This window comes from Marinomonas gallaica, assembly GCF_001639745.1.
GTDB lineage: Bacteria > Pseudomonadota > Gammaproteobacteria > Pseudomonadales > Marinomonadaceae > Marinomonas > Marinomonas gallaica.
The window spans coordinates 403,700-461,370 of sequence record NZ_LTAX01000001.1; the positions used below are offsets into that span (position 1 = coordinate 403,700).

General features: G+C 44.0%; 50 protein-coding genes and 1 riboswitch (2 of these 51 running past the window's edge). Of the genes, 17 read left to right on the forward strand and 33 right to left on the reverse strand.

What is annotated here, in order from left to right; translation table 11 throughout:
• The 3 genes from AYW76_RS01885 to AYW76_RS01895 form a co-directional block, all read right to left on the reverse strand.
• Positions 1-229: the start of an MFS transporter gene (locus tag AYW76_RS01885; RefSeq protein WP_067215017.1), read on the reverse strand. The gene continues 995 nt to the left of window position 1, outside the view; only the first 229 of its 1,224 coding nucleotides appear in the window; the start codon lies at positions 227-229; its stop codon lies off the left edge, out of view.
• Positions 230-313: 84 nt separating this feature from the next.
• On the reverse strand, positions 314-1,150 hold the full coding sequence (locus AYW76_RS01890) for an ABC transporter ATP-binding protein (RefSeq protein WP_082866055.1): 837 nt from the start codon (positions 1,148-1,150) through the stop codon (positions 314-316).
• Between the two features lie 2 nt (positions 1,151-1,152).
• Positions 1,153-2,208: a FecCD family ABC transporter permease gene (locus tag AYW76_RS01895; protein ID WP_067034769.1), complete on the reverse strand. Its 1,056-nt coding sequence runs from the start codon at positions 2,206-2,208 to the stop codon at positions 1,153-1,155.
• Between the two features lie 196 nt (positions 2,209-2,404).
• Between AYW76_RS01895 and AYW76_RS01900 the strand changes: the two genes are divergently transcribed.
• The gene (locus AYW76_RS01900; protein WP_067215020.1) at positions 2,405-3,490 is read left to right on the forward strand and encodes an ABC transporter substrate-binding protein; all 1,086 of its coding nucleotides are present in this window, start codon (positions 2,405-2,407) and stop codon (positions 3,488-3,490) included.
• A 42-nt stretch (positions 3,491-3,532) separates the two neighbouring features.
• Here the strand turns inward: AYW76_RS01900 and AYW76_RS01905 are convergent, their stop codons facing one another.
• Positions 3,533-3,973: a plastocyanin/azurin family copper-binding protein gene (locus tag AYW76_RS01905; protein ID WP_082866056.1), complete on the reverse strand. Its 441-nt coding sequence runs from the start codon at positions 3,971-3,973 to the stop codon at positions 3,533-3,535.
• A 192-nt stretch (positions 3,974-4,165) separates the two neighbouring features.
• On the opposite strand from AYW76_RS01905, the gene AYW76_RS01910 reads away from it, so the two are divergent.
• A complete protein-coding gene (locus tag AYW76_RS01910) occupies positions 4,166-6,340 on the forward strand; it encodes an esterase-like activity of phytase family protein (RefSeq protein ID WP_067215023.1) in 2,175 nt (724 codons plus the stop codon).
• 46 nt (positions 6,341-6,386) lie between these two features.
• On the opposite strand, the gene AYW76_RS01915 is transcribed toward AYW76_RS01910, so the two are convergent.
• Positions 6,387-6,620 carry a DUF2789 family protein gene (locus AYW76_RS01915; RefSeq protein ID WP_067215025.1) on the reverse strand — a complete coding sequence of 78 codons (234 nt, stop codon included), beginning with the start codon at positions 6,618-6,620 and terminating at the stop codon, positions 6,387-6,389.
• A 183-nt stretch (positions 6,621-6,803) separates the two neighbouring features.
• Positions 6,804-8,666 (reverse strand): methyl-accepting chemotaxis protein, encoded by a 1,863-nt coding sequence (locus AYW76_RS01920; protein ID WP_067215028.1) that lies wholly within the window; start codon positions 8,664-8,666, stop codon positions 6,804-6,806.
• 388 nt (positions 8,667-9,054) lie between these two features.
• Here AYW76_RS01920 and AYW76_RS01925 point away from each other — a divergent pair, with 388 nt between their 5' ends.
• On the forward strand, positions 9,055-10,050 hold the full coding sequence (locus tag AYW76_RS01925; RefSeq protein ID WP_067215031.1) for a lipid A deacylase LpxR family protein: 996 nt from the start codon (positions 9,055-9,057) through the stop codon (positions 10,048-10,050).
• A 12-nt stretch (positions 10,051-10,062) separates the two neighbouring features.
• Here AYW76_RS01925 and AYW76_RS01930 read toward each other — a convergent pair whose 3' ends face one another.
• From AYW76_RS01930 to AYW76_RS02010, 17 genes are all read right to left on the reverse strand, one after another.
• Positions 10,063-11,433: an HD-GYP domain-containing protein gene (locus AYW76_RS01930; RefSeq protein ID WP_067215034.1), complete on the reverse strand. Its 1,371-nt coding sequence runs from the start codon at positions 11,431-11,433 to the stop codon at positions 10,063-10,065.
• A 114-nt stretch (positions 11,434-11,547) separates the two neighbouring features.
• The gene (locus AYW76_RS01935) at positions 11,548-13,137 is read right to left on the reverse strand and encodes an ABC-F family ATPase (RefSeq protein ID WP_067037170.1); all 1,590 of its coding nucleotides are present in this window, start codon (positions 13,135-13,137) and stop codon (positions 11,548-11,550) included.
• Positions 13,138-13,361: 224 nt separating this feature from the next.
• Complete coding sequence (locus tag AYW76_RS01940) at positions 13,362-14,003, reverse strand: tetratricopeptide repeat protein (protein ID WP_067215036.1); 642 nt, start codon at positions 14,001-14,003, stop codon at positions 13,362-13,364.
• Positions 14,000-14,806, reverse strand: a complete 807-nt coding sequence (locus AYW76_RS01945; RefSeq protein ID WP_067215038.1) for an SDR family oxidoreductase — start codon at positions 14,804-14,806, stop codon at positions 14,000-14,002. The genes AYW76_RS01940 and AYW76_RS01945 overlap by 4 nt, the downstream gene beginning before the upstream one ends.
• 11 nt (positions 14,807-14,817) lie before the next feature.
• Complete coding sequence (locus AYW76_RS01950; protein WP_067037176.1) at positions 14,818-15,486, reverse strand: TenA family transcriptional regulator; 669 nt, start codon at positions 15,484-15,486, stop codon at positions 14,818-14,820.
• 10 nt (positions 15,487-15,496) lie between these two features.
• The gene (locus tag AYW76_RS01955; protein ID WP_231872525.1) at positions 15,497-16,957 is read right to left on the reverse strand and encodes an AMP-binding protein; all 1,461 of its coding nucleotides are present in this window, start codon (positions 16,955-16,957) and stop codon (positions 15,497-15,499) included.
• Positions 16,954-17,637, reverse strand: a complete 684-nt coding sequence (locus AYW76_RS01960; RefSeq protein WP_067037184.1) for a thermostable hemolysin — start codon at positions 17,635-17,637, stop codon at positions 16,954-16,956. The genes AYW76_RS01955 and AYW76_RS01960 overlap by 4 nt, the downstream gene beginning before the upstream one ends.
• A gap of 103 nt (positions 17,638-17,740) precedes the next feature.
• Complete coding sequence (locus AYW76_RS01965) at positions 17,741-19,786, reverse strand: putative bifunctional diguanylate cyclase/phosphodiesterase (protein WP_067215043.1); 2,046 nt, start codon at positions 19,784-19,786, stop codon at positions 17,741-17,743.
• A gap of 12 nt (positions 19,787-19,798) precedes the next feature.
• Positions 19,799-20,557, reverse strand: coding sequence for a substrate-binding periplasmic protein (locus AYW76_RS01970; RefSeq protein WP_067215046.1), 759 nt, complete (start codon positions 20,555-20,557; stop codon positions 19,799-19,801).
• A gap of 257 nt (positions 20,558-20,814) precedes the next feature.
• Positions 20,815-22,770: a methyl-accepting chemotaxis protein gene (locus AYW76_RS01975; protein ID WP_067215048.1), complete on the reverse strand. Its 1,956-nt coding sequence runs from the start codon at positions 22,768-22,770 to the stop codon at positions 20,815-20,817.
• 639 nt (positions 22,771-23,409) lie between these two features.
• Positions 23,410-23,991 (reverse strand): hypothetical protein, encoded by a 582-nt coding sequence (locus AYW76_RS01980; protein ID WP_067215051.1) that lies wholly within the window; start codon positions 23,989-23,991, stop codon positions 23,410-23,412.
• Between the two features lie 167 nt (positions 23,992-24,158).
• Positions 24,159-25,382: a sirohydrochlorin chelatase gene (locus AYW76_RS01985; protein WP_067215053.1), complete on the reverse strand. Its 1,224-nt coding sequence runs from the start codon at positions 25,380-25,382 to the stop codon at positions 24,159-24,161.
• Positions 25,383-25,460: 78 nt separating this feature from the next.
• A complete protein-coding gene (gene cobN, locus AYW76_RS01990) occupies positions 25,461-29,306 on the reverse strand; it encodes a cobaltochelatase subunit CobN (RefSeq protein WP_067215057.1) in 3,846 nt (1,281 codons plus the stop codon).
• 10 nt (positions 29,307-29,316) lie between these two features.
• On the reverse strand, positions 29,317-30,393 hold the full coding sequence (gene cobW / locus AYW76_RS01995; protein ID WP_067215060.1) for a cobalamin biosynthesis protein CobW: 1,077 nt from the start codon (positions 30,391-30,393) through the stop codon (positions 29,317-29,319).
• Between the two features lie 9 nt (positions 30,394-30,402).
• A complete protein-coding gene (gene cobM / locus AYW76_RS02000; RefSeq protein WP_067215063.1) occupies positions 30,403-31,182 on the reverse strand; it encodes a precorrin-4 C(11)-methyltransferase in 780 nt (259 codons plus the stop codon).
• A gap of 21 nt (positions 31,183-31,203) precedes the next feature.
• Complete coding sequence (cobJ, locus tag AYW76_RS02005) at positions 31,204-31,980, reverse strand: precorrin-3B C(17)-methyltransferase (RefSeq protein ID WP_067215065.1); 777 nt, start codon at positions 31,978-31,980, stop codon at positions 31,204-31,206.
• Positions 31,981-32,067: 87 nt separating this feature from the next.
• Positions 32,068-32,358, reverse strand: a complete 291-nt coding sequence (locus AYW76_RS02010; RefSeq protein WP_067215068.1) for a hypothetical protein — start codon at positions 32,356-32,358, stop codon at positions 32,068-32,070.
• A gap of 318 nt (positions 32,359-32,676) precedes the next feature.
• A riboswitch (FMN riboswitch) is annotated at positions 32,677-32,827 on the forward strand.
• Between the two features lie 98 nt (positions 32,828-32,925).
• Between AYW76_RS02010 and AYW76_RS02015 the strand changes: the two genes are divergently transcribed.
• Complete coding sequence (locus tag AYW76_RS02015) at positions 32,926-33,411, forward strand: 6,7-dimethyl-8-ribityllumazine synthase (protein ID WP_067037212.1); 486 nt, start codon at positions 32,926-32,928, stop codon at positions 33,409-33,411.
• A gap of 63 nt (positions 33,412-33,474) precedes the next feature.
• On the opposite strand, the gene AYW76_RS02020 is transcribed toward AYW76_RS02015, so the two are convergent.
• Together AYW76_RS02020 and AYW76_RS02025 are read right to left on the reverse strand one after the other, a co-directional pair.
• Positions 33,475-34,083: a hypothetical protein gene (locus tag AYW76_RS02020; RefSeq protein ID WP_067037214.1), complete on the reverse strand. Its 609-nt coding sequence runs from the start codon at positions 34,081-34,083 to the stop codon at positions 33,475-33,477.
• Positions 34,084-34,236: 153 nt separating this feature from the next.
• Positions 34,237-36,405, reverse strand: a complete 2,169-nt coding sequence (locus tag AYW76_RS02025; RefSeq protein ID WP_067215072.1) for a malate synthase G — start codon at positions 36,403-36,405, stop codon at positions 34,237-34,239.
• Positions 36,406-36,776: 371 nt separating this feature from the next.
• On the opposite strand from AYW76_RS02025, the gene AYW76_RS02030 reads away from it, so the two are divergent.
• Complete coding sequence (locus AYW76_RS02030) at positions 36,777-38,372, forward strand: isocitrate lyase (RefSeq protein ID WP_067215176.1); 1,596 nt, start codon at positions 36,777-36,779, stop codon at positions 38,370-38,372.
• A 229-nt stretch (positions 38,373-38,601) separates the two neighbouring features.
• Positions 38,602-39,147, forward strand: a complete 546-nt coding sequence (locus tag AYW76_RS02035; protein ID WP_067215076.1) for a glutathione peroxidase — start codon at positions 38,602-38,604, stop codon at positions 39,145-39,147.
• 60 nt (positions 39,148-39,207) lie between these two features.
• Here the strand turns inward: AYW76_RS02035 and AYW76_RS02040 are convergent, their stop codons facing one another.
• Positions 39,208-39,609: an MmcQ/YjbR family DNA-binding protein gene (locus AYW76_RS02040; RefSeq protein ID WP_067215079.1), complete on the reverse strand. Its 402-nt coding sequence runs from the start codon at positions 39,607-39,609 to the stop codon at positions 39,208-39,210.
• Between the two features lie 322 nt (positions 39,610-39,931).
• Here AYW76_RS02040 and AYW76_RS02045 point away from each other — a divergent pair, with 322 nt between their 5' ends.
• Positions 39,932-41,539: a methyl-accepting chemotaxis protein gene (locus AYW76_RS02045; RefSeq protein ID WP_067215082.1), complete on the forward strand. Its 1,608-nt coding sequence runs from the start codon at positions 39,932-39,934 to the stop codon at positions 41,537-41,539.
• On the opposite strand, the gene AYW76_RS02050 is transcribed toward AYW76_RS02045, so the two are convergent.
• Positions 41,536-42,180 carry a phosphatase PAP2 family protein gene (locus tag AYW76_RS02050; RefSeq protein ID WP_067215085.1) on the reverse strand — a complete coding sequence of 215 codons (645 nt, stop codon included), beginning with the start codon at positions 42,178-42,180 and terminating at the stop codon, positions 41,536-41,538. The genes AYW76_RS02045 and AYW76_RS02050 overlap by 4 nt on opposite strands.
• A gap of 147 nt (positions 42,181-42,327) precedes the next feature.
• On the opposite strand from AYW76_RS02050, the gene AYW76_RS02055 reads away from it, so the two are divergent.
• Positions 42,328-43,494, forward strand: a complete 1,167-nt coding sequence (locus AYW76_RS02055; RefSeq protein WP_067215089.1) for an MFS transporter — start codon at positions 42,328-42,330, stop codon at positions 43,492-43,494.
• Positions 43,495-43,809: 315 nt separating this feature from the next.
• Here AYW76_RS02055 and AYW76_RS02060 read toward each other — a convergent pair whose 3' ends face one another.
• The 4 genes from AYW76_RS02060 to AYW76_RS02075 form a co-directional block, all read right to left on the reverse strand.
• Positions 43,810-44,697: a LysR substrate-binding domain-containing protein gene (locus tag AYW76_RS02060; RefSeq protein WP_067215180.1), complete on the reverse strand. Its 888-nt coding sequence runs from the start codon at positions 44,695-44,697 to the stop codon at positions 43,810-43,812.
• Positions 44,698-44,734: 37 nt separating this feature from the next.
• Positions 44,735-45,490 carry an amino acid ABC transporter ATP-binding protein gene (locus tag AYW76_RS02065; protein ID WP_456264810.1) on the reverse strand — a complete coding sequence of 252 codons (756 nt, stop codon included), beginning with the start codon at positions 45,488-45,490 and terminating at the stop codon, positions 44,735-44,737.
• A complete protein-coding gene (locus tag AYW76_RS02070) occupies positions 45,486-46,433 on the reverse strand; it encodes an amino acid ABC transporter permease (protein WP_067037227.1) in 948 nt (315 codons plus the stop codon). Before AYW76_RS02070 ends, AYW76_RS02065 begins: the two co-directional genes overlap by 5 nt.
• A 71-nt stretch (positions 46,434-46,504) precedes the next feature.
• A complete protein-coding gene (locus AYW76_RS02075; RefSeq protein ID WP_082866057.1) occupies positions 46,505-47,311 on the reverse strand; it encodes a transporter substrate-binding domain-containing protein in 807 nt (268 codons plus the stop codon).
• Positions 47,312-47,583: 272 nt separating this feature from the next.
• Between AYW76_RS02075 and AYW76_RS02080 the strand changes: the two genes are divergently transcribed.
• The 7 genes from AYW76_RS02080 to AYW76_RS02110 all read left to right on the forward strand — a co-directional run bounded on the left by AYW76_RS02080 (position 47,584) and on the right by AYW76_RS02110 (position 54,535).
• Complete coding sequence (locus tag AYW76_RS02080) at positions 47,584-48,483, forward strand: homocysteine S-methyltransferase family protein (protein WP_197467746.1); 900 nt, start codon at positions 47,584-47,586, stop codon at positions 48,481-48,483.
• A 178-nt stretch (positions 48,484-48,661) separates the two neighbouring features.
• Entirely contained in the window at positions 48,662-49,108 is a 447-nt protein-coding gene (locus AYW76_RS02085) for a MarR family transcriptional regulator (RefSeq protein WP_082866058.1), read from the forward strand.
• A 2-nt stretch (positions 49,109-49,110) separates the two neighbouring features.
• Positions 49,111-50,175: an HlyD family secretion protein gene (locus AYW76_RS02090; protein WP_067215092.1), complete on the forward strand. Its 1,065-nt coding sequence runs from the start codon at positions 49,111-49,113 to the stop codon at positions 50,173-50,175.
• Positions 50,165-51,190 carry a DUF2955 domain-containing protein gene (locus tag AYW76_RS02095; protein ID WP_067215096.1) on the forward strand — a complete coding sequence of 342 codons (1,026 nt, stop codon included), beginning with the start codon at positions 50,165-50,167 and terminating at the stop codon, positions 51,188-51,190. Before AYW76_RS02090 ends, AYW76_RS02095 begins: the two co-directional genes overlap by 11 nt.
• A 221-nt stretch (positions 51,191-51,411) precedes the next feature.
• The gene (locus AYW76_RS02100) at positions 51,412-52,410 is read left to right on the forward strand and encodes an ABC transporter substrate-binding protein (protein ID WP_067215099.1); all 999 of its coding nucleotides are present in this window, start codon (positions 51,412-51,414) and stop codon (positions 52,408-52,410) included.
• Positions 52,411-52,476: 66 nt separating this feature from the next.
• Entirely contained in the window at positions 52,477-53,376 is a 900-nt protein-coding gene (locus AYW76_RS02105; protein ID WP_067215103.1) for an ABC transporter permease, read from the forward strand.
• On the forward strand, positions 53,369-54,535 hold the full coding sequence (locus AYW76_RS02110) for a quaternary amine ABC transporter ATP-binding protein (protein ID WP_067215194.1): 1,167 nt from the start codon (positions 53,369-53,371) through the stop codon (positions 54,533-54,535). Before AYW76_RS02105 ends, AYW76_RS02110 begins: the two co-directional genes overlap by 8 nt.
• A gap of 27 nt (positions 54,536-54,562) precedes the next feature.
• Here the strand turns inward: AYW76_RS02110 and AYW76_RS02115 are convergent, their stop codons facing one another.
• A complete protein-coding gene (locus AYW76_RS02115; RefSeq protein ID WP_067215107.1) occupies positions 54,563-55,225 on the reverse strand; it encodes a glutathione S-transferase in 663 nt (220 codons plus the stop codon).
• Between the two features lie 202 nt (positions 55,226-55,427).
• Here AYW76_RS02115 and AYW76_RS02120 point away from each other — a divergent pair, with 202 nt between their 5' ends.
• Together AYW76_RS02120 and AYW76_RS02125 are read left to right on the forward strand one after the other, a co-directional pair.
• The gene (locus tag AYW76_RS02120; protein WP_067096427.1) at positions 55,428-56,165 is read left to right on the forward strand and encodes a substrate-binding periplasmic protein; all 738 of its coding nucleotides are present in this window, start codon (positions 55,428-55,430) and stop codon (positions 56,163-56,165) included.
• Between the two features lie 93 nt (positions 56,166-56,258).
• Positions 56,259-57,089, forward strand: coding sequence for a polyphosphate kinase 2 family protein (locus AYW76_RS02125; RefSeq protein WP_067215111.1), 831 nt, complete (start codon positions 56,259-56,261; stop codon positions 57,087-57,089).
• A gap of 36 nt (positions 57,090-57,125) precedes the next feature.
• Here the strand turns inward: AYW76_RS02125 and AYW76_RS02130 are convergent, their stop codons facing one another.
• Positions 57,126-57,671, reverse strand: the 3' portion of a protein-coding gene (locus AYW76_RS02130; protein WP_067037240.1) for a DUF2058 domain-containing protein. Its footprint extends 3 nt past the window's final position; the window shows 546 of its 549 coding nt (coding positions 4-549); the start codon falls outside the window, past its right edge; its stop codon occupies positions 57,126-57,128.

Sequence of the window (57,671 nt, forward strand, 5' to 3'; positions counted from 1 at the left end):
AATCACCTAATGTACCACCGACTAGAAATAAGCCTTGTTGGCTCAATACTCGAAGACCTATTACTAATCCTACATGCCAAGGACTTAGCCCTAAATTTCGCTGCAGATGATCAGCTAGATACGGCAGCAACATGTAAAAACCAAGATTGAAGGTAAAGCCATTAATCACTAATACTCGACCCGCCGCAGAGAGCTGTCGCCAGTCGGCTAAGAAATGATTTGTATTCATATAATTAAAAGTCGTCTGTATAGAAAAGGGCCTAGCACAATAAAAGACTAGACCTTTGTTTGAATAAACGGCGTTTATAGAAAACTATAGAGCTCGTTCTTTAGTAGACTGCTCTGAGGTGACAAGCGTGTCTTTCATCGACATAAATGCTCTCGCACCACGTCGTTGGGTTCTTACAAAAGGAACACCTAGGCTATCGAGCTGAATATCCGCTTTGACCCCATAGACGTCTTCGATTAAATCAGCCGTTAAAATGTCTTTGGGAGCACCTTGCGCGACCACTTTCCCACCTTTAAGTACCAACAGGTTATCCGCGTATTGCGCCGCTAAGTTTAGATCGTGCAAAATCATCAGCGAAATCCAGCCTTTCTGCTTAGTCTGCTGGTCAAGATGATCTAAAAGCACCTGCTGAAAGTGGAGATCTAACGCACTCACTGGCTCATCTAGCATCAATATTTCAGGTTTTCGCATAAGTGCTTGCGCAAACAAGATCATCTGGCACTGTCCACCACTCAAAGTCCTGACATCTCGATTAGCCAAATGTAACAAACCTATTTGATCCAACGCCTGAAGTGCTTCTTCTAAAAGGCTGTCTCCGAGTTTTAACGATAATGCATTTAATTGGCCCAGCAGTACCACTTCCAACACACTGAGGCCTACATCAAGGTTAATGTCCTGAGGCATATAACCAAAGCGCTGACGCCATGGGTTAAGCGTCGCTTTGGTTAATGCTGCACTTTGGTATAGCACTTCGCCAGACTGCGGTTGAATATCACCGAACAAGGTCTTTAACAAAGAACTTTTACCCGTGCCATTTGGCCCAATAATTACATGTGTTTTACCCTGATCAAGCGTAAAATTCATGTTATCAGCCAACACAAGATCATCAAATGCTAGTGATAAATTGCGAACTTCCAACATGTTTAGCGCCTCTTACCAATAATTAGCCAAAAGAAAAACGGCACCCCAATAATGGCTGTGACGATTCCTATTGGGAATAACGCTCCCGGTACAATCACCTTCGATAAAACGGAGGCACTGGATAATAGGAATGCCCCGACCAAAAACGATAGTGGCAAGAAATAGCGTTGATCTTCGCCTACCAACATTCGAGCAATGTTCGGAGCAACAATGCCGATAAAACCAATGATACCAACAAAACTGGTTGCGGTGGCGGTCATAACCGCAACAATAATCAATGTTTTCAAGCGTAATTGAGTGACATTGACACCTAAGCTCTTCGCACGCTCTTCGCCTAGTCTTAATGCCGTCAGTTTCCATGAGTCTTTCATTAATACTGCGGTACAACTCAAAGTTACGACAGCGGTAATGGCTACGTTGCTCCATGTCGCTTTAGTTAAGCTGCCAAATAGCCAGAATAGGATTTGCTGGCTCAACTCAGGGGATGAAACAAACTGCACTAAAGACAAAAGCGACTGAAAAAGAAATAACAAGGCAATGCCAGACAAGATTAATTGACCCGATGTTATATGTCGCATCATCGCTAACCCAAAGAGTAAGCTTGCTGATAACATACAGCAGACAAACGCTCCGACAGGCACAGCGATTTCAGCACTCATGCCCAACGAGCCCGCATACAACATTAAGGCAGCACCAAACCCTGCGGCTGCGGCCATCCCCAAGGTGTAGGGACTCGCCATAGGGTTGTTTAATAAGGTCTGCATTTCCGCTCCCCCTACACCCAGCGATCCGCCAACAATTACCGCCATTAAGGCAATCGGTAAACGTAAATTGGTCACGATCACTTCGGTCGTTCGAGCCACATCTACAGGTAGTCCTAGCATGTTCAAGAGGGCGTTAGAGACATCCTGAATGCCTAACAAAGAGGGTCCGGTGGCAATATCAAAAACAAACGAGCACAGTAACAGCAACAATAAACTCGTTAGAACAAACCAACGACGCTTTTCAAAACGACGCTGTGTATTGACGGCTTCGGTGATTAGGGCAGAATTCAGCATACATCTATTTTCTAGGCCACCCTTAGCCGCTAATAGGCAGGGTAGGAGTTAATGAATTAAAATTAGCCAGCAAAGTATAAACGATAATGGTTTGCGAAATCATTTAAAATCAAAGTAAAATGTGATGCATAGGTATTTTAGATATCGAGTTTCATTCACGGAATATTTTACAGCGAATTTTACAAAGGAAATTCCCATGATGCCAAAATTAGTGGCGCTTACTTCAATCGCTCTAGCATCCAGCCTCAGCTTCGCACAAGACGTCACTATTTCTGATGTGTTGGATCGTCAAGTTACCTTCGATGCTCCTGCAAAACGTGTTGTAGTGGGTTTCTATCCTGAAGACTACATGGCGATTGGTACTGAGATTGCCTATGACAATGTTGTTGGTATGTCTAAATACATTTGGCAGGCACGTCCATCGAATTGGGATATGTACGTTGAACATCGACCGTCTTTAGCAGAGATTCCAGGGATTGGACGTGTTGACACTAAAACCTTTTCCGTTGAAAAAATTATTAGCTTAAACCCAGACCTTATTATGCTGGCTGATTGGCAATTCAAAGGTCTAGGCAGCGATGTCGAACGCCTAGAAAATGCTGGTATCCCTGTCGTAGTGGTGGATTATAATGCTCAAACTCTTGATCTTCATATGAAAAGCACTGAAATCATTGGTGTCATTACAGGTCAAGAAGAACGGGCTCAAGCGATTGCTAATGAATACAAACATAACTTAAGTATGATTCAGGAACGTCTTGAAGAAGCAAACCTACCTAAGCCGACGGTATATACTGAATACGGCGCTGCTGGCGTCGATGAAGTCGGCTATACCTTTGGTAAGAATATGTGGGGCGCTATTTCGACCATGGCTGGTGGTGAAAATATTTCAGCACCCTACGTCGAATGGTGGGGCAAGCTTAACCCTGAACAAATCCTTGCAGCTGACCCTGATGTCATTGTCATGACTGGCTATGAGACAGGTAATGGTGATACCTCAATGATCATGGGGCAAGGCGTCGACGAAGCGACAGCAAAACAACGCTTGGAAGGCTTTAAACAACGTACCGGGTGGTCTACGCTGACCGCTGTTAAAAACAACCGCATGTATGGGGCATACCACGGCGCGTGCCGTACCATCCTTGATGGGGCCATGATTCAGTTTTATGCAAAAGCCATGTATCCAGACTTATTCAGTGATCTAGACCCTGATGCAGCCTACCAAGACTTTTATAAAAAGTACTTACCTGTGACACCTAAAGGTACTTTCGTAACAGAGCTATAGCTATCAAGTAACAAGCAGGGCAACGACCCTGCTTGTTCTCATTTACTGAATTTGACTCTTTATAAGATCTAAGCGTTCCGGATTGACCACCACTTTATCCTTAATGGCATCATAAGCCTGGTCAAACTGTGCCTGATTACCGGCCTCTCCTACTTGAATAACCCCCACCATGCCCATCATCAAATGCGGCGGACAAAAATACAACGACAGTCCTTCATGAGTCAGTTCTACAGTGTAGGTTTGATTAAACTTAGAGGTCCAACCCGCTTGCCCTGCTGGCGTTAATTGAGACTTAGTGTGATGTCCTGGCTGAGTTGGCACAAAAGTAACCGTATCACCCACGTCCGCTTGAATGTAATCAGGCTCAAACACCATCGGCCCTTTTTCGCCATAACTTAACATCTTAACCTGCCAATCTTTCGCTACTACAGTGCTACTGAGCAGTACACCGACTCCTAGTACTAACGTTTTAAATACCATCATTCACAATACTCACTTTTACAATAAGAATACGACCAGAGACGCTTATTTTGGTTCGCAGACTTATTCCTAATTTACATATATCCCATTAAAAACGTTCGTTACTTAACAAAAGCGTCATATAAAGTGCGCGTAACTGAAAACTACTCATCGTACCTTAGAAGGAATTTATTCTAACAACTAACGGAGTTACCTATGTTACGTGCTTGTTTTCGACGTACTTTAATTGCAACGTGTTTAACGACTGCTGGCCTATCTGCTTCTGCCGATTCATTTAACCGAATAGCAAGCTTCCCCGTCGCTCAGAACCTAGGCAAAGAGTCGATCAACACCATTACTTCAGCAGAAATTATCACCGCTTCTGAAGATGGTAACACTTTGATTTATTCTGACAGTCCACGTGGTGGTATCGGTTTAGTAGACATTAAAGACATTCATAGCCCAAAAGCAAAAGGTTTTGTTGACCTAAAAGGCGAACCGACATCTGTTGCCGGAGTAGGTAAATGGGTCGTAGCGGGTGTCAACACATCAGCAAGCTACACAGAGCCAAGTGGTTACCTTGCGATCGTTGATCAAGCGACACAAAAAGTTGTTCAGCGTTGTAATCTAGACGGTCAACCAGACTCTGTTGCGGTGTCTAAAGACGGGCGTTACATTGCCGTTGCTATCGAAAATGAACGTGACGAAGATCTAAATGATGGTGCGATGCCTCAAATGCCAGCAGGCTTTGTCAGCATCATCGAGTTCGACAGCGAAACTGGACAATGTAAAGCCACACACAAAATCTCGGTAGAAGGTTTAGCTGAGATCGCTCCAACGGACCCGGAGCCAGAGTTTGTCGCATTCAATGATAAAAATGAAGTCGTTGTTACCCTACAAGAAAACAACCACCTTATTATCATCGACGCAGAAAACGCTAAGGTTATCAATCACTTCTCAGCAGGCAGCGTTGATTTAACTCAGATTGATGTTAAGCGCGATGGCGCACTGACCTTTACTGAATCGCTAAACAATGTAAACCGTGAACCGGATGCGGTTAAATGGTTAGATGATGAACGCTTTGTTATTGCCAACGAAGGCGACTACCAAGGTGGTGCACGCGGCTTTACCATCTTCAACAAAACAGGCGACGTATTATTTGAAAGCGGTGCTAGCTTTGAACACGAAGTTGTCCGTGTAGGCCATTACCCTGAAAAACGTTCAGGTAAAAAAGGTTCTGAACCAGAAGGTTTGGAAGTTGCGACATTTAACGGTGAAACATACATTTTTGTAATGTCTGAGCGCGGCTCAGTAATAGGGGTCTACCGCGATACTGGTAAAGCACCTGAACTGGTACAAATGTTGCCATCAGGCATCGCCCCAGAATCCGCTATTGCGATTCCAAGCCGTAATATCATTGCGACAGCAAACGAAGCAGATCTTGTTGAAGACAAGGGGCCACGCTCTCATGTCATGTTGTATGAATTACAGGATAAGGCGCCTAACTACCCTCAAATCCACTCAACACTGGATGATGACGGTGCACCTATTGGTTGGGGGGCATTGTCTGGTTTAGCAGCTGATCTAAATAAATCAGGCATTTTGTATGCTGTAAGCGATAGCTTCTATTCTTCCCAACCTGCTATATTCACGATTGATGCAAACCAATCTCCTGCGAAAATCACTCATAAGATGACGCTTACTAAAAACGGTAAAGCCGCTGAAAAGCTCGATCTTGAAGGTATCGCAGTAGACCCTGAAGGGGGTTATTGGTTAGCGTCTGAGGGCAATGCAAAGAAAGACGTTCCTCACGCTATTTACCATGTCACAACAAAAGGCAGCATCGACCAAACAATTACTTTCCCTGAAGCTTTACTAGAACAGCAAGAGCGTTTTGGTGCAGAAGGTATTACGCTGGTTGATAACACTCTTTGGATTGCGATTCAGAGACCATGGAAAGACGACTCGAAAGAGCAAACTAAGCTACTCGCTTATGACCTTAATAACCAAACATGGGAAGCTGCGCACTACCCTCTTGAGAAAGCGGAAAGTGGCTGGATGGGATTGTCTGAAATCACAGCCCATAATGGTAACTTGTACATTCTAGAACGTGACAATCAACTTGCTGAAGCGGCTAAGGTAAAACGCTTATACAAAGTCGAATTAAGCGCTGTCAAAACTGGCAAACTGGGTGCAACATTACCTGAAGTACATAAAGAACTCGTATACGATTTCCTACCAGAGCTTCAGTCTGGCAATGGCATCGTAGTTGATAAAATCGAAGGCTTTACCATTGATGCCAACAACATCGGCTATGCCATTACTGATAACGATGGCGTTGATGACAGCACTGGTGAAACGTTCTTCTTTAAAATAGGTAAATTTAAGTAACACTTTACCCTACTAGATAACGGCGCTTTTGGTGCCGTTATCTTATTTACGCCCTCAATAACAGCTCTAATTGCTCGAAAGCATGTGACCATTGAGCTTCTTCTTCATATAACTGTCGTAGCCTATCCGCTTGTTGATCAGTCCATTGTGGAGCCTCCCACAACGCTTGGTTACTTGGCACTGGGGCAATACTAACCACCAACTTCTCAACCCCCCCTTTAGAGTCGTCTAGCTCTAACTGCTGGAATAGTGCATTCAGTGAATAAGTTTGAAATTCCATAGTCTCCTCCAAGTCGCTGTAACTTACGTTTCACTAAAAATAAAAGCCTAGATGAAAAAAAAACATCACGCTAAATTATGAGTTTAATAAATCGAGCTTTTACAATTAATAGACGAAAAAAGCCCCCAAAATTGAAAATCCCAACGTTGGGTGCTTACTTTTCAAACAGTTTTTATCAATGGACTAAATTTTAAACCGAGAAATAACATCTTCAAGATGATGAGCCTGCCCAGAAATCTCAACACTGGACTTAGAGTTCAACCTTACCGCTTCACTGGTATCCATTGAAATTTCACGAATAACCGTTACATTTTGATTGATTTCATTTGCTGCAATCGACTGTTGTCCAATCGCAGAGGCCACAGAGTGAGCCATATCGGCAATCTCATTTATCTCATCGGTAATACGCACCAACACATCACCAATCACAGACGCTTCTTCGCTACTGCGTAGACCATCTGCACCACATTCTTTCATGATAGTGACAATCCCTTGAGTACGATTTTGTAATGATGAAATAATATCTGAAATTTCAACGGTTGCGTCGTGTGTCCGGCTAGCAAGAGCACGCACTTCATCCGCCACCACTGCAAAACCACGACCTTGCTCCCCAGCTCGAGCAGCTTCAATCGCGGCGTTCAACGCCAATAGATTAGTTTGCTCGGCAATACCTTGGATAACATTAAGCACCGTACCAATACTCTGACTCTCTTGAGCAAGGGCTTCTGCTGTCTCCATAGAGCTATCTAAACGAGATGATAAATCATGCACTAAAGACACTGCGTTACTCACTCGAGCTTGGCCATCACTCACCCCTTTTTGAGTAGAGTTTGTCTTTTCTGCGACGAGCTCCATGTTTCTAGAAATGTCTTCGATGGTTCCCACCATTTCAGAAACAGACGCTGCTACCATATCGGTTTCATCGCGTTGGCGCTCCGCGTCTGTCGCTGTTCGCTCAGCGGTCTCCGATAACATTTTCGTTTGTTGGTTCATACTGATAACAGTGTCATTGACCGAGCCTACGACCGTCTGAAAACCTGCCAACATTTGGTTCATACTACGTGCGACATCGCCAATCTCATCCTTTGCATCGTACGAAACGCGAAGATTCAGATCACGTGTTTCATCAACTTTAAGCATGGCATTTCGAATCAATGCAAGAGGGTAATTAATCGAACAACTAATACGCCACGCTATAACAATAACTGCAAGCGTAACGAGGACGATGATTGCAGACAAAGCCACTTGGATATTACTAAACAGCAGGTCGGTTTGATTCGTCATGCTCTGCCCCATCAACTGGAGTTTACTTTCCGTCTGATGAATCGTATTACGCATCTTTCCAAGTATTCCTTGATCACTGCCTAGACCGATACGTTGCTGTTGCTCGACATAATTGGTGAAGCTTTTTTGATAGGTACCGGAGAGTTTCATCAACGTATTTTTAGTTTGCTCGTCTATTTGAGCATTCTGGATTTGGTTATTTAAGATACTAATTTTCGATGCAAAACGCTCAGCATATTTCATATCAAGACGTAGCATGAAATCCTTCTCATGGCGACGCAGCTGAAGCATAGTCACAAGCATTTCAGCCTTATCTAACTCGTTGAGCGAGGTTTCAATTTTATGGACCGCATTTCTGAGGTTCCCATTAAGGCCGTCTTCTGGAGTCAACCCCATTGTCTGCTTCGCCGTAACAAGCTCTTTGAAATTATCGCCATACTGACGGAATAAGTTGTCTAACTCAGTAAAGTCAGTCGAGTTAATATCTAAGTCGACAAACATACGATCCAACTCTTGTTGCTGACTCATTGTACGCTGTAATGTTTCGTTGAAACGCTCAACGTACTTAACGTCATCTCTCGCTAAAAAGTCTTTTTCATGGCGACGTAATAGCAGCATATTTGATTCTTGTTTTTGCGCCAGCTCTTTACCAACAATCAAATCTTTTAAACTGTTCTCGGCGACCAGAAATGATGTAGCTAATACCACCATGGCCAAAACGACCACCGCTGTATTGAGGATAAGTTTTTGCTTTATTTTCATGCTGTACCTGACGTTATAAAATGGAGTCCATCAATCAATATAAGTCCATTTTTTTCAGTCTATCACAGACTAAAGAGCAAAAATAAAAGGTGCTTGTTAAGAAATGTGTGACTTTGTTTTGTTGATACACTACATGTAACCATAAACATCAGAACGATTCTTTCAATCTAAACCCTAACAGCGACCGAATACGACGTAGAAAAAAGAGGTAAAAGGAATCAATAGACGGCTGTAGACCAATATTGATGACGATTTTTGTAAACCCAGTATCAAATTAAGACTTATTGCAAAAATTATTCAGCAGAGTCCTTACTGTATAAACTCTACCAGTAGCTTCAATCGCTATAATGTAAATATTCAATCAGAATTTACTCTATAAGTGATTATTATGAAGCGACTTAACTTACTCAGCGCTGCTTTCCTTACTTTAGCAAGTAGCAGTATGTATGCCAGTGATAACCTTGTTAGTCTTACAGTCGATAACGATTTATTTCTTCAACAAGATGAAGGCTATACCAACGGTCTGTATTTAGCACTCTACGAACGCGGAGGTATTCCGGACTTGGAAGAGTCAGGAAGTTCACCAAAGCACAATTTCTTAGTCGCTCCCTTGATGTGGTCTATGCCTTCGTCGAATAACCTAGGGGCTGTTAACGCACTTAACATTGGTCAGACATTATTCACTCCCAGAGATTTATCATTAGAACAACCTGATCCAAATGATATTCCCTACTCCGCGATGATAGCCATCACCAGCTCGTACATCACGTTAGCAGAGAATCATGCTGACATGATCAGCACTAGCATTGGAGTGGTTGGCCCTGCGGCACTAGGCGAACCATCACAAAAGCTCATGCATAAAATTTTAGGCTCTGAACAACCGCAAGGATGGGACGCGCAGCTCAAAAATGAACCGGTATTTCAATTTGGCCGTGGCCGAGTCTGGCGCACGTGGGCTGCTGAATTAGACAATTATGATGTATTGGCCACGGCTAAAGCACACCTGGGAACGATTCAAAGTTCTGTCAATAGTAGCCTTATCATGCGCTATGGACGCGACTTAAAAGATTCGTTTGGCAGTGTTTTACTAATGGACTCGCGTACCACAAATCCGATTGCGGTGAATGGCGAATGGTACGTTTATGCGGGACTCGAAGCGGAGTATGTGTTCAATCAAGTTTTCACTGATGGCAACACATTTCGAGACAGTGCTTCAGTCGACTATGATAGAGAGTTTTTAGGCCTGAACTTTGGCATGACCTATTCTTGGGGGCAAAGTGCAATCACGTTTGCAGTAAACCATTCTGATATTTTTCAAACTCAATCAGACCGATACCGAAATGAAACGCGCTACGGTACGCTAACACTTGCTTGGCAAATCTGAAGAATAGCCTTTTTACTCTTCAACAAACCAATCTTTAGGGATACTGTCGAGAGAGGCTTTCAATGCTGCAAAACACGTTCGGTCAATCGCAGTATCTAGGTTTTCTTCCATAATCGACAACACTTTTGATACTGGCATAGCGCTACGATAAGGCCGTTCTGCAGATATCGCATCAAAAATATCCGCAGTTGTAATGATGCGTGTAATTAACGGGATATCTTGAGCGGCTATGCCTCGCGGATATCCCGTACCATCTAGCTTTTCATGATGAGAGGCTGCCATTTTAGCTAGCGATTTCAGTGGCGTGATTTGCTCTAAAATTATCTCGGTGTTAGCCGCATGTTGCTGGACCGCAAGCCATTCATCGGCATCCAACTTATCCGGTTTATCAAGGATCTGATTACTGACTCCAAGCTTACCTATATCATGTAATAAAGCCGCACGTTTAACCCATGTACATTCTAATTGACTGAGTTCCAGCTGCTCTGCAATCAAGGCCGAGTAAACCCCGACACGTTGACTATGACCGGATGTATACGGACTTTTTGCGTCAACGATTTTGCCGAAGGCGCTGACAATACAGTCAAAATATTCTTCGTCGAGTAACACATGTGTTTGCGCTGGCCCCAGAGCCATAACTTGCTGACGAATGCAGTCTGCATGCAGGCCTTCAACAAAACTTTGGTCTTTAATCAGTGCCTCCATTTCTGCCACTAAATAAGGATCAAACCATGAACCACTGCGCTGCTTTACTTCGTTCATGGCTGCCGACAAATCATGCTCTACTTGAAACACATCCACTACTTGAGCCATTAAAGCAATTCGAGAATAAAGCGGAATCTGGTCCGCTTTCAATTGCTCCGGACGCCCCTGTCCGTCCCAATGCTCGTCAAGACTTGCAATACCTAATGCAACAGGCTCAGAAAAGCGCAGCTCACGCGCCACATCAGCACCTCGCGAGCAACGAGTTTTAATTAACTCTTGAGCATAGTCTGCACCATTTTTCAAAATATCGATCGTAGTGGAAATACGAGATAACCAACTTTCCCCTTTACCTGCATTACGAACAACAAAGTTAATAACACTCGATAAGCTCGTTCCGACCGTTTTGAAATCTTTTTTAAACGCTCGGTCATCGGTTAAGTAAAGCTCGCAGATGCGTGCGGCGTTACTGCTACAGCCTGCGTCTTTTAGAAGTAAGGTGAAAAATAAATCGTGGAGGTCCTGCTCGGCTAACTCTAAGCGTTTACCTAGATGCATACCGATCCAACAGCAACGAATACAGTGCTCTGGCGGCTGACCTTCAGTCATATCTAAGGCCGTGGTGAGCGACAAAACAAGCTCAGATAATGGGATTTGCGCGCTTAGTTTGGATAGCTCCATAAGGATGTCCCCTTGCTCAAGCAATAAACTGTCAACTCAACGTAATAGCTATCTATATAAAACTAAAAAAGGGCTATGTATGAATAGCCCTTTGATTTTTAATTATGACACAACTTACAGTTCGCGCGACGAAAGAAATTCATCGTAGTTACCTTGGAAGTGTTCAACCTTACCATTCTTAATATGCAGAATTTCAGTTGCTAACGACGATACAAATTCACGGTCGTGGCTGACAAAGATCAACGTGCCAGGATACATTTCCAGTGCCATGTTCAATGACTCAATAGATTCCATATCCAAATGGTTAGTTGGCTCGTCCATGACTAATACATTGGTTTCTTGCATGATCAATTTGCCAAAGATAAGGCGGTTTTTCTCACCACCTGAACACACTTTGGCTTTCTTTTTAAAGTCATCTGCAGAAAACAACATACGACCTAGGGTAGCACGCACCGCTTGATCATCGTCGCCAGGTTTACGCCACTGAACCATCCAATCAAACAACGTTAGATCATTATCAAATAGATCGGTACTGTCTTGCGGGCAATAGCCTAATGAGGCATTCTCTGACCACTTTACCACGCCTTCTTTCGCTTCCAGCTCAGACATCAAACAACGCAGCAAGGTCGTTTTACCAACACCGTTTTCACCCAATACGGCAAGACGAGCACCTGCTTCAAGTAGCAGGTTCGCGCCACTAAACAATTTTTCACCTTCAAATCCATGACCTAAATTCTCTAGAATCAAAGCTTGGCGGTGTAGCTTTTTCGTTTGGGTAAAACGAATAAATGGGTTTTGACGGCTAGACGGTTTAATGTCTGCTAGCTCAATTTTTTCAAGCTGCTTCGCACGTGAGGTAGCTTGTTTCGCTTTCGACGCATTGGCAGAGAATCGTGCTACGAATTGCTTCAAATCCGCAATTTGCGCTGACTTCTTAGCATTCGCGGCCATCATGGTTTCGCGTGCTTGAGTTGACGCCAACATGAAGTCATCGTAATTACCTGGGTAAACACGCAGTTCACCGTAATCTATGTCTGCCATGTGAGTACAAACAGAGTTTAAGAAGTGACGGTCGTGTGAAATGATGATCATGGTTGAGTCATAGCGATTCAGCAGCTCTTCCAACCAACGAATCGAATCAATGTCCAAGTTGTTGGTCGGTTCATCTAACAACAGAATGTCAGGGTTTGAAAATAGCGCTTGAGCTAGCAATACGCGCAATTTAAGGCCAGGAGGTACTTCACTCATCGGGCCATAATGATACGATTCAGCAATACCCGCGCCTAATAAGATTTCGCCCGCTTTACTGTCGGCACTGTAGCCGTCCATTTCAGCAAATTCACCTTCTAAGTCGGCTACTTTCAAGCCGTCTTCTTCACTCATTTCTGGCAAGCTGTAAATGCGATCACGCTCTTTTTTAACTTCCCACAGCTCTTTATAACCCATGATTACCGCATCGATTACGCTGTATTCTTCAAAGGCAAACTGATCTTGGTTTAGCTTACCTACGCGCTGGTTCGGGGTGACGGATACGTTACCCGCTGTCGGCGTCAAGCTACCATCAAGAATCTTCATCAGTGTCGACTTACCACAGCCATTTGCACCAATTAGACCATAGCGATTGCCATCGCCGAATTTAACAGAAATGTTTTCGAATAGAGGTTTGCTACCAAACTGCATGGTAACGTTAGAAGCTACTATCATGGGGAATCCAGAAATTGAGGAGGCACTGTTTTGAGCGCTCGATGAAACGATGGGCGTACTATAAAGGCTGTATGTGAAATGTCCATGGCATTGATGAAAAAGTCATCATTTTTGATGTGTTTATTGTGCTAAAAATGCCTCTGAATTCCTGAAGAGTGTGGTCACTCTCATAAATAGCATCCTCTCTCTTTGAAGGGGAGCAAAGAGAGAGGGCTATGACCAAACTATTTTAGTGCCTTATTGACTTTGACCAACAACGCTTCGATCTCTTTATGACGTCCTTCATCGGCCAAAGGACGGTCTGGTCGTGGCGCAGCACTTTGCGCCATCTCTAAATATTTTTTTGCTTCTTCATATTTTCCATCATCGTATAAAAATTCAGCAAAGAAGTAATTACTGTCTATTCCGTTAGGGTTTTGTTTCAGAGATTGTTGCAGTAACTTTTTGGCTTTTTTATCGCTACCAAAGCCAATCGGCCAACCTGGTACTTTATGATACAACACACCTAAGCTGGTAAATGCTGACCCCTGAAGCACTGTTGCGTCTTGCTCAATCGCATCTTCAAAACTCTTTTTCGCTTCTTTTGCTAACGATAGCGCACCTAATCCGCCCTTCGCACCAGCGGTGCTAGACTGAATGATGCCCAACCAGACACGGTATTCTGCTTTTTCAGGATGCGCATTCAACTTCTGTTGCGCTTGCTCAATCAACTGCGCAAACGCAGCCTCTTTCTCATCGTCTGGGACTAAATAGTTAATCTCCGCCCATGTTCTCTGCAGTGTCTGAAGCCCTTTATCTGTCTCTTCAGCCCAACTATTTGACGCCATAGCGAGGGTGATAAGAGCAATACTTAGAATAGATTTCATAGAATTTTCTCCTTCAAGGTGGGTGCGATAAAGCGCTTAATGATGGGGAGCTTTTTAATAAGTGCTTTATCAACTAATGATGGGAATGCGCCATTTATTTTTACGAATAGGCGCTCAGGGAAGCCTATAAAAGCACGTGTCTTATGCTGCTCTAGCAGTAACATAAATTGTTTAGCAACCATTTCAGGCGTATCTACTTGATTGCCGAGCGCTTTGTTCATAGCAAATGACGCATCACTGTTAATCTGTGTATCCGTGGCTCTTGGCGCTAGATAAGAAACCTTTATATTGGTATCAGCAAGCTCACGTAACAGGGATTCGGTAAAGCCTCGCAAACCGAACTTACTGGCACAGTAAGCCGTTTGCCCAGCAAAGCCGATACTGCCAAAAGTTGAACCAATATTAATAATATGAGTGGTTCGACGCTGCTTCAGTTGAGGTAGCAACGCTTGTGTTAATAGCATCGGAACCATCAGATTCGTCTGAAGAACAGACTCTAAGACTTCGGTACTGGTATCTTCTAATGTAGATAAATGGCTTATACCAGCATTGTTCACCAGCATACTCACGCCACCCTGTTCAGTCAGTTTGCTTACTAATGATTCGCGCTCCTGAGCGTTCGACAAATCGGCGCAGCATACTTGGTGCTCTCCAGGTAGTTGCTCCTTTAAGGCATGCAGACGTGCGCTATTTCGTCCCACCAATACTAAGCTTACACCTTTTTGCGCTAATGCCTTGGCAATCGCCTGACCAATACCACCAGAGGCTCCGGTCAGTAAACAACGCTGATTACTCCACTCCATAACGACCTCTCTTATGCCGCTTGAACCGTAGCTTTAGAGTCTAAGCTACGGAAGATATTGGCATACAACGTAAAAAACATTTTGGCGCAATGAATGATGAGATCTTGTTCTTTAGGATCATTGATTTTATTCATTAAATTTTCAAAAAATACGATATGCTCTTGATCTAATGCACCATGGGAACGTAAGTAGCTGAAGGCCTCACTTTTAAGAGCTAATTTGTCTTGAATGTGTTGAGCGGCATTATCCGCTAAGGCAGTACTGGTTCCTTCTAAGACAAACACCATGCCAAAAAAACCCAGTGGATTGACACGGTTTACCATGTCATAGGCATAGGACACCATTAACTCAGTGGCTGCAGCAGGCTGGCTTGCACGAACGGCTTCTTTGTTCGAACCACATGCCGCGATGTCATTGAGAATCCACTCTTGGTGTCCCATTTCCTCTTCGATGTACTCCCCTACCGCTTCCCGCAACCATTCTTTTTCTTCTGGAAGACGGGCCCCAACAGCCATCAATAAAGGAACGGTATGCTTAACGTGGTGATAAGCTTGGGACAAAAACGCAACGTATTCATCGAGACATACTTCGCCATGGAAACAACGCTGAATAATCGGAGATGTCACCAAATAATGACGTTCCACTTGTGTCTCGTTTTGTAGTCGTTGGTACAAAGACATGATCTATCTCCTAGTAATCTGAATTATGGTTGGACTGGTACAAATCATTAATGCGATCTTTGTAGTGATCCAGAATGGCGTCTCGAATAGGTTTACCTGTGGCAGTAACAAGCCCTTCAGACGCTTCAAAAGGCTCCATTGCAAGCACCCAACCTTTGATTTGAGCGTAATCTGGCAAACCTGCATTCACCTGCTCTATCGTAGTTTTAACAAGGTCATCTGGAATTTCCGATGACATAAGAACGAGAATAGCGCCGCAATAAGCTCGTGCTTCACCAAAAACCACAACGCTTCTAAAAATCTGACTAGCAAGTAACTCTGACTCAACCCATTCAGGGGAAAGGTTACGCCCAAAAGAATTGATAATGATATTTTTTCTGCGACCTTGAATGGTTAATACATTGGCTTTCAAATCAACCAAATCGCCCGTTGCAAACTGGGTTGGATAAAAGCTCTCAGGGTGATTCATATAACCCAAAAAGAGGTTGCCCCTGACGATTAATTCACCCTCAACGACATTAGCCTCATTGTGCTCAAGCAATGTACCAGCACTTGTAAGATGGTCGTTATTTGGGGTATTCAAAGCCACGACCGAAGCACATTCGGATAGGCCGTATCCTTGATAGACAGGCAGTCCGAGCTGTCGCGCTCTACTCAGCATTTGTGCAGATACTTTGCCCCCTCCCACAGCGATAAACACTAATGACTCAGGTGGCTGCCAGCCTTGATTGCAAGCCTGCACCATAAACGATAATAATTCAGGCACCAGTATTAAGCTGGTTGGCTGTACTTGATTGATTAGCGCCAACATCGCTTTCGGTTGAACCATTCGGCTCCCCTCAAAGCCACGTTGCTGCTGACTAGCAAGATACACGCTACCCCCTACTAATAAGGGGGCATAAATACCTGCTATGTTTTCAAGTAGCGTCGCCAAAGGAAGCAAACACAGGTGTTTAACGTCTTGCAAAGCAAGTGCAGCAACTAATGAGCGCGCTACAACCAGCTGAGAATCGGTACTTAAACAAACCCCTTTTGGCGCTCCTGTTGTACCAGAAGTAAAGGTGATTTTATGGGTACCCTCAGGCAATTCCGGCTGTTCGTGCGGCTGGAAACTTTGAGCCTTTAACGTTTTGAAAGGCGTATCAAAACTTGCTACTGCAAATGCATCAGCCCGCTCAGCTTCAACAATCAGTAATTCAATAGCGCTGGACTCCAACAAATACTCAGTTTGCTGTACGCTAAAAAACACTGGAACAGGAACACAACATACACCTGCTTGTTGACACGCTAAATCAAACAATACCCATTCAATTTGATTATCCATTAACAAAGCAACACGACTCACGTTTTGCTTGAGCAGCCAATCACTGCGTGCCTGAACAGCGGCTTCAAGTTGAGCGTAAGTAAGTTGTTGCCCGGCGTCGATTAAAGCAATGTTCTGACTCCATGCTGGATGACTAAACCACATCATAAGCTCCGTAACGATGTCAGTAGTTGAGTGGAGTGGTTTTGTACTATGGACAATAACCCATGAAATTCTTTGCGTTGATAAGCCACTTTGATCGAAGCCTCAATGTCTAACACCATGACTTCGGGATCGTTATCGTAATATCGGCCCCATTCAGAGATAGCTGTGCCTACGCATTCGGCTTTCGCGGACGACAAATGCGTCATCGCAAAGCCCATCGTACCCAAAAGTTGGCGTACTTTATGAGTGCCTGAAAAAGCTAAATACCGCACATCTGTAAGAAACAGCCCCATGACAACCGTCATAATCAGAGGCAAGGTAAAGCGTGGACTTTGCGAATACAAATTGCCCATTTCAGCGATCTGAAAGCGCTCCGCCAAAATGCCATGATTGGCTAATACTTGCGTAATAGGCTTAGAAAGATACTGTTCAATAAACAATGGTTCGCTAGCGCGACGCACACCGACAGCGGCTCTCAGCTGCTTAGTTTTGATACCTAACAGTAAGGGAAGGAAGGTTTTCAAATCCGCTTCGTAACACTGACTAAAGCCTGATTTGATAAAGCACTCCAGCTCTGACCGAATGACCCCTTCATGTTTTGCCATGACAAATTCAAAGGACTGTTTTGGTCCTTGAAGCCGGTTCATTTTTACTGGGTGATCTTGAACTAGAAGCTCTTGCATCGTCTGTTCCTCATACTGAATAAGTACAGACTAAAACGCGAACCTTATGGGAAGCTTATGTGGTGAGTAATATTAGTAGAAAACAGGAATCGCTCCTCAGATATTAAACGTAATCTGAAGGTGTATTGATCACCCCGTTGTCTTGCATCAGCAAGTTAAAAAAGTCTCGATGATGCATTGGCTTTGAAAAATAGTATCCTTGGTACAAAGAGCACTCTCTCTGGGCCAAAAATTGATGCTGTATTTGAGTTTCAACACCTTCTGCGATTACTTCTAGGTTAAGCTTTTTAGCCATTAATAGAATCACATCAATAATCGGCGCATCGTCATCAAGGTTTGCTATGCCACTAACAAATGATCGATCAATCTTCAGCACGTTGATCGGTAATTGATTTAAATAACGCAATGAAGAGTAGCCCGTTCCAAAGTCGTCAATGGAAAACGAAATACCCTTTTCTTGCAGCACTTGCATTGTCTCAATGGCTTGCTTGAAATTATTAATCAAAAGGTTTTCAGTAATTTCGAACTCTATATTAATACCAGGGACTGGGTATCTTTCTAATATTGGTAGCATGCGTTGAATAAAATCTGCCTGCATAAAGTGAGACGGGCTAATATTAATAGATAAATGGCGGAATGTGCTTGGCAGGTTCGTTGCTTGCCAACGAGACAATAAACTCAGAGACTCCTCTAGAACCCATTCTTCAATAGCACTTATTTGCCCAGACTCTTCGGCTACAGAGATAAAATCCATTGGCGATATCATGCCTTTTTCTGGGTGTCTCCAACGCAGCAACACCTCAGCCCCCGTAATGACATACTCATTAGATACTTGCGGCTGTATCCAAATTTCCAGTTGATTACGCTCTACAGCTTTATACAGCCCTTCTTCTAACTGCCAACGTTTTTGAGCTTCTTGCTGCATGGTGACATCAAAAAATCGATACCCATTGCGACCTTCCGCTTTTATGCGATACATAGCCGTATCCGCTCTGCGCAATACCTGACTACTTGTGTCGTCCAACTGCGGGAATGTTGTCAGACCAATACTGGCCGAACAATGAATCAAATTTCGACCTATTTGTACTGGTACCGCAATAATACTGGCCACCTCAGCGGCAACAGACATCGCTTTTTCTGCAGCTTCATCTTCTTCGGTACTCAATCCTGGCAACATCACAACAAACTCATCACCGCCAAATCGAGCAACGGTCACAGATTTCTGCATAACACCTTTTAATCGTTGTGCTAAGGTCGTCAAAAGCTGATCACCAACTTGGTGACCCAAAGAGTCATTAATGGTTTTAAAGCGATCTATATCTAAGTACATCACCGCACCAACATGTTGCTGCTTAACACCTAACTCTACAGCCTTATCAAGTTGTTCAACAAAACGACGACGGTTGGCAAGATCCGTTAATGGGTCAAAATAAGCAAGCGTTGCTACCTGTCGACTTGCCAAGTCTTTCTTATGCCAAATCTGTTCAACATTTTGCACCAGCTCGCCCAATTCATCTTGTTTTTCATAGGGCGGAGCTAAGCCGCGATGATCTTGATCCAACTCTGCCACCCAGCGAGAAACCTGCTGAATAGGCTTAGATAACACGTAATAGAATACAAGAAATAAGAGCAAGCTCAATGCAAAGGTAGCAACCAGACCACTAACCGCAAGGGTCACCGCGCGATTGGTCAAGCCATTAGCAACATATTGCTTATCTAATTTAAGGACTAACAAGCCGTCTGCTTCTTCACTCGATTTAATAGTGATCGTTCTTTTAAACGTATCTGGAAGACCGAGTAAATTAAAACTGTACTCATCAAGCTGAAGACTTTTTGGATGTTTTTTTTCGACGCTAGCAGAGGCAATTTTCTCTCCGAAATCATCGTATATCTGAACATCGTAAAACAAAGGATCATTAATAAGTGTATCAGCAATTGTTTGTGTCTGAATGGAATCTAAATTATAAATGGCTCGCTCTAAATTGGGTACATACAATTCAATTGAGCGCCCCACGTTGGCACGCAAGTTATCACGTACATGATTAAGATCCATGTAGAATTGAACTAGCGCTGAGCAACCGCCAATCAGAAAAGACGAAATAAGAATGATTTTAGCTTGTTGATACGCTATTCGCTGTCCAATTTTCAATGAAGAGTTTCCTTACCTGTCACTGGTCTGTAAATACTCAGACACAATACTATCGTATAAACCATTGGCTTTAATTGTCCTTAAACCGTTGTCCATCTCGAACTTCAAACGTTCAGAATTAGGGTATTGTTGACTGATACATAAATATAGTGGAAGTGATTTTTCATCCAAAAGAGGGCTTATTTTGATCTCGGACTGCATTTTTAGCTTTTTAACATTATAAAGCGCAGGATACTCAGCCATATAAAGCACATCAACATTTCGATATCGCACAGCTTTTAAAGCACTGTCTAAATCTGGAGCTACCTGATGGTCTACGCCACCGTTGATCAACTCTTTTTGCATTCCCCAATCTTTGACAGCCACTACTGAGTATCGGCTTAAATCTGTGATCTTTCTAATAGTGCCCGTATCTAAGCTTTTTTTACTTACCACAACTCGACTAGCATAAGAAATTGGGATACTAAAAAGCATGTAGTCGTCACGGGCCTCTTCTTTAGAACAAGATACCGTGCCTGCAATCCGGCCTTCTTGCATAGATTTAATAATCCGTTTCCAAGGTAGCCTTTCAAATGTCACATCTACCCCTTGGCTATCAAACGCAGCTTTTACTACCTCGATATCAATACCATGAATCGTTGAGTCGTTATTTGGTGCCATAATATAAGGAGGGTAATCCACAACATAAAACGTATATACGTCATTTGCTTTGACTAAGCCCGAAAACGAAAGCATCAGGGGAATCATCAGAGACGTTAAAAACTTGCTCATATTCAGGCTCTAATTATCTGTTATGCTCAAAAGATATATCTCATTAAAGACTAGCACATTTGGGCTTCACTGCAGCAACTAAATTGACCTAAGCAGCATGCTCCCTATGTCGAGCAGCTGTTTAGGCATTAGTAGCATGTCGTTTCCAAGTCTAACCAACACTCTTGATATAGCAATACTTGATCAACTGTCGCGGACATAAAAAAACCCTAAACCAAAGTTTAGGGTTTTAATCATGTCGTCTTTATAAGAGAAAGTTATTCACTCGATTTAAAACGACTCACCATCGATTGCAATTCATTTGCTAACTCATTAAGTGACGCCGCGGTATGAGACACTTGAGACGCTAAGCTACTGGAGTCATTTGCACCATCATGAATAACCAATACATTATTATTAATTTCTTCAGCCACTAAATGTTGCTCTTCCGCAGAAGCACTGATTTGAATCATCATATCTTTAATGGTCAACACTGAAGCCAATATTTGCTCGAAGACTTGGTATGTTTGACCCGCTAACTCGACTGAGCTGTTAGCGACCACAACACTATTCTCCATTTTGCCTGCGACAATATTAGTTTGTTGTTGCAAGCGCGTCAGTAGTTTATCAATTTCATCTGTTGATTCCGCAGTACGACCCGCTAACGTTCTAACCTCATCAGCAACTACGGCAAAACCTCGACCCTGTTCACCCGCTCGCGCGGCCTCAATAGCGGCATTCAATGCTAGCAAGTTTGTTTGTTCTGCTATGGCTTTAATCGTATCTAGGATGCCAACAATATTCTTCGATTCTTGAGATAACGTCCCCATGGATTCGTTTGAACTGTTAATTTCAGATTCAAGCTTATGAAGTGAGTCCATTGTCTGTTGAATCAAACGATTACCTTCTTGAACTTGAGATTCACTGTCTTCAGCTGAGGCTGCAGCGGAACTACAGTTTGAAGCCACTTCGTTAGCCGTAGCAACCATTTCATTAAAGGCGGCAGAAAGATGATCAACTGAATTCGCTTGTTTAGAGACGATGCCACTTAAATCAGCGGAAAGTGTTTCTGAATGATGTGCCACTTTACCAATTTCATTACAAGAGTTTTTGGTACGCCCAACGATACTATCAATGGATGCCACGAACTGATTAAACGCATGAGCCATTTGTCCAGACTCGTCTTTTGAGTGCTCTTCAAGACGCTGCGTTAAGTCCCCTTCACCTTGACTAATATCCGTTAAACGCTCTGCCATAACCTTCACAGGTTTGATAATCACGCTTGAAAGGAAAGAACCAATAACGATGAAGATAATCACCATAATGACTGAAATAATAACAATGTTCGTAATTAAGTTATTCGCCTGCGCGTACACTACACTGCTTGGGATTAATCCAATGAACTTCCAGCCCAGCGCTTCAGACGTATAGACTCGAGCGAACCACTCATCACCTTCAATCGTCAATGTCTGGATCGTATCGCTACTGCTTAAAGAAGCGTAGGGGCGTGATGCGTCAGAGATATCTTTAAAGTTGTTTTCAGGATCCGCTGGGTCAGCCAATATAGTATTGGTATCTTCCACCATCACCACATAGCCCTCGCCACCAAACTTAACTGTGGCTAATAACTCTGTCAGCTTCTGTAATGTCACATCCACACCCACTACACCATAGGCACCGTCTTTACCTTCAAAGCGCTGCAAGTAATCCACTAGCGGCGCACCGGTAAAAGTATCTCGGTAGGCAGGAATGCGTTTGGGAGTAGTAGAGTTAATGGATTGTGTGTACCAGCCCTTTTTAGTAGGGTCATAATTTTCACCGCTGTTACCGTGCGGCCATTGCAAATAGCCTTTATCGGCTGTGCCAACCCATATGTAAGCAAGGTCAGGATGCGTTTCCCCGAAATCTTCGAACAATGAAAAGGCTGCTTGCTCTTGCGGCGAATTTGACTCAGGCGTCATTTTTTTAACTGGCTGGTTAGCATAGCTCTCAATGCTATTCGGCATAATATTTTGAACTGCGTCGGCTCGCGCAAAAAACGCGGCGTTCTCAGCCAAATTATTCAAGTACATTGAAAACAATGCGTCTACATAGCTGATTTCAGATTTACTTTGGTTATCAAATTTATCTACGGCATCAGTACGCACGCTGCTAATGATAACTAAAGACACCAGTAATACCGGTAAAATAACCCCAGCAGCGACTAATGCAATGATTTTTGCACGAACTGTCATACGTACCTCTCAAACTCTCAGTTTGGGCTAATCCCAATTTTTAGAATAGAATGCCGTATCGAACTATGTCATAAACATAGCGCTGGACGACTTAGGCGTTTGTCCAGAACATCCTTATTCATAACTGAGCGGTACATGCACACATACACGCCAAGTAAAATCCAAAGTATTGCCCTAACACTATAAATTAGAAAAAACTAATTTAAAATACTTAAAAAACACTTATCCAAAACAATCGTTTCAAATAACGCGACTAGCGAAAAGTTAAAAATGCCTTATCAATAATTATTCGACCTAATCATCTAAATATAGCAGCGCTCAGGTCATGTCGAAGTGTTAATTCAGTATTAACCGGAGCAGTGGCAAGTTTTTCTACTAGTAAAGGATAAGAAAATGATGCTGCTGTCAGCATTCTAAGCTGCATCGGTCATATGTATTAAAATTGTTTTATTCAAACAAAACAATCTATTACGCATTTATTTTGATACCTCTAGCATAATGCTTCTAAGCAAAACTTTGAAGTTTATTATTGTGAAGTGTTGTAGCGAAAAAGCTCAACTCTGATGACCATGCGTAAACACTCGCACAATCTTTCATTTAGCTGACCCCTAACAGAAAAGTAAAGAGGATTATTCTTCCTTACGTTCTAAACGTATACGTTAGAATATCTGCAATTTTTCGATCTACCTCGACGCCAACTGCAGCAAAATCCTCACGCTCAACTTGGTATAGAAATGGTTTGATCTCACGAAGTTTAACGATCGCTTTTGGGTCTTCTGTTAGTAACACGGCTACGTATGAGAAAGCATCGTAATAGGCAAAACCGTTATCTTTTAAGGCGTTAAGATAAGAGTCCAGTGTTTCTTCACCAAACACCTGCTTAATGGCTGTTATGGCACCATACACAGCCGTTCCTTCACTTAATACCGAAGCTTTATCCTCTTTTCCAAGTGGGTACAATCCACGTACCAGCTCTTGTACGACATCGGCAAGCAACATAACATCGTTACTAAATCCTCTCGCAGGCATACGAATTTTATAGCGATAAGGTAACTCATCAGACTCAAGAAGTATTTCAGGCTTGGCAATATCTGAATCCACTTCAAAGCCTACAAACTGCGCTTCTTCATTGGATACTCCAAATAAAAACTCTACCGCAGGCAACCATGCTGCACGGATTTTATCCAGTTTTTGAACCTGCGTAAGTTGAGACTCTGACACCTGCTGTACCCCGTTAAATCAATTACATGACACTAAGTCGCTGCTTAGTATTTCTAGACAAGAACTTTATCATACCGATACCATTTGCGACCAGAACGAGCATTAAATACTGCGACACATTCACTGTGCTAAAAGAGCCCCATGAATGCAATGAGGCTCATTGTGAGTTAACGCTTATGGGCTAACGCTGTTTTAGTGCAATCCCCATCGATACGGTGTTTTTCTTGCTCCAAAATTTCTTCGGTAAACTGCCCCATAAAGCAACAGCAAATGCCCTCACCGATCATGGTACGCGGCCCCATTGGGTGGCCAATATGTTTATAAACACCATGGTGGTGATGCCCTTCTCCATGACTGTGCCCATGAGAATGATCATGACTGTGAGAATGACTATGTCCATGGGAATGTCCGTGATCACTATGCGAGCGATCCATCACATGAATACTGTCAAAGCTAACCGCATGCTTCGTATCGGACTCAGATAGACCGTGAGTATCGTCTTGAGGGTCTACAAACTCCGCATGATGGTGATGCACATCGACTTCGCCTGCTGCTAGGCGACGCTTAAAAGAGCTCATTAACGTTTCATCAGATGAGCTGAACAATGAACCGTCCATGATTTCATTTACGCGGTTTACAAACGCATCGATAACGCGTTCGTGATCGCTTAAATAATGTGCTTGAATAAACTCGATAGATGGATGCTCTTGCGCCACTTTGTCCACATAACCTTGGATACGTTTAATCAAGCGTCCGGTAAATAGGAAGTATGGGGCAATAACAATACGTTTGAATCCTAGCTTTACCAGTTTATCAAGACCGACACCCACAGACGGGTATGTCACGCCGGAATACACTGTATCAGCCCAGCCAAAGCCCATGTTCTCATTCACGATACGCGTCAATTTAGCAGCTTCAGCATTTGCTGAAGTGTCTGATGTACCACGCCCCACTACCACGAGCATAGTGTCATACAGTTCACTAGGTGGATTCTGAGGATCCAAGCCTAATGATTCGTAAATTCGTGCTTGAAAGGCTTCAATCATGTCTTCTTGTAAGCCCAACTCCCGACCGTAATGCATAGATAAGCCATCCTGCTTTTCTTGAAATGTGGTCAGTACGGATGGGATATCGTTTTTTGCATGGGTCGCAGCAAACAACATACCTGGAATCGCATAGATGTCTTCAACCCCCTGTTTAAGTAGATTGTTTAAGCCCATATGAATGTTCGGTGCTGAAAACTCTAAAAAGCCATATTCAACAGGAAGATCCGGAAAGCGTTTTTTCAAACCTTCCGCCACCAAACCAAATTCGCGCTCCGCATCCTTATCGCGACTTCCATGGCCACAGATCATAATGCCTTTTTGTTTTACTGGATTTGAATTACTCATGCTTTTTCTCAAGTTTATTTAACGCTTTAGCGCTTATGTTAATGGGTCAATACCAATTGGTAGATCACAAAAAGACGCTTAACCTTGCTGCTCTTGACGCTGATCGATCTCTAAAAGAAAAGACTGGATCTTGCCAGCGTATTCCTGCGACTCGGTCCACATGCCACGTTGAATGGCTTCCAACAGTCGCTCAGCCATTTCGGCTTGTGCGTATGGGTTGTTGTCCGCCATAAATTGCTGGTTGGCTGGATCAAACAGTAAGGCATCTGTCACTTGTTGGTATTGATAGTTAGCAACCAAATCCGTGGTTGCATCGTAAGCAAATAAATAATCCACGGTTGCGGTCATTTCAAATGCTCCTTTATAGCCATGCTCTTGCATCGCTGAAATCCATTTCGGATTCAACACACGCCCTCGAATAACGCGATTAAGCTCTTCTTTTAAGGTGCGTATTTTCGGTGTGGAAGGATTTGAGTGATCACTGTGGTAGACGCTTGGAGCCTTACCACTTAAGTGGGTAACGGCATTGGTCATGCCCCCTTGAAATTGATAGTAATCATCCGAATCCAATAGATCATGTTCGCGATTGTCTTGATTTTGCACTACCGCCTCCAGCTTAGATAAGCGCGTAGAAAATGCCTCTTTGGCATCCACACCATCGCGCAAGTCGCCGTCGTAAGCGTAGCCTCCCCAATTCAGATAGGCTTCCGCCAAATCGGCTTTAGAATCCCAACAGCGCTCATCAATCAGCCCTTGAAGACCGGCACCATATGCGCCCGGCTTGCTACCAAACACTCGATAGGACGATTGTCGAGCAGCTTCCGCTTTTGATACACCCTGATCTATTAACTCACTTTCACGGGCACGAACATTCGCTTGAATCGTATTCCCATTACCGGGTTCTTCATACTCAATAATGGCTTGTACCGCAGCATCGTATAAGCGCATGACATTAGCAAAGGCGTCCCGAAAAAAACCCGAAACGCGTAAGGTAACATCGACTCTGGGACGACCTATTTGCATACAAGACAACACTTCAAAATCGCTCACACGATTCGAACCTGGTGCCCAAATGGGACGTACGCCCATCAGCGCAAAGGCTTGCGCGATATCATCACCACCAGTGCGCATCGTAGCGGTTCCCCAAACAGACAACCCAAGGTTCGTCGGATAATCACCATGCTCCTGCAAATGACGCAATATCAGCGCCTGCGCTGATTTTTCACCAATTGCCCAGGCCGCAGGAGAAGGTATCGCACGATTATCAACAGAGAAAAAGTTACGCCCTGTCGGCAACGTATCTAAACGTCCTCGCGTAGGGGCACCACTTGGGCCAGGAGGGACAAATTGCCCCGCTAAACCGTTAATCAACGCGGCAATTTCATCCTGTTCACTCTGTCGCAAGGCTTGCATTAAAGTGTTATTAGCATGGTTGAGTAAGGCCGCGGTATTAGGCCACTGATCTGATGATAGTGGCTTGTGATCCATCAACACTTGCGTGACACATTGTTGTGCCAATAACTCTAAACGCTCTTTAGCGTCCGCATGAGTACGCCATGGTGCCGAGCTTATCGCCTGCAATACATGAGGCTTATGACTCTGCCAAGGTAGAGTTGCTGATTCCATTGGGTTGAACTCAGCCTCACTCAAAGCTAGGTCAATAGCCAGTGAATGCAAAATCCCTTGGCTAGTTGTCTCTCTACCACGCGGTAGTCGCAATAATGCAACAATGGTATCCGCCAATTTATCGCGTTCCGGAAGCTCACCTAGACGATGCAAGCCGTGGCGAATTTGTGACTCTTTGATCTCACATAAATAGGCGTCTAGCTCTTCTAGTACAGACGCCTCATCATCCGCTTTAACGCCGGTCAGCTCTTCTAACAAGTGACTTGAACGGACTTTTTCTAAAATAGACGATTTTAGCCACGTCTCTCGACGCTCATCCATGCCAAGCGCTTGGTAGTATTCATCAACCAACGTTTCCAACTCTGCCATGTCGCCATAGCTTTCTGCTCGGGTCATCGGTGGCATAAGATGATCAATAATAACCGCTTGAGTGCGTCGCTTTGCTTGCGCTCCTTCACCGGGATCATTGACGATGAATGGATAAAAATGCGGCATAGGCCCCATCGCGATGTCGGGCCAGCATTGGTCTGATAACGCGGTACCTTTGCCCGGTAGCCATTCTAGGTTGCCATGCTTACCGACATGAACAATCGCATCCACTTGGTACACATGACGAAGCCAGAAGTAATAGGCTAAATAGCTGTGTGGCGGAATCAAATCAGGATCGTGATAATTCGCCGCAAGATCGAGATTAAAACCACGGGCAGGTTGAATTCCAATAAAGGTTTCGCCTAACCGAATGCCAGCCAACATCATGCGCCACTCACCTTCTACAGCGCGACATTTATGGTCTTCTTCTGGCGCCCCCCAACGCTCCCAAACCGCTTGTTGAGACGTAAGCGGTAGCTGATAGAAATAATGCAAGTAGTCATTTAGCGCCAAACTCTGCCAACATCCACGTTGATGCAATGTGTTCGGATTGTTTGTAACTGCTCCCAGCAGCGCCTCGATGAGCGCATTGCCATCTTCGGGTATGCCTTCTATTGGATAGCCCGCCCACTCTAAAGCTCGCAATAGATTGATCGTTGAGGCAGGTGTGTCTAAACCTACTCCATTACCAATTCGACCATCTTTGGTCGGGTAATTGGCGAGTATAAAAGCGATCCGTTTTTGTGAGTTTGGTATGTGTTTAAGGCGGCTGTATTGCTTTGCTAATTGCGCCACAAATGTAGCCCGTTCCGTATGCAACTGATAACGAATTAAATCGATTTGAGCTAACTCATTGAAGTGAGATAAGGCTTTAAAGCTCACAGCGCGCGTGATGATTCGCCCATCCATTTCAGGTAATACAATTTGCATTGCTACATCTCGGCTGCGTAAGCCTTGGGATTGTTCTAACCAATCTTCTTCCGTGCTACCGGATAAGATGAGCTGTAATACAGGAATAGGCTGTTCAAAGACCGAGGCAAACTCAGTGGGTTCAGACGCCAAATCAGGGCTACCAGCGCGATTAGCTGAAAATCCGGTGCAATTTAAAATAATAGTCGCCTCAGATCGGTCGATCATAGACTCTACCAATTCAATGCTCACGCCATCCTTCAGAGAGCTCAACGCTACCTGTAGCGGAATCACGCCCTGCTCATATAGGATTGAGGACAAATCACTAAACACTTGCGTGTTACCGCTTTGAAAGTGCGAGCGATAATACAACACCAATGCCACCGGCCATTGCTGTGCTAACGCCTCTTGATAATGGGTTTGCCAATCCAAATAACGCACAGCTTGGCCTTGATCGACAATAAACGCATTGGGAATCGTCGACGGTTCGCACCATTTAGCTTCACCGTCAAACCAGAGTGACTGCAAGTACTGAAGCATTTGTACCGCATTGCTTTGCCCGCCTTCACGAAGGTAACGCCAAACACGTGTGACAGTTTCTTGCGTGGCGGATGAGGCACGCATGATCTCTGGGTCTGCGCTGTCATCTCCAGGCACCACAATAAGATGTCGATGATGTTTAGCATTTACCCATGCCTGTAAGCGCTCAAAGCCGTAAGGCCAATAATGCTGTCCGCCTAGCAGTGATAGAATCACCACTTGAGCACGGTTTTTTTGCGTTGGTTTATCCAGTACTGTGGATTCATAGAGGTCGAATGCCGCCGGTTTGACCAGCTGCATCCAATTGGCTAACCGTACACTTGGGGCTCCCTCATGATGCCATGTATCGAGCGCTGTCCCCAGAGCGGTTAACAGTGAGTCGGCAGCCGCCAATACAACAATATCAGCCGGGGTTTGCCCCAAATCGATGATGCCTTCATCGTCAACAAAGCCACCTGGTTTGGCTGCCAGTAAATGCACTCTTGCTCGCTTAAGCGGTCAACGCCGCGTTGAGTTTATCTTCAATCAGATCTTTACTGATGCCTTTACCAATAAACACAAGCTGTGTTTGGCGTAGCTCATCCGATTGCCATAAGCGATCAAAGTAACGCTCTAAACGTGTACCTACCACTTGAAAAACTTGACGCATTGGCTTCCCATTTACAGCGGCAAACCCTTTGACACGATAAATATTGTACTTCTCTACTAAGTCTTCAAGCGTATCTTGTAACGAGTCGGCATCTACTTCTCCCAATTTCACTACGAACGATTCAAAGTGATCGTGAGCATGCGCATGGTCATGCCCATGGGCATGATGGTGATCATGATGATTGTGAACGTGATCAATGCGAGACTCGGTTTCAGCTTCAAGGCCTAATAGTACGTCTAACGCTGCCTCGCCATTTTCGATGTAAGCAATCTTCACGCTAGAGTCGACTTCATTTTCAATGATTTGCGCGACGCGTCGACGCTGGACATCATCAAGCAAGTCATTTTTACTGACCACCACAAGATCCGCCGAGCTCAACTGATCATCCAGTAACTCTTGTAGTGATGGATCATGGTCTAACGACTCATCCGCTAGACGCTGAGCTTGAACTTTGTCTTCATCGTGAGCAAAACGACCTGCCGCAACAGCAGGGCCATCGACCACCGTAATAACAGCATCTACGGTGCAGTGCTCTTTTATACCAGGCCAATTAAATGCCTGTACCAGAGGTTTTGGTAATGCTAGACCACTGGTTTCAATCAGAATGTGGTCAATGTCATCACGTCGTTCTACTAATTGCCTCATAACCGGAAGAAACTCTTCCTCTACCGTGCAGCAGATACAACCATTGGCCAGTTCATAAAAGCCATCTTCTGTGCGCTGGGCGGTGCTGTCATCGTCACAATCTAACGGACAAGATCGCAATAAATCGGTATCGATGTCCAACTCGCCAAACTCATTTACAATAACAGCAATACGTTTGCCTTGAGCTTGCTTAAGGACATTTGATAAAAGCGTTGTTTTACCACTGCCAAGAAAACCTGTCACAACAGTGGTGGGTATTTTATTAAGTTGCATAATTGATCCTTACGCTTGGCCATCACCTTTACGATGAATTTTGCGATAAATATGAGCTTGAGACTTGTCGTATAAATAAGAGTCATCAAAATCCTCAGCATCCAACACTTGTCCTACTAAGATCAAGCTGGTACGTGTGAACTTTTTCGCTCTGACTTTTTCAACAATGTCGCTTAATGTTCCTGAGACATAATCCTGATCAGGCCAACTGGTTCGATAACACACTGTCACAGGGCAGTTGCCGCCATAATGAGGTAACAACTCATCAACGATTTTATGGATTCGAGTCACACCTAAGTGGATCGCTAACGTGGCACCACTTTGTGCCAACGTTGGCAAACGTTCACGTTCTGGAAACGGTGTTTTGCCTTCATAGCGCGTCATAATCACAGTTTGTGATACACCTGATAGCGTCAGCTCTTTTTTCAACATAGCCGCTGATGCCGCAACCGCACTTACGCCAGGAATCACTTCGTAGTCAATGTCTAAGGCATCAAGACGACGCATTTGTTCCCCTATTGCACCATACAATGCAGGATCACCACATTGTAAACGCGCCACATCTTTTCCCTCTTCAGCGGCCAGTCGAATAATCTCTGTCGTCTCATCTAAATTTAGCGCGGCCGTATCATAAATTGCCTCAGCACGACCTCGCACGTTATCAATCACTTGAGCGGGAATAAGCGACCCCGCGTATAAAATGATCGGACAACGCTCCATCGTTTTTACCGCTTTAATGGTCATCAGCTCAGGGTCGCCAGGTCCGGCACCAATAAAATACACTGTCATTGAAACTATCCTTACTTCAATTTATAGCTTCTTGGAATAACCCCTTGGGGTATATATCCAATGCTTTTCACCGTTTACAATGTGGCGTGATTCACTATTACCGATGCTGACCATGGTAAACATGTCCACGTCTTTGGCTTCTAATTCGGCCAAGGTAGTAAAGGTAATATGCTCTTCTGGGCGTGTCAGTTGACGGCCAATCATAACGGGCGTGCTGGCAGGACGATATTGCAGCAAGACATCACGGGCGTGATTCAACTGCCAATCTCGTTTTTTCGATACGGGGTTATAGAATGAGATCACAAAATCCCCTGCGCCCGCAGCATGAATGCGCTTATCAATGGTTTCCCAAGGCGTTAAAAGATCGCTCAAGGATACGGTACAAAAGTCATGCCCAAGCATAGCACCCACACGACTAGCTCCAGCCTGCATGGCGGAAATCCCCGGTACCACTTCAATGTCTACGTCTAACCACTCTGGGTGATTCTCTTTACCTTGAAGCTGTTGGTCTAATAATTCGAACACCAAAGTCGCCATGGCGTAAATACCAATGTCGCCACTGGATATCAGTGCTGTTGGCTTACCTTGAGCAGCAAGCTCTAACGCTAAACGGGCACGGCCGATCTCTTCGCCGAGAGGCAACTCATGAAACGTTTTACCTTCGCTCAGCGTCCCCAATAGTTCTAAATAGTAGCCGTAGGCGACCCAATCACTACAAGCGTTTAATGCTTTTGTTGCATTCGGTGCAACCAGCCCTAAATCTCCAGGCCCCATCCCCATGACGAATAATTTGCTCATAACATTTCACTCAATAACGTTGCAGAGAATTGTACACTTTTTGCTTTCTAACAATATGAAAAGCACAGCATTTACAATGAAGGAAACTCAGGCGTCAGGATGATCTGATAATCGTGAGCAATGCAGCTGACGGTCATTACGATAAATCAATGTCGCATTTTCACCTTGATCACGAAAACTTAAAATATCTCCAACATAGAGACTACCAGGGGAAGGACGGGTCAAATGCAGCACATAGCTAAAATGGTTGATTAACAGATGAGCTTCAGCGGGCTCAAACGCAACGATGACAAGCAAGTTTTCACAACGGTAAGTAATTGTCTTGTGAGCAATATATGGATGCAGGTTATAGGCGCTTGCAGGGGGGATTAATAGCATACTGACGAAACATAAGAGCCGCTTCATTTTGAATGTGAGTCCGTTCAACTGTGGTCTGTATCAGGAGAGCATTCTAAAGGAGTACTGACAAGGTGTCTTATAAAATCCATTAAAAATACTTATAAAAAATTGATCTTTTTAATTGAATCGTTTGATTGGTTTTGTCACTTATTTTAGTGATTTCAAGTCTACAAACTGACAATCACCAAAAACCTCCTTTTTTGATAACTAAATGTTCGTTTTTGAACCCGTTTTTACGAATTTTGCCTTTGACACATCACCGTAATAACCACTAAAGTAAGCACGTCGCTTACGCGACTTCGTTCTCGGGGCGGGGTGAAACTCCCCACCGGCGGTAAATGAGCTCAGCTCAAAGCCCGCGAGCGCTTTCTAAGTAAGCTTAGAAAGGTCAGCAGATCTGGTGTGACTCCAGAGCCGACGGTTACAGTCCGGATGATAGAGGACGGCGTAGACAAGAAAGATCTTGACAGCCTTTGATCTTATTCAAAGCGGTTTGGCTTGCCTCCCGTTCGCCCTGATTCAGCATTTTTTGTGGAAGACATACTAATGAATCAGAGCTCAACGAATTCTCAAACGTTTAATACTTCAACTAAACGTGTCGCATTTTTACACGCATCTTGGCACAGTGACATTGTTTTGCAGTGCTGGGAAGGCTTTAAAGAAGTCATGCTGTCTCATGGTTACCAAGAAGATAATCTTGAGCTTATTGCAGTACCTGGCGCATACGAAATTCCACTGCAAGCGAAGCTTTTAGCAAAAACGGGCAATTACCATGCTATTGCTGCCAGTGGCCTTGTTGTGGATGGTGGCATCTATCGTCATGATTTCGTTGCGCAAGCCGTTTGTACAGGCCTTATGCAAGTTCAGTTAGAAACAGAAATCCCTGTTTTAACAGCGGTCCTAACACCACATAACTTCCATGAGCATGACGAGCACTCAAGCTACTTTAAGCGTCACTTCGTTAAGAAAGGACAAGAACTTGCCGGCGCAGCTAACCGTGCAATGCTATTAACTGAGCTAGCTAAGTCCTAACTAAGCCCTCATTATTTTGACAAGGCAGCTTCGGCTGCCCTTTCTCTCTCTGCTAGAATTTTATTACCAGACAACATTGATACCAGCAACGAATCCACTGCCTAGACGATGCTCTTCAAAATCATCTAATATCAGACTCTCATGGTAGTACTTAGCATACAGGCCAATGTTTTTCGCCAGCCGTGTATCCACACCAATTTGTAACGCTAGTTCCGTAAGTGCATCATTATCCCAGTCAAATGATAAAAAGGTCGGGCGAACATCACCTCCGACAAACCAAGTGGTATTAACAAACAAAGGCATATGTAACAAGCCTCGGGCACTGAATCCTGTTCGCTTATAGTCTCCAGAGACAGTTTTACTCAACCCCATTGTGATATCCGCACCACGCGCCTCTTCGCCCACTCCTTCAACACTAAATCCACGAAAGCCAAGGGTCTTAATATCTGTTTCGAAGCGATGCTTCAGTTCGACTTGCTCGTAGTATAATCCGCCAAAACCAGAGCGATTGTTTTCAGGCTTAATACCTATGCCTAGCCCAAACTGTGAATAATCAGCCCCCGCAGACGCTTCAAACAACAGCGTACTAACATTGTTCTCTACCGTTTCTGTCGCTGCAACTGCAGCATTAGCGCACAACGAAAGTCCTACTACACTGATTATCTTTTTCATTTTGTCACTCTTCTAATATCCATACATTAGTCATTGGGCTCATCCTGCTCCCGATCCATCCCCATAGGATAAGAAGAATGGCGAATCGAAACAAATAAAAAAGCCCTTTTTGCCTGATGTGAGACAAAAAGAGCTTTTACTTCGAGCGGTGGCTTATTTGTGCTTAAACTCTAAACGGCGGGCGTGTAATAAAGGTTCAGTATAGCCATTAGGCTGTTCAGTGCCCTTAAACACCAAATCACAAGCGGCTTTGAACGCCACACCATCAAAATTAGGCGACATTGATAAATAAGCCGTATCATGCTCGTTCTGTTTATCAACAACCGCAGCCATTCGTTTCATTGAGGCCATTACTTGCTCAGGGTTACAGATGCCATGCTCTAACCAATTAGCGATGTGCTGTGAAGAAATACGTAAAGTGGCGCGATCTTCCATAAGACCGACATTGTTAATGTCTGGCACCTTAGAGCACCCTACTCCTTGGTCAATCCAGCGTACTACATAACCTAAAATGCCTTGGGCGTTATTGTCTAATTCAAACTGAATTTGCTCGTCCGTTAAACTCGTTGGATCCTCCAGTAATGGTATAGACAATATATCATCTAGGCTTGCTCGCTCACGCGAGGCTAATTCAGCCTGACGTTCACGTACATTCACCGTATGGTAATGCGTCGCATGCAAAATCGCCCCATTCGGTGATGGTACCCAAGCGGTGCTTGCACCGGCCATAGGATGACCGATTTTTTGCTCTAGCATATCCGCCATTTCATCTGGCATTGCCCACATACCTTTGCCAATTTGTGCTTTACCCGGCAACCCACATTCAATGCCTACATCAACGTTCCAGTCTTCGTAGGCTTTTATCCATGCTTCTTGTTTCATGGCTGTTTTGGGGACAAAAGGACCTGCCAACATCGAGGTATGAATTTCATCGCCCGTTCTATCTAGGAAACCAGTATTGATGAAGACCACTCGCTCTTGCGCTTGGCGGATACACTCCTTAAGGTTAACGGTCGTTCGACGCTCTTCATCCATAATGCCTATTTTTATGGTGTTTCGATTTAGCCCCAACGCTTGTTCGATACGACTAAACAACTCTACTGTAAACGCCACTTCTTCTGGGCCATGCATCTTAGGTTTTACGATATTCACACTGCCCGCTCGGCTATTACGTCGTTTGGTATTTCCTTGTAAATCATGCATCGCAGCCAGTACTGTAATCATGCCATCCATAATCCCCTCATGAACTTCATTACCATTGGCATCTAAAATGGCAGGATTGGTCATCAAATGACCTACATTACGAATAAACAACAAACTGCGGCCATGTAAAGCAAAGCTTTTACCTGACTTATCTAGGTATTTTCGATCAGGATTCATTGCGCGGGTAATACGCTTGCCACCTTTATCAAACGACTCTTCCAGCGTCCCTTGCATCAGGCCGAGCCAATTACGGTAAACCTCTACTTTGTCTTCAGCATCCACAGCAGCAATAGAGTCTTCACAATCCATTATCGTGGACACAGCCGCTTCTACCAAAATATCTTGAATCCCTGCTTGATCATATTGACCAATAAAACCGCTCGCATCGATCTGGATCTCAAGATGCAGCTCATTATTTTTCAATAGCACAGCCGTCGGTGCATCAGGCTTACCTTGATAACCAACGCATTTCGATGTGTCTTTTAGTTGAACCACTTCCCCATTCTTTAAGGTAACAGCCAGCTCACCGTCTACCATTTGATAATGCAACGCTTGAGCATGAGACCCAGTTACCAATGGTGCAGCTTGATCTAATAGCTGGCGACCGAATGCAATAACACGTGTGCCTCGAAAAGGATTGTAGCCTCCAGAACGCTCCGCTCCCTCTTCCTCAGGAATCGCATCGGTACCATATAAAGCATCGTACAAACTGCCCCAACGCGCATTCACGGCATTGAGGGCAAAACGAGCATTCTTCACCGGCACTACAAGCTGTGGCCCAGCTTGCAAGGCAATTTCTTCATCAACGTTCTTAGTTGATACTTTGAAGTCGTCACCCTCAGGTAATAAGTAGCCAATTTCGATCAAGAAGTGCTTATAAGACTCAGCGTCATGGGGCTGATCTGAACGGGCGCGATGATAATCATCTATCTGTTGCTGAATTTCATCGCGCTTTGCCAACAACGCGGCATTTTTAGGAGCCATGTCATTAACGATTTCCTCAAAGCGCTGCCAAAACACCTCTGGCTCAATGCCGGTACCTGGAGCAATATGTTCGTTAACCAAACTTAAAAGGCTTTGTGCGATCTGAAGACCACCTTGCTGAGTTCGTTCTGTCATAGCTCTTTCCTTTCATTGACTGACGAGTACTTAAAAGCATCCCGTGTATTTATTATTGGTAGGTCATCGAAATGAATAACTTTGAACAATAAAAATAGATTCAACAACATTCACAACATGAATGACCTTTAGAATTAAATCGAATATTTATTTTTAAAAAGTCAGTATTTTTTAACATTCATTCTGAATAGACGATATATCATTCACTATGAACCGATGTAGCTCAAAAATCACATTCATAAAAGATATGGCTACAATAACAAATATAGATTAGACGAATCATACAACTCGGCACAGACTGAAAGGGTGATCAAGAAATGCACGACCGCAAACAAGCGGCGCAGCAACCGAAACACCAAGAGGAAAATGCCATGTCTAATTACAACAATGATATCGACGCAACTGCTACCCTAATCGCTCAACATGGAACACCCTGGGCAGCTATTAATCCTGAGTACGCCGCTCGAATGCGTGCTCAGAACCGCTTTAAAACAGGCTTAGACATTGCACGATACACGGCAAAAATCATGCGTTCAGATATGGAACGCTACGACCAAGACCCTTCACAATACACACAATCTCTAGGTTGCTGGCATGGTTTTATCGGTCAGCAAAAAATGATTTCCATTAAGAAACATTTCAATTCTACTGATCGCCGCTACTTATACCTATCTGGTTGGATGATTGCAGCGCTACGCTCTGAATTTGGCCCATTACCCGATCAATCCATGCATGAGAAAACCTCAGTACCCGATTTAATTGAAGAGCTGTACACTTTTTTACGCCAAGCAGATGCTCGAGAAATGGGTGGACTGTTCCGTCAGTTAGATGACGCCAAAGGTGCAGGAGATGAAGTCAAAGCCGCATCGCTACAAAAGCAACTGGATGAATACCAAACTCATATTGTTCCAATTATTGCAGACATTGATGCGGGCTTCGGTAACGCAGAAGCGACTTACCTACTTGCGAAAAAGATGATCGAAGCCGGCGCATGTTGTATCCAAATTGAAAACCAAGTGTCCGATGAAAAACAGTGTGGTCACCAAGATGGTAAAGTAACCGTGCCTCACGAGGATTTCTTAGCCAAGATCCGCGCCGTACGCTACGCCTTCCTTGAACTAGGCGTTGATGACGGTGTGATTGTGGCACGAACTGACTCACTCGGCGCTGGCTTAACGAAACAAATTGCAGTATCCCAAACCCCCGGAGATCTTGGTGCGCAATACAATGCTTTTCTTGATGTCGAAGAAATTGAGCTTAGTAATACGACTGAAAGCGATGTACTGATGATGCGTGATGGTAAACTGGTACGTCCTAAGCGTCTAGCCAGCAACTTATTCCAATTCCGCAAAGGATCAGGCGAAGACCGAGTGGTACTGGACTGTATTACCTCATTACAAAATGGTGCGGACTTACTCTGGATCGAGACTGAAAAGCCTCATGTCGGTCAGATCAAAGGCATGGTAGATCGAATCCGCGAAGCCGTACCAAATGCCAAACTGGTTTACAATAACTCACCATCGTTCAACTGGACACTTAGCTTCCGTCAACAAGTATTTGATGCATGGGAAACAGAAGGTCTTAATATCTCAGCGTACGACCGTACTCAGCTAATGAGCGTGGAGTACGACAACAGCGAACTGGCCCAAGAAGCGGACAATCGTATTCGTAATTTCCAATCGGATGCGGCGCGTGAAGCCGGTATTTTCCATCACTTGATCACTTTGCCGACTTACCACACAGCCGCATTGTCTACCGATAACCTAGCCAAAGAGTACTTTGGATCCGAAGGCATGCTGGGCTATGTGAAGAATGTTCAGCGAGAAGAAATTCGTCAATCCATTGCCTGTGTGAAACATCAAAACATGGCAGGCTCGGACATGGGCGATGATCACAAGGAATATTTCTCGGGAGAAGCTGCACTCAAGGCTTCAGGTAAAGATAATACCATGAACCAATTTGGCTAAACCATTTACCTCAGAACGATCAATACGCCACCAGTTTGATCTTTTCCCCCGCATTGGGCCGCATACGCGGCCCATTTTTTTATGGCAAATTTGACCATACCGCAATCCGCATTACACTGAACATTCGTATTGTCACATGCTGGTCATTGGTTTTACGTCAGAATGACCAAAGGAACTTATTGAGAGAATAAACAACCAAGTTTATTCACGATAACAAAGGGGTAAGAAGATGACGGATATTTACGATATCGCAGTGAAGGACATCGACGGAAACGAGATGACCCTAGAACCTTTCTGCGACAAGGTTCTACTGATCGTTAACGTTGCATCAAAATGTGGCTTAACGCCACAGTATGAAGGCCTTCAAGCCCTGTATGAGCAAACCAAAGACCTTGGCTTTGAAATACTTGGCTTTCCGGCAAACGACTTTGCTGGCCAAGAGCCTGGCACAGACAAAGACATCAAATCGTTTTGTAGCACACAATACAATGTCACGTTTCCTATGTTTAGCAAAGTACAAGTAACAGGAGAAGACAAGCATCCTCTGTATGACTATCTGACACAAGAAGCACCCGTTACGATCAATCGTAGTGAAATGGAAGAAAAACTAAAAGGTTACGACATGGAGCCGACTCAGGCACCTGAAGTTGTATGGAATTTTGAAAAATTCATCATCAGTCGCTCTGGCCAAGTTTTGGGACGTTTTGCCCCCAATACGCCACTAGATGATACCAACCTCGTTAGCACCATTCGTGTAGCTTTAGCGAACGGTTAACACGTATTAGGGTTATGATGCGAAAAAACATAACCCTAATGCTTTTCAATCATGGCTGCTTTACGATTCACTCATCAGCCCATAAAGATCACTGGAAGAGTATCGTAATTCAAGGCTCTCACGATCTTTTTTCGTCAGACCGTTAACAACCAGCGCATAAGAATGATCAACCATACGCATTACCTCACCGATTGGTAACGAACCATCTAGAGACACTGTATTCCAATGCTTTTTGTTCATGTGATAACCCGGCTTTACCGACTCAAATATACTACGTAACTCGATCGCATGATCAGGATCACATTTTAAATTCACTGTCGGAATTCCCTGCTGTTCAGTGATCAAGGCAAACATCTTCCCGTAGACTTTAAAAACAGGAACATCAGGTTTAAAAGGATACTCCTCCCTAGCTTCAGGTTTCGCTTTTAAATACGCTTTCACATCATAAAATAGGCCAGTCATCACCGCTTCCCTACAATTGTCTAGATTCATCAATAAAGCGCCACCTCCATAACAAGCAGATACGGAATAGCCGCGTCTTTTAAAACTAAATGAACTTCCCAGGCATCACAATAATAAGTCCTCCATACTACTGGCTGTTACAAAGCTTTGTCTTGCCCATTGCCTTGCTAAGCCACGATAACCAGTTTTTTAAATTGAGAAGAAACTAGATAAGAACTGCCAAATGTTAGAGCCAGATCAATACATTCAATTGATTAAAGACAATACCGAGCCCAAGCGTGTTAAATTTTTACACAATTTTTAAGAATAACGAGGCGCATCTATGCATCAGTACATCTCCGTTCGCTGGAAAATACTCCTTCCGATGGCTGGCATTTTAATTTTCATCATCGCTGCGCTAAACCTCTACTCGTCTCACCAACAAAAAGAGCGCCTTTTAGACCTAAGTGAACACCAACTTCTAGATATCGCCAATGGCTATATGGACAGTATGAACGCTCTGATGTTTACCGGTGCGATGGGCAGTCGAGAGATTTTGCGAGATAAGATTGCTCAACGAGAAGGTATTGCCAGTGTTCGCATGCTGCGTGCAGACGCAGTGAGTAATATTTACGGTCCGGGGTTTGAGCACGAGAAGCCACAAGATGAACTAGATAAACGGGCTTTGAATGGTGAAACTATCATCGACGTGGATACTGTTAACGGTGAACGACAAATCACATTGCTACTACCCTTTGAAGCCACTAAAGATCGTCATGGAACGAACTGTTTAACCTGCCACCCTGTTACGGAAGGTACTATTTTAGGTGCCGCTCGCATCACTTATTCTATGGCTGAACGAGATAAAGACATTGAAAACGCCATCATAAAAAACTCCACCATCAACTTTATTGCTATTTTTATCGGCATGGTGATCATTTACTTCATTTTGTTAAAAGTACTGATCCAACCCTTAAACCGCCTGAAAGACACGATGTCTGTTATTGGCGAAAATGCGGACCTTAGACCGAGAATAGAATTAGGCGCTAACGATGAATTTCGTATGGTAGGCCAAGCAACCAACAATATGCTCGATCGCTTCCAACCGACGATCCATAGCCTTACCAAAACCATGGATAACCTCAGCGCCTCAGCAGACCAATTAGCTCAAGTTACACGAGAAACCAGTGAAGGCGTTGATAAGCAAAAGAATGAAAGCAAACTGTTAGCGCAGTCTATTCAAGAATTATCCAATGCCGCTGAAGAAGTAGCACAAAATGCCGCAAACGCAGAAGGCTCTGCCAGTGATACTAAGTCTCTCGCAGATGAGGGTAAAAATATGGTACTGCATGTGGCGAAAACAAACACCGAACTGGCACAAAAAGTCGATGCCGCTACAGACGTGGTTAAAAACTTAGCCGAAGGTGCTCAAGGTATCGGCCGCGTATCACAAGAAATCAGTGACATAGCAGAACAGACTAACCTACTTGCCTTAAATGCTGCGATCGAAGCGGCCCGTGCAGGTGAGCAAGGTCGAGGATTTGCCGTGGTGGCCGACGAAGTTCGCAGCCTAGCCAGCCGCACGCAACTTTCAACAGAAGAAATTCGCTCTATCATTAACAACCTTTCAACCATTTCTAACGAAGCAGTTCAGGCAATGGAAGCCAGTAAAGCTCAAGCAAGCGATAGTGTTGAGGATGCAAATAAAGCGGCTCAGGCTTTAGAAGACATCGCTTCGAGCGTTGATAAAATTCGTGAAATGAACACCATGATTGCTGCCGCCGCGTCAGAACAAAGCGCTGTCGTAAATGAAATTAACAATAACATTCACGCTATCAGCGCGATTTCAGAACAAACTGGCTCTGGCTCACACAAAACGTTAAAACAGAGTGAAGAAATTGCCAAAATTTCACAATCGCTCGATGAAACGATTAACCAGTTCAAGTCTTAACAACTGCTTAACCCAGTACTGTTCAATCGATAGTGCGAACAGTACTGGTGAACAAGTAGCACCCATAAAATCCCCAGTAACCAACCCGCCAAGACATCGGATGGCCAATGTACACCCAGCATCACTCGACTGATTCCAACCATTAAGCTACTCAATACCGCCGCTGCAACCAGCGTACGTCGTGCCGAGCGTTCTGACCACATTTTTGAAATAACCAATGCCCCGCCCAAAAAACACACCATAGACATGGTCGCGTGCCCTGAAGGAAAACTGGGGGTATACACTTCGATGAGATGAGGGACCAGATCTGGTCGTGGACGCTCAAATAGGTACTTAGCCCCCATACTAAAGAACACACCACCTAATGCCATAACAAGTAACTCTATGGCTTGCAGATAATGTCGTCGTAGAGTGAACACCAAGCTCATCACTGCCATGCCGAATAACAAGATCCAATTGCTGCCCAACGCAGTAATGTCTCGGGTGATAACACTAACCCATTCAGGCCCTAGCAAATGACCTTGCTCGTCTCGAAACAATAAAAGCCCAGTTTGATCAAAGCTCCCTGCGTGACCAATACTTAACCAAATACACAACATAATACCTAAGAGCAAAATGGGATAACCTAATCGATACAACAAGTAGCCTCCAAGACACACTGGAAAGTTAATAATAATGAGTAAATATACATGGCTTAATTGTATTGGGGCGAGTTTGCGCGTAGGTTTCACCTTATTTTGACGTTCTGTCACGCTTTATTTTAGTTACTGATCAATAAGGGATTTGCGATGCAAGCATATCAATGGGGCGTTTTTGCTCTAGCACTCGGAGCATTCGGTCTTGGTACCACTGAGTTTTTCCCCATGGGCTTACTTCCGACTATTGCCGAAGGTGTCGAGGTCTCGATTCCAACGGCTGGCCTCCTGATCAGTGCTTACGCGGTTGGCGTTATGTTTGGAGCACCACTTGTGACGCTGTACTTAACACGTTTCAGTCATAAATTTTCGCTGATTCTGTTAATGGCAATTTTTTTTATTGGCAACGTTTTTTCAGCCTTGGCCATCGATTACAGCGTACTAATGATCTCGCGGATCACCACTAGTCTTTCCCATGGTGCGTTTTTTGGTATCGGAGCATTGGTCGCTATGAAGCTTGCGCCGCCTGGAAAACAAGGCACCGCGGTTGCTTCTATGTTTTTAGGGCTAACCATTGCCAACATTATTGGTGTCCCTGTGGCAACATGGCTTGGACAAAGTCTTCATTGGCGAATGGCCTTTGCCGCGACGTCAGCACTGGGTTTAGTCGCTATGATTGGATTATGGCGCACCTTGCCACAAATGGAGAAACCAAACCGCCCGAACGTCAAACAAGAACTGCAGGCCATTTTACAGCCAGCGGCACTGCGTACCTTCCTAACCACCGTATTATGTGCGGGCTCTATGTTTACGTTGTACACCTACGTCACACCAATCTTACAAACATTAGCCAGCATTTCAGACAGAAATATTGCCTATTTATTAATGATGGCAGGCATTGGTTTTACCCTAGGTAACTTCATTAGCGGTAAATTGGCAGATCGATCACCCGATTTATCATTGGTCGTAGCGCTAACGGGACAAGTCATCATTTTGGCTTTATTTAGCTTATTAGTAAGCGACTTATTTTCTGCTATCGCCATGATTTTTGTCTGGGGCGTAGTAAACTTTATGATTGGGCCACCGTTGCAAATGAAGGTAATGACCATTGCTGACAAGGCTCCAGGGTTGGCTTCTTCAATCAACATTGGTGCGTTTAACTTAGGTAACGCACTGGGCGCAGCTATAGGTGGCGCTGTCATTACGCTTGGATTTGGCTATGCCTGGATACCTGCTGCGGCCGCTACGCTCTCTTTAAGTGCTCTGATGTTACTAGGTATAAACCGTAAATTATCCGCGCAAGCGCCATCCGCTAATTAATAGCTAAAAACAAGAACGTAATAATGGACGCTCTGGTAACCATGATGCTCGATGCGGGGAAATCCGGATTGAATATGGCACTGTATATACTCTTGCCGATCATGGTTATTATGCTAGCGTTTATGAAATTGCTCGATGCGAAAGGCTTGCTGACGTGGGTTTGCCACCAACCCATTCGATGTTGCGGGCGTGGCAATTTTTGCTGCCATAGGTAAACGCGTTGGCAGTGTCGTGCGCTGTGCTTGCTATGGCTGTTTAGTGGGCATAGTGGTTCGCGGCATCATCCATATTGCTGTATTTTATTAAGCAAATGGGTTACTTAGCACGTAAAGTTCGCTCCAGCCAGTCTAAAAAAATATGCGCTTCCACTGAAAGCGTCTTCCCAGAACGTTGTACTAAATAGAATGATTCACTGGCTTCTACCTGTTCTGTCAGCGGTGCGACTAAACGCCCATCGGACAGCATGTCTTCGACCATAGAAGAGCGGGCCAGTGCAATTCCCATTCCCAGTTCTGCCATGCGCAATGATGCTAAAAGCGTATCAAGCTGCATGCCCCGTGAAGGGTCCACCTGTGTCTCATTCATCATCGATAACCAATATCCCCAGCCTTCCTCATAGCCCAATACATGCAACAAAGTATGCGCCGACAAATCAGAGGTTGAATGAATCGGTGAACGTTCTAATAAGTCGGGACAGCAGACTGGGAACAAGCGATCCCAACTAAGGCGCTGAGAGACGTAACCGGGCCATTGACCGCTGCCCCACCGAATTTCAAAATCGTCATCAACTTCCGAGTCTTTCACCCAAAGAGAGCTGATGTAACGAATGTCGATGTTAGAATGCAATGCATGAAAATCGGTCAGTCTCGGTGCTAACCAATGTACAAAGAAAGATAAACTTCCACGAATTTTGACCGGAGTTCTTTGGTCTTGGCTAAACAGCTCATTCGTCGCTGCCGCCAGCCGAGAAATAGAGTCTTGCACCACTGGAAGGTACGACATGCCTTCGTCAGTAAGTGCTAACCCACGAGGAAGGCGAGTAAATAACGCCACCCCTAAATGACCTTCTAATAAACGAATCTGTTGACTGACGGCACCTTGAGTCAAATGAAGCTCTTGCGCAGCCTTAGTAAAATTTAGGCTGCGCGCAGCGACTTCAAAGGTTCGTAACCAGTTTAATGGGGGCAGTGACTTTGAGTTCATGCGGTCTTCAACCATCGCTCGAGAAAAATACGAGGCGTTAGAGTACCTGACCTAAAAAGCGTTGCAAGCGCGGATGCTCAGAATGAAAGAAACGCTCTGGGGTTTCTTCTAATACCAGCTCCCCCTCTTCCATAAACACCACTCGATCGGCCACTTCACGGGCAAACCCCATTTCATGAGTCACCACGACCATGGTCATACCTTCACGAGCCAGCTCTTTCATGACGTCCAATACTTCCCCTACCATTTCTGGGTCAAGGGCACTGGTGGGCTCATCAAACAGTAGCGCTTTGGGCTTCATAGCCAAGGAACGAGCAATGGCGACACGTTGCTGCTGACCTCCCGATAAGCGGGACGGGTAATTATTCATACGATCGGCTAAACCCACGCGATACAACAAATCCCGAGCACCTTGCTTGGCCTCTTCTTTACTCTGATTCAGCACCTTCATAGGCGCCAACATGACATTGCCAAGCGCCGTTTTATGGGGAAACAAGTTAAACGATTGAAACACCATCCCCACCTCTGTACGAACAGCATTGATATCTGTACGTGTATCAGTCAAATCCACTTGATCTAATAAGATGTTACCTGACGAAATGCTTTCTAGCTGATTCAATGTACGCAAGAAAGTAGATTTTCCCGAGCCGCTTGGCCCAATGATAACAACCACTTCACCGCGCTGAATGTCCAATGACACATCTTTCAACGCATGACAGCCATTAGGGAAGATCTTGTTTACTTTATTGGCTTTGATCAGTATCTGCGAGTCTGGCTGTGTTAAATGATCAATCACTGGCTGATAACCTCTTTTCTAAACGCTGAATAACCAGTGACAAGCCTCCCGTCACAACCAAATACAAGGCGGCTACAGTAAACCACACTTCAAAGGGTGCAAAGCTACCGCTAACGACTTCCCGACCGGCTTTGGTTAAATCGGTTATCGAAATAACTGAAACCAAAGATGAGTCTTTAATCAAATTAATAAACTGTCCCGCTAGAGGCGGCAAAGTACGTTTAATCGCCTGTGGCATAATGACATACGCCATCGCCTGTACGTAGTTCATACCCAGAGATCGAGCGGCTTCCATCTGCCCAACTGGAACCGACTGTATTCCAGCACGCACAATTTCAGCAACATAGGCACCAGTAAAAATGGACAATGCAGCGACACCGGCGGTGAAGCGGTCTAAATCGAATACCGTGCCAATAAAAAAATAGACAATAAATATTTGCACCAATAATGGTGTACCGCGAATGACTTCTACATACGTCACCGCAAGGTTACGCCATACTTGCCCATGAGCCACTCTCATCAAGCCAAACATAACGCCCAATAAGACAGCAAAAATCAGCGAGATAAAGGATATTTTAATGGTGACCCACAAGCCTTCAGCAATCGGGCCAAAGCGCCAACCGTCAATGCGAGCAACGGTATCGCCTTGAAAGATTAAGTCGCCATTTCGAGAAACCAGCGTGTCGTACCTTTCGATTATCTGTGGGTCATCACCATAATCAGGTGTAATGGATAAACGACCTGAAGCATCCACTACGGCTGTGCCATCTGTCACCGCCACAATATCGTGGGATTCCGTATTAATAATATAGGGCCACAAGCGTTCCCAGTGCCATGTGTAATCGATTTTCTGACCTGCGAAGTACACACCAGAAATCAATATCGCCATGATCACAAGATAAATACCGTGCCCCAGCCAACGTGAAGATTGAGTTTGCATGAGCTCTCTTAAATACAAAAAGAGCCTATAGAATATAGACTCTTTGAAACACTACAAATGACGTAGCAAGGTTATTGGATACTATCGACCCACGCGTCTGACTTAAACCACTTGTCATAAATCCGGTCATAAGAACCGTCTTTCTTGATTTGAACAAGATAGTTATTTAAGAAGTTAATAAAGTTCGGATCATTTTGGCGAATCGCCCAACCTAATGGCTCATAGGTAAACGATTGGTCCAAATGCACCACATTGTCTTGATGCTGTGAGGCATACAAAGCGTTGTAAGGAAGATCATAGACAAACGCATCGGCTTTGCCATTAGCTACTTGAAGCACAGCGTCTGCTGAGGTTTCAAACAAATCTAGTTTTGCCTTCGGGAAGAATTTCTGAGCGGCTTGAGCGCCCGTCGTACCAATTTGAGAAACCAGCGTGTATTTCGGATCGTTCAGATCACGATAAGACGTCACTTTACCTTCTAATTCGGGCTTAATTAGCACCGTTTGACCAATTTCAATGTAGGTATCGGCAAACATGACTTTCAAGTTACGCTGAGGCGTGATCGCCATACCGCCAATGATGATGTCACATTTACCCGTTTGCAAAGCAGGAATAATACCATCCCATGCAGTATTAACAGGAGTGAACTTAACGTCCATAGAACGTGCCATATGCTTTGCAATATCAATATCAAAACCGATAAAACGACCGTCTTTGGTCTTCATTTCAAAAGGAATGTAGCCCGCTTCAAAACACACTTTAAGCTCACCGCTTGACAGTATGTTATCAATGGCAGGTTCGGCTGCATAACTGCTGCTAGAGAATAGGGCTCCAACTAGAGCTAAGCCTGACACGGCTTTTTTCAAACCAAATTTCATATCATTCCTCGTTTTTTTTAACCGTTTCAATGAAGGCGAAACAGACATAAGTAGGGAGTATTTGGCGGATAATATAACGGAAATCGAAGGGCTAGAGTAATCATGGAATCCACCCCTTAGACCCTGTTTTTTTAATGGGTAACGATAGTTTTTTAATGACTAAACCATTATAAACGCAAAAAAGCTAAATAGACCCAAATATTATGATCAAGCTCTTTTCCATCTCTTATTCCGTGGTTAGAATGCCCGCATTCAAAGTAATGGGAACGGTTATGCAATCAATCACAATTTTAGATGGCGGCATGGGCCGCGAATTAGAGCGTCGTGGTGCTCCTTTTAAACAACCAGAATGGTCTGCTTTGGCTATGATGGAAGCGCCAGAGATCGTTAAAGACGTTCATAAAGCGTTTATCGAAGCTGGCTCGCGTGTCATCACCACTAACAGCTATGCGTTAGTGCCATTTCATATTGGTGAAGACGTATTTCAGCAACGAGTAACAGAACTGGTGATTGAATCTGCTCGAGTCGCCCGTGAAGCTGCGAATGAGTCCGATGCTGACGTCAAAGTGGCAGGCTCTTTAGCACCTTTATTTGGATCTTACCGTGCCGATTTATATGAAGCCGATCGCGCCGAGCAAATTGCTCGCCCTATTATTGAAGCTTTGGCACCACATGTTGATCTTTGGTTAAACGAAACACAAAGCTTGCTTGCTGAAACACTGCAAGTAAAAGCCTTAGTGGATGAGATCGATGGTCAAAATAAACCATACTGGGTCTCCTTTACGCTTGAAGACGCGGAAGTCACAGATCAACCACGTTTGCGTTCAGGTGAAACGGTAAAAGAAGCCGTTGCTGCCGTGACCAAAGCGGGTGTTAATGGCATCCTGTTTAACTGCTGCCAACCTGAAATCATTGCTGATGCGATTCAAGTAGCAACGTCAGTTCTATCGGACAGCAACCAGCCCGTCCAACTGGGTGCTTACGCTAATGCTTTTCCTCCTCAGCCAAAAGATGCTACCGCAAACGATGGATTAGATGAGCTTCGTGATGACTTAACACCTGACTCATATCTTGAGTGGGCACAGCGTTGGAAAGAACTAGGCGCAACGCTAATCGGTGGCTGTTGTGGTATTGGGCCTGATCACGTAAAAGTCTTAGCAAAACACTTATAATAACAAAGCAGCGTTACCAATCCGTAACGCTGCTCCCCTTTCTTTATGTGCCCCTGCCCTGCGGTATTTTTTATTCATTTACTTTTATCTGTGCATACTTGGTAAATATTGAGTAAGTCAACCAAATTCATTGATGGCATGACTCGGTATTTCGTAAGATACCTAGCAAGCTAACTAAATGAGTTTAATGATGGACAATAATATTGGCTGGAACCTCGCACGAGCCGCTAATAGCTGGCGACATGCGGTAGATAATCAGATGTCCGGCATTGGTTTTACCCAATCCAAATGGATTGCCATGATGCATCTAGATCGTTTTGGCGAAGGTTGTACTCAAAGCGATCTTGCAAGCCAGATGGGCATAGAACAACCCTCTCTTATACGAACCCTTAATCAATTAGAGGCCGCTGGTTTCATCATACGACGTGAGTCTGACGTTGATGCTCGCTGTAAGACGTTATGGTTTACAAACGATGGTAAGCAGCAATTAGCCAAAATGCAGCACATCGCACAATTAGGGCGTTCAGATCTTCTCGATGGTCTATCTAAAGAGCAGCGCGAACTTTTAGATCACGCGTTGCTAACCATTATTTCTAATGCACATAACATGAGTTTTGAAACATAACTATGACGCCTGATATACATTTTAATCGTTGGATGAAACGAGCAATTGCTCTGTTTTTGATTATTTTTGCCTATCTTGTCATTGCTGATGTAACCATTCCAATGACAAGTTACGCGACATTACAACGCCCAGTGTTAAGCATAGCGCCGCAAGTGACAGGAAAAGTGGTTGAAGTCGCAGTGCACAACAACCAACACGTTCAAAAAGGTGACTTACTCTTTAAGATTGATGATTCAGACTATGTTTTAGCCGTTCGCGAAGCAGAGCTATTATTACAGCAAGCTCATCAAAGTAATCAAACGCTTAAAGCAAACATTGCCGAAGAGGATGCCAAACTTGCCTCTGCAAACGTAACGTTTAAGGAGAATAATCGTGAATACCAACGTTTACGAAAGCTGCAAAAGCAACACGTCATCAGTGACCAGCAAGTGGAACAAGCTCAAACACAAGTTCAAGCAAGCCAAGCAAACTTAAAAGCGATAGAAGCTCGAAAAAATGCCATTCTGATTGCGCTTGGTGATGATGAACTCAACAATATCGACGTCAATAATGCTCAAAACTCTTTAGACAATGCCCGTTTAAACTTATCCCGAACAGCTATATATGCCCCCCAAGACGGCGTCATTTCGAACATGCAGTTGGTCTCAGGTATGGTCACTCAAAGCAATCAGCCTCTGCTTTCTTTAGTCGTAACGGGCTATGACCAAGTAACGGCCGACTTTCGTGAAAAAAGCATTACCAACGTTCAACCGGGTACTGCGGCACTGATTGTTTACGATGCCTTTCCTGGTCAGCTATTTGAAGCCGAATTAGTCAGCCGCGATTATGGTATTGCTCAGGGTCAGAGCATGGCAAACGGTGTTCTCGCAACACCTAATGATAGCGATCGTTGGGTGCGCGATGCTCAACGAATTAGAGTTTATATTCAACAAAAAGGAGAGGTACCAAACTCCCTCGTGAGCGGATCTAAAGCCACCGTAATGTTGGAATCTTCAGACTCCGCTGTATTCCGCTTTATTGGCCATCTTCAAATGCGCATTGTAAGTTTACTGCACTATGTTTATTGAGATGCAAGCGAGCGAAAAAAAGCGGTTGTTACGTATAGCATTCGGCACCACCATTGGCTTTTGTATTTGTAAGCTCATGAATTGGCCTTACGGAGTATTCTTTACCGTATTTCCCATGCTGTTATTAGGCATGATCCCTACTTTTAACCGTACTTTAGCAATTGAATTCATTGCCGGAGCGTTTATTAGTGCCGCTGAAATGTGGGTACTTCAAACGTTTTTCAAACCGTTTCCAGTGGCTATGACTTTGGCTGTATTTTTTATCTTTGGCTATCATTTTCGTTTTATGCTGAAAACTAAGTATTTCCTACTATGGGCATCTGGTTTGATAACCCTTTCAACGCTTTTGAATTTTGCCAGCTACGATGCAGGTCAAGCCACTGATATGGTCGTAGCGACTGTATTAGCAGCCATCATTTCAGTAGCAAGTGCTTACTTACTTTACTGGTTAATCCCAGAAAGTGCGGAGAGTGCAAACAGTTCATCAGCAGCAACAAGTCCGACCGCAGCGCAAATCAACCATCGAACACTGTTAGGAGCATCGTTAGCAACGATTTCTTTTTTAGTCTTTCAAATTTTCGATTTGAAAGACTCCTTATCTGCTCAAGTCGCTACTATGCTGATACTCTTTCCGATGACCTATCAAGGGTCCATTGCTAACGCTAAAAAACGCGCTAAAGGTGTGACCTACGGCTGCAGCCTCGCTTTGATAATGCAGATCTTAATGTATACCTTGATCGGCAACTTTTTCTTAGTCGCGATCTCATTATTTATAACAGTAATGATTACCGCATACTTTCACTTAGTCGAGCGCTCAGGTTCAGGGATAGGCTTTGGGGCATTAACGACCATTGGAATTCTATATGGTCAATACTTAACGCCGCATAGTGATATTTTTTATAGTGCAGCATATCGCTTCAGCTCGGTAATCATAGCTATGGGGCTTGTAATAATGACTGCCTATCTCATTGATTTATCATTAAATAAATTTAAATCCACTTGTAATTATAGCTAATATTTTGCTTCTCAAAAAAGCCTCTCCTACAAAATGAGGCTTTTAAAACAACTCCTCCCTCCCCTTAGTTTTTCACAATCCGCTACAAATATTTTTGGAAAGCTTTTCTTTTTTTAACTAAATTAAATAGTAATTTGATTAAAAATAATTAGATGTGTAATTTAAATATACACAATAATTAGAACCCTCAACAATTTATCTCTTCACTTAAGGACATAAGAATGATTAAAAAAGCTTTAATTTCTACTGCAGGCATTCTGTTTGTCAGCACTTCTTTTGCAGCCGAATGCGGCAAGATCACGATTGCTGAAATGAATTGGAACTCCGCTAGCTTGATGGCTAACGTGGACCAATTCATTTTAGCAAACGGCTACGATTGTAATGCTGAACTTGTACCTGGGGATACCATGCCTACAGGTACGTCTATGATTGAAAAAGGTCAGCCAGACATAGCACCTGAACTTTGGACAAACTCGATGAAGGCTGCCCTTACCAAAGGGGTCGATGAAGGTCGCTTAAAGATCGCTGTGAAGTCATTGTCTGATGGCGGAGAAGAAGCCTTTTGGGTACCCAAATACATGGTTGACGAAATGCCTGAGCTAGCAACGATAGAAGGTATTCGACAGCACGCCGATCAATTTGAGCACCCAGAAGACCCATCTAAATCCGCTTTCTATGGTTGCCCTGCAGGTTGGAATTGCCAAATCACGGCTAGAAACTTATTTAATGCATTAAAGCTTGATGAAAGTAACTTTGAGCTCATAGATCCCGGCTCAGGTGCAGGTCTTTCAGGCTCTATCGCTCGGGCTTATGAGCGTCAGCAACCTTGGTTTGGCTATTATTGGGCACCAACAGCCATTTTGGGAAAGTACGAAATGGTTAAAGTCGATTTCGGTTCAGGCATCGATGAACAGCATTATATTGACTGTATTTCTATGGATGACTGCTTAGAGCCTAAAGCCACTATGTACCCACCTTCCCCTGTATATACGGTTACCACAACAGAGTTTGCTGAACGCGCACCAAATGCATATGCCTATCTCTCTAATAGGTCTTTCACAAATGTCCAAATGAATAACTTGCTAGCTTGGATGGAAGATAACCAAGCTGATGGAAAATACGCAGCAGAGAACTTCATGTTCGAACACGAAGATATCTGGTCCAAATGGGTCAGCGAGGATGTGAAAGTAAAACTAAACAAAGCACTAGATAATTTATAGATAAGCGCAACGATTATGGGGGGCCATCGCTCCCCTCCTCTTTTCGAGTATAGTGAGATATGATTTATGGCAGACGCATCCTGGTTAACTGAATTTCCAGATATGAGCCGTCGCGAGTTGCTTACGATCCGCAAGACACTAGACAGTGCCTATCGTGATTTTTCCCGTGAATATGGCGATACTATCGAGTCCCTTTTTGACCCACTTTTGAGCTTTTTGGTCTGGTTTGAAAACTTACTAATACAAACCCCTTGGTGGATAATTCTCTTCGTTATCACAGCCATTGTTCACTTTGCTACACGTTCATGGAAGCTGAGCATCGGTGTCGTCATTTCCCTTATGCTTATCGGCTACTTCGGCATGTGGGAAGATACCATGCGAACCTTAAGCATCATTACTGTCTGTACACTCATGTCGATCGTTCTGGGCATCCCCATCGGTATTTTAATGTCACGTTCTGATCGAGCTCAGTCTATTGTTACCCCTCTATTGGATGTCATGCAGACAATGCCTGCTTTCGTCTATTTGATTCCAGTCGTCATGTTACTCGGTATCGGTAAAATTCCTGGCGTAATCGCCGTCGTAATCTATGCCATTCCTCCTGTTATTCGACTCACCAACCTTGGTATCCGGCTGGTTAGCAAGGAGATTCTAGAGGCCGCTACAGCTTACGGTGCAACGCCCACCCAACGCTTATTTGGAGTACAGCTCCCACTTGCAATGCCAACTATTATGGCTGGTATCAACCAAACTATCATGATGGCACTCGCTATGGTGGTTATTGCTTCGATGATCGGTGTGAAAGGCTTGGGGCAACCAGTACTGAAATCCATTACCAATCAGTACTTTACTCTTGGCTTATTAAACGGCTTAGCCATTGTGGCCTTAGCCATTATTTTCGACCGCGTTTCACAAAGCTATGCGAAACGAACTCAGAGGCATTTAGAGGGGCATGATCATGGCTAGCATAGACAACCCGTTGATTGAAATTGAAGGCTTGTACCAAATTTTCGGGACCACTCCTGAAAAAGTTCTACCTAAAGTGAAAGGCGGTGCCACTAAGGACGATATTTTAGCTGAAACAGGCCATACCGTTGGCCTACAAGATATAAATCTATCCATCGAAAAAGGAGAGATTTTTGTCATCATGGGGCTTTCAGGTTCAGGCAAGTCTACGATGATCCGACACTTCAATCGTTTAATTGATCCAACCGCCGGCAAGATAAAAATAAATGGCGATGACATCATGCAGTTTACGATGAAGGAGCTAACAGAGTTCCGTCGGCACAAAATGTCGATGGTCTTCCAGCATTTTGGACTTCTCCCTCATCGAACTGTCGTCGAAAATGTAGGCTATGGACTCTCTATCAAAGGACAGAAGAAAAGTGAATGGGTTGAGCATGCCAAAACATGGTTAGAAACAGTAGGCTTAGCAGGTTATGAAGAACAATACCCTTCTCAGCTATCTGGAGGCCAGCAACAGCGTGTTGGTCTGGCTCGCGCTCTATGTACAAATGCCGAAATTTTGCTGATGGATGAAGCCTTTTCCGCTCTTGATCCGCTGATTCGTTTCGAAATGCAAAGTCAGTTGATTGAGCTTCAAGAGAAGTTACAAAAAACGATTATTTTCATCACACACGACTTGGACGAAGCATTACGTCTAGGCGATCGAATAGCCGTTTTAAAAGACGGGAAGCTTGTGCAAGTAGGAAAGCCTGTCGATATTATCCTAAATCCCGCCGATGAATATGTCCGTGCTTTCGCTAAAGATGTGAACCGCGCGCGGGCTTTATTAGTTAAAAATGTAATGCAAAGAGCACAACCCCTCGTCGATAATGACGACCCCTATGCAGCAGATGAAGCGCTTAAAGAATATGGCGTAGCATTTAGACAACCAACAAAAGGCAGATTTGAAGCCTATGCAAAAGTATCTGAAAATATTTCAGCATCGTGGTCAGCCGTTCCAACGTTAAAACGAAGTGAGTTACTACAGGATATTTTACCTACCATGCTGCAAAGTAAAGTATCTCTCCCCGTGCTTAATAAGCAAGGTGAGCTATGCGGCTTCTTAAGTCATCAATCTCTAGCTGAAATGCTCGCACTTCAGCCAACGCCTTTGAACTGACCTTATTAAACCTTCCTGAGCTATACATTACAGTAGCTCAGGAAAATAAGTTATGCCCTCCTGATCATTATTCCACGCGGGTAGTTTTTTCATCACGACATCAAAACAGTCACTCTTTAAGAACCGATTAAGCCAATTTTTTAAATATAAGTATTCACTAGACTCAAACCAATCAGGATTCACCCCAGAGAACTGACGTACAAATGGAAAAACAGCAATATCTGCTATCGTCATTTGCTCTCCAAGTAGGTAGGTAGAGTGCTTCAACCTTGTATCTAAGCGCTTCAAGAAACATTCCCCTTTTGTACGATAATAGCTTTCAGGTTGTTCCGGATGTCTATCTGCGTATTTATATCGGTCTAACCAAGGTTTAAAACAATGATCATTAAACCTAATCCAGCTCATGATTTTTGCCCTAAGTGTTGGATCCGTAGGCCACAATTGGCTGACTAGGTCGTCATTTGAAGATGTTTTCAAAGCCCAAAAGATGATGTCTAAGCTTTCTGGAAACCTATCACCATCTACTAGTAACTGAGGAACCGTAGAGCGCCCACCTAATGCCAACAAATCAGCAGGCTTATGTTTAAGTACCACTTCACGAATTTCAACTCTCAACATTAAAGTTGCTAATGTATAGCGTGCTCGTATGGCGTAAGGGCAGCGACGAAAACTGTACAGAACTGCAGACAAAGAAGCTCTCCAAATCAATATGTTACAAAAAACTGCTAAAAGTATATGTTATCAGGCTGAGTAATTAGTCTATTCTGTAGTGACTATTTAGGAATACGACTACTCCCTATCTATTTGCGACGCACTGACTATAGATTAAGCAACAATGTTCATAGAATGAGTAAATAGTATAGAATTTTATCAAAACAAGAGGATCACCTACATGAAAAAACTTACGAAGTTCTTTTCCGCATTAGCTATTGCTCTACCTCTTACGGTCCAAGCTCAAACAGTCGACCTTACTACTATGAACTGGCCGCCATTCTATGGCGATAGTCTAGAAAAAGGCGGTTTCATCTCCGCAATCGTTGACGAAGCACTGGCTGAATCTGGCTATGACAGCACAATTGAGTTTACCGCTTGGCAAACGGCATTAGATACCGTTAAAGCAGGTGATAAAGATGCAATTGTTGGCGGCTACTACTCTGAAGAACGCGCTCAAGAATACTACTTCTCAATTCCAATCTACACGGTATTAGCTGGCCTAATCAAAAAGCCAGACTTCCCACTTAGCAATTACGATTCTTTCGAATCGCTAGACCAATACAGCATCGCTAAATTAAAAGGCTCTGTCATTGGTGAATCTTTTGATAATTTCCCATTCTCTGATCTAAAAGAATACCCTGAAGTTTCTGATGCCATTAAAGCATTAGATTCTGGCGAAGTTCAGCTTTATGCTGACAGTCTAGCGGTAGCAAAAGAAGCGGCTGAAGCAGCTGGCATTGATGCATCTCAACTACAAATTCTTCTACCGCCACTGGAAGAAAATGACCTTTACCTTTTGATTTCAAAATCCATTCCAAATGCAGAAGAACTTCGTGATGCATTTAACAAAGGTTTGATGGAAATTCAAATGTCAGGTCGTTACGATGAAATCCTTACAGAGTTTAACCAGCAGTAAGTTAACTATCTTTCTGATATAGCTACTTCAGCGTAAACTAACTAAAGCCTTCAAAGACTTTCTTTGAAGGCTTTATAATTTTTGGAGCAAGGAATGTTCTCACCCAGTTCTATTTCATTGGTGACTACACCACCAAAATTAAGTGACTGTGACATTGACCATAAAGCATACTCTTTAAAGAGCAAAGAACAGTACCGAAAAAAACTAAAGAAAGCTCAAGAGCTCATGCTGCAAGTACAGCAGGCCTATTACCACCAAGGCAAACGGGCCATCATCATCTTTCAAGGCTGGGATGCTGCCGGAAAAGGCGGGGCGATTAGACGCATTACTGAAAAACTTGACCCTCGTGGTTATCGAGTCCATCCAATCTCTTCCCCAACTGACGAAGAACAAGGCAAACATTACCTTTATCGTTTTCAAACTCGCTTACCTAAGCCTGGAGCTATCGCCATATTTGATAGGTCTTGGTACGAGCGAGTACTTGTTGAAAGAGTGGAAGGTTTCGCATCGCCCTTTGAGTGGCAGCGAGCCTATCAGGAAATTAATGAGTATGAACGTATGTTGATAGATGATGGTGTACGCATCATCAAGGTCTTCATGCACATATCTAAAGCTGAACAACTGAAACGTTTTGAAGAGCGATTGAACAACCCAACGAAGCAATGGAAACTCACAGAAGAAGATCTACGCAATCGCGCAAAATGGGATGAATATGAGAACGCTACAGACGAAATGTTCCAACGCACAGCAACCCTGTCAGCGCCGTGGCACATTATTCCAAGTAACAAAAAGTGGTACGCTCGCGTACAAGTGCTTAATACCATCACTGATGAGCTTTCTAGGGAAGTTGACCTAAGCCCACCTCCAGCTGACGAAGCTGTCGTAAAAGCCGCTAAAGAGCAATTAGGCCTAAAATTACTTTAATTGAAAAGGGCCAATAATTGGCCCTTTTCAGCGGCATTACCACATTAGGTCATCGGGAATCTGGAACTCTGCGTATGGATCATCTTCATCGTCTTCTTGAGGTTGAGCTGTATTTAGTACAAGAATCATCTCCGGTGCTTTCTCAACAATCTTCTCGGCGACACCTTTCGCTAATACTTCGTATTGACCTTCTAACTTAGCAATCGCTAAACGCCCTTCTGATAAGTCTTTATGCATCTTATCTGACACATAAAGCTTTTTAACTTTCTTATCATCTGTAAAGTTATAAGCGATCTCACCGTCATCTTTAGCAACACGGTTCTGAAGGATTAACTGTCGAATTTGACCAAGAATCGCTTTATGCTCAATTTCTTCCTGACGTTGGCGGTTCAGCTCTTTATCACGCGCAGCTTTCTCTTCTTTTTGACGTTTCAGCTCTGCCTGACGAGATAACTCTTCACTGTTATCAACCTGCCCTTTTTTCGCTTTTTGCTTAGTCTGCAACTTTTCTGCTTTTATTTTTTTTGCTTTCTTCTTATCTACGATACCAGCACCTAAGAGCTGCTCTTGTAACGACTTAGC

Bases quoted from the DNA above. Each gene is read 5' to 3' on its own strand.
- AYW76_RS01900 (WP_067215020.1), top strand. From the start codon at position 2,405: ATGATGCCAAAATTAGTGGCGCTTACTTCAATCGCTCTAGCATCCAGC.
- AYW76_RS02020 (WP_067037214.1), bottom strand. From the start codon at position 34,083: ATGAAAAAGATAATCAGTGTAGTAGGACTTTCGTTGTGCGCTAATGCT.
- AYW76_RS01915 (WP_067215025.1), bottom strand. From the start codon at position 6,620: ATGGAATTTCAAACTTATTCACTGAATGCACTATTCCAGCAGTTAGAG.
- AYW76_RS02090 (WP_067215092.1), top strand. From the start codon at position 49,111: ATGACGCCTGATATACATTTTAATCGTTGGATGAAACGAGCAATTGCT.
- AYW76_RS02035 (WP_067215076.1), top strand. From the start codon at position 38,602: ATGACGGATATTTACGATATCGCAGTGAAGGACATCGACGGAAACGAG.
- AYW76_RS01940 (WP_067215036.1), bottom strand. From the start codon at position 14,003: ATGAAATCTATTCTAAGTATTGCTCTTATCACCCTCGCTATGGCGTCA.
- cobM (WP_067215063.1), bottom strand. From the start codon at position 31,182: ATGACAGTGTATTTTATTGGTGCCGGACCTGGCGACCCTGAGCTGATG.
- AYW76_RS01890 (WP_082866055.1), bottom strand. From the start codon at position 1,150: ATGTTGGAAGTTCGCAATTTATCACTAGCATTTGATGATCTTGTGTTG.
- AYW76_RS01975 (WP_067215048.1), bottom strand. From the start codon at position 22,770: ATGACAGTTCGTGCAAAAATCATTGCATTAGTCGCTGCTGGGGTTATT.
- cobW (WP_067215060.1), bottom strand. From the start codon at position 30,393: ATGCAACTTAATAAAATACCCACCACTGTTGTGACAGGTTTTCTTGGC.
- AYW76_RS01960 (WP_067037184.1), bottom strand. From the start codon at position 17,637: ATGCAAGAGCTTCTAGTTCAAGATCACCCAGTAAAAATGAACCGGCTT.
- AYW76_RS02010 (WP_067215068.1), bottom strand. From the start codon at position 32,358: ATGCTATTAATCCCCCCTGCAAGCGCCTATAACCTGCATCCATATATT.
- AYW76_RS02080 (WP_197467746.1), top strand. From the start codon at position 47,584: ATGCAATCAATCACAATTTTAGATGGCGGCATGGGCCGCGAATTAGAG.
- AYW76_RS02045 (WP_067215082.1), top strand. From the start codon at position 39,932: ATGCATCAGTACATCTCCGTTCGCTGGAAAATACTCCTTCCGATGGCT.
- AYW76_RS02110 (WP_067215194.1), top strand. From the start codon at position 53,369: ATGGCTAGCATAGACAACCCGTTGATTGAAATTGAAGGCTTGTACCAA.
- AYW76_RS02125 (WP_067215111.1), top strand. From the start codon at position 56,259: ATGTTCTCACCCAGTTCTATTTCATTGGTGACTACACCACCAAAATTA.
- cobJ (WP_067215065.1), bottom strand. From the start codon at position 31,980: ATGAGCAAATTATTCGTCATGGGGATGGGGCCTGGAGATTTAGGGCTG.
- AYW76_RS02015 (WP_067037212.1), top strand. From the start codon at position 32,926: ATGAATCAGAGCTCAACGAATTCTCAAACGTTTAATACTTCAACTAAA.
- AYW76_RS01950 (WP_067037176.1), bottom strand. From the start codon at position 15,486: ATGTCTTTGTACCAACGACTACAAAACGAGACACAAGTGGAACGTCAT.
- AYW76_RS02070 (WP_067037227.1), bottom strand. From the start codon at position 46,433: ATGCAAACTCAATCTTCACGTTGGCTGGGGCACGGTATTTATCTTGTG.
- AYW76_RS01925 (WP_067215031.1), top strand. From the start codon at position 9,055: ATGAAGCGACTTAACTTACTCAGCGCTGCTTTCCTTACTTTAGCAAGT.
- AYW76_RS02095 (WP_067215096.1), top strand. From the start codon at position 50,165: ATGTTTATTGAGATGCAAGCGAGCGAAAAAAAGCGGTTGTTACGTATA.
- AYW76_RS01970 (WP_067215046.1), bottom strand. From the start codon at position 20,557: ATGAGCAAGTTTTTAACGTCTCTGATGATTCCCCTGATGCTTTCGTTT.
- AYW76_RS01920 (WP_067215028.1), bottom strand. From the start codon at position 8,666: ATGAAAATAAAGCAAAAACTTATCCTCAATACAGCGGTGGTCGTTTTG.
- AYW76_RS02025 (WP_067215072.1), bottom strand. From the start codon at position 36,405: ATGACAGAACGAACTCAGCAAGGTGGTCTTCAGATCGCACAAAGCCTT.
- AYW76_RS02060 (WP_067215180.1), bottom strand. From the start codon at position 44,697: ATGAACTCAAAGTCACTGCCCCCATTAAACTGGTTACGAACCTTTGAA.
- AYW76_RS01985 (WP_067215053.1), bottom strand. From the start codon at position 25,382: ATGAGTAATTCAAATCCAGTAAAACAAAAAGGCATTATGATCTGTGGC.
- AYW76_RS02085 (WP_082866058.1), top strand. From the start codon at position 48,662: ATGAGTTTAATGATGGACAATAATATTGGCTGGAACCTCGCACGAGCC.
- AYW76_RS02100 (WP_067215099.1), top strand. From the start codon at position 51,412: ATGATTAAAAAAGCTTTAATTTCTACTGCAGGCATTCTGTTTGTCAGC.
- AYW76_RS02040 (WP_067215079.1), bottom strand. From the start codon at position 39,609: ATGACTGGCCTATTTTATGATGTGAAAGCGTATTTAAAAGCGAAACCT.
- AYW76_RS02120 (WP_067096427.1), top strand. From the start codon at position 55,428: ATGAAAAAACTTACGAAGTTCTTTTCCGCATTAGCTATTGCTCTACCT.
- AYW76_RS01910 (WP_067215023.1), top strand. From the start codon at position 4,166: ATGTTACGTGCTTGTTTTCGACGTACTTTAATTGCAACGTGTTTAACG.
- AYW76_RS02105 (WP_067215103.1), top strand. From the start codon at position 52,477: ATGGCAGACGCATCCTGGTTAACTGAATTTCCAGATATGAGCCGTCGC.
- AYW76_RS02055 (WP_067215089.1), top strand. From the start codon at position 42,328: ATGCAAGCATATCAATGGGGCGTTTTTGCTCTAGCACTCGGAGCATTC.
- AYW76_RS01955 (WP_231872525.1), bottom strand. From the start codon at position 16,957: ATGATGTGGTTTAGTCATCCAGCATGGAGTCAGAACATTGCTTTAATC.
- AYW76_RS01905 (WP_082866056.1), bottom strand. From the start codon at position 3,973: ATGATGGTATTTAAAACGTTAGTACTAGGAGTCGGTGTACTGCTCAGT.
- AYW76_RS01935 (WP_067037170.1), bottom strand. From the start codon at position 13,137: ATGATAGTAGCTTCTAACGTTACCATGCAGTTTGGTAGCAAACCTCTA.
- AYW76_RS01945 (WP_067215038.1), bottom strand. From the start codon at position 14,806: ATGGAGTGGAGTAATCAGCGTTGTTTACTGACCGGAGCCTCTGGTGGT.
- AYW76_RS02075 (WP_082866057.1), bottom strand. From the start codon at position 47,311: ATGAAATTTGGTTTGAAAAAAGCCGTGTCAGGCTTAGCTCTAGTTGGA.
- AYW76_RS02030 (WP_067215176.1), top strand. From the start codon at position 36,777: ATGTCTAATTACAACAATGATATCGACGCAACTGCTACCCTAATCGCT.
- AYW76_RS01930 (WP_067215034.1), bottom strand. From the start codon at position 11,433: ATGGAGCTATCCAAACTAAGCGCGCAAATCCCATTATCTGAGCTTGTT.
- AYW76_RS01895 (WP_067034769.1), bottom strand. From the start codon at position 2,208: ATGCTGAATTCTGCCCTAATCACCGAAGCCGTCAATACACAGCGTCGT.